Origin of the sequence: Peribacillus sp. FSL K6-1552, from assembly GCF_038005205.1 — a bacterium.
Taxonomy (GTDB): Bacteria; Bacillota; Bacilli; order Bacillales; family DSM-1321; genus Peribacillus; species Peribacillus butanolivorans.
The window spans coordinates 2,132,290-2,189,960 of sequence record NZ_JBBOST010000001.1 but is presented as its reverse complement, the minus strand read 5'-3'; the positions used below and the strand labels follow the sequence as shown (position 1 = coordinate 2,189,960).

The window sequence follows — 57,671 nt, the reverse complement described above, 5'->3', positions numbered from 1 at the left end:
CACACCGAGTTCAACCCAATTATTTAATTTAAAATCAAAGGCAAATGGGTTTTTCCACTTATTTGGCGGACGTTTGTATAACAAAGATTGAACATCTTCTCCTAAATCCTTTAATAACCTGTAGGCAATATGCGCATGCCCAATTTCATCCTGCATAACAGCAAGTGCTGTGATTTTGTAATTTAAATTAGGAGCATCTTTGTAAACAGTCAGAAGTGGTGGCACACTTAATAGCTCTGTATCCCCAACTATCATCAGAGTTTGTTTCAGTGCCTTTTTATAATTTTCATCCATATCTTCTAATCTCTCCACCACAAACCCAGATTGGACCTTGCTCATCAAATCATTCGCAGATATTGCCATATCTCCCTCTCCTATCATATTATGTTTTTTAAACTATCGTCTTATATAAGTAATATAATAATTTACTTTATATGGTTAGTCAATACTTTATCAGATTTTTCAGAAAACAAATAAACGAGATGTACATTAATACATCTCGTTTAATCCTTATAATTTATATTGGAACGTACCATTTGTTGAGATTTTATGAATTCTCTCTGATTCCACTAGATACTCCAGGTGTGCTAATGTTTCCGCAATGGCGAATCGCCACTGATGATCAGTAAGCTTTTTATGATGAAACAGCTTCTCTGTAATCTCAAAAGTTACTTGATTCGTTTCCAAAATGGTTAAAATAGTCGCTAAACGTTCCTTATGATGTACAATGATTTCCTTAGCTCTCTGTGCGAGATTTTCAATAGGTGTTCCATGGGCTGGATAAGCAATGCTTATATCTTGATCAACAAGGCAATGCAAAGTTGAAAAGTAACTAGCTAAGGGATTTTGATCAGAGTTGGGCCAAAGACTAATATTCGGAGTGATTCGATTCAAGACAACATCGCCTATTAACATAACTTTCTGACTTTCATGATAAAAACATAGATGTCCTTCAGCATGTCCACTATATTTATGGACGGCCCATCTTCCATCAGGACTATCTAATTGTGATTCATTGAAATTATTAATTTCGGGAAGTGGATTTACTTTATTTGAAAGAAACAATACGTTCTCTTTAACTTTCGTCAACAATGGCTCTGGAACAGCATGCTTTTGAAATAATTCATATGTAGCCTCAGCCTGCTTCGTGCTACCGCCAAAAACAGTTTTAATCATCTTAGCTTCTTCTTTGCTCATATATACATGTGCACCGGTTTTTTGTTGCATCCAACTAATTAATCCTGAATGATCAGGATGAAAATGAGTCAGGATAATCTTTGATATATCTGTTGGATTTATAGACAACTCTTCAAAGACTTCTTCCCAATACTGTTTCGCGTCTGTTGTTGGAAAACCAACATCAATTAATATGATTTCTTCTCTCGTGCGGAATATATAACAATAGACATACTTCATAGGGAACGGTACAGGTATCCCGATACGTGTTAAATAATCTGTTATTTGTTGATGATTTCCTGAAAGCACAGCCATTGTCAGGACCCCCTAAAAACTGGGTCCCGTTTTTCTTGAAAGGCGAGTAATGCTTCTTTTCGATCCCCAGTCCCTATTGTTAACTCATAGGCCTTTGATTCGATGGCAATCCCTGTTCGCAAATCAGTAGCATGCCCTTTATTAATTGCATATTTTGCTTGTTGGAGTGCAATCGAACTTTTTAGCAATATCGGCTCCAAGAATTCAAGTGTATAGGCCTCAAGTGACTCCTGGTCATCAAAGGTTTCGTCAATTAATCCAATATTTTTCGCCTCGATGGCATTAAGCTTTTTACCGCTATAAATAAGTTGCTTGGCTTTCGAAATGCCAATCAGCTTCGGTAAACGCTGTGTTCCGCCTGCGCCTGGAATGATAGCCCAGTTTATTTCAGTTAAACCAAGCTGCGCCTCCGATACCGCAAATCTAAAATCACAGACAAGGGCTAATTCCAAGCCACCTCCAAGTGCATATCCATTAATCATCGCTATTGTAGGCTGCGGCAAGTCTTCTATTCTATTAAAAACATCGCGAATTAGACAAACATTTCTTCGTGTCTCTTGCTCTGACAATGTTTTTCGCTCTTTCAAATCAGCTCCAGCACAAAAAGCTTTCATACCAGTTCCGGAAAAAACCACCGCTTTTATTGTTAAATCGTTACTTAAGGTCAGAACAATTTCATTCAATTCCTTTAACGACCCATAATCAAGACTATTTAGCTCTTCAGGTCGATTTAATATGACATAAGCGATACTATCTTTTTTTGTAACATAAACTTTTGGCATAAAACCTCTCCTCCTAATTAATCATGATAGATTTCTGAAAAAGGGTTGATTGCTTTCTCACGATTAACATAACCTGCTTTATCAGGCGGATATTCCATTATCGATTCAAAATATTTCACTGCTTTGACTGAAGTCAGTTGATGGATATTCCAAAACAACTCCCTAGCCTTTATTCCATGCCAATCATCAGGCAGTAAATCAAGCGGAAAACCGGGGTCCAGGAAAAGGAATTTCCGGTATTCATGTACAATCTTGGTTCGTTCATAAAAGCATTGCTCATTGGAAATGGTATCTTCCCAAACAGCCTGCTGCATGTCATGAAGCTTCGATTCATATTGCTGTATAAAGGTTAAATAGTTTTTGTTTATTTCTTTTAAATCCCAACAAGTGCGTAAAATCTCTTCATTAGTATGAGTGATGACTTGGCTCGAACTAAATACAATTAAATAGTCCTTTAAATCATATGTATCCATGAGGGTTAGCACTTGTTTTTCTAATGGATTAGGACTGACCCAAATACTATTAGACATAAGCCCGAAACCAGTCCAACTCAATTCCTTACGTACTTGATTTCGAAGCACACGTTTTTCCTCAGGAATTGAGTAGGTTACCACTCTCCATAAACCATCCCATTGATGATTCCTGATTGTATAAACACGTTTGACACCATCATCCATATTGCGCTTTCCTTTTGGTGTTAATGAATAATAGCTTTTATTGCCTATTTTCCGCCCAATTATTAGATCCTGCTGTACGAGTCGTAAAATGGCACCGCGTACAGATGATTCAGAAATACCAAAATGATTCATCATTTTAATAAGGGTGCCAATCCATACCTCCCCTCCATAAAATTGAACGAAATCACCAAAAAGAGTATACAATAATGACCTTGGTTTCATGTTGATTCTCCTGTTCTCATAAAGCCTTTTCTTCTTAATGTAATCTAAATTAGCTCAATTTTCAAACTTGTTAGAGGATTATCCAATATTAAACTATCATCTAACTTTCAATAATCTTTTAATATCTTCAGGAATTGGCACCGCCTTAAACTTATCGCCCTCAATAGAAGTCCAAGCGCGAATTTCATAGCCATGGCCAGTCCTTCTCTCTCCACAAAATACATCATGATGAAAACGAATTGTCTTCGTTTTCATTTCCTCCACATGGGTGTACACTGTCACTTCATCGTCATAGTATAGGGGATTTTCAAATGTACACTTTGCTTCTAGTAAAGGAATGATAATTTTTTTTTCTTCTTCTAAATATTTAGGACTCATATTTATCGAGCGAAAAAAATTATGACCTGCTAAATCGAACCATTTATAATAATTGGGATAATAGACGATCCCTGCTCGATCTGTATCACCCCATTGGATTTGAAATTTTGTTTCGTTTATGCGTCTTTTTAAATGAGTTTCTTCCATTATATTTTTCACCCTTTCTTTTAGCATTGGTATTAAAAAAGCAATATCGGCAGAAACCGATATCGCTTTTTCAAAGGGTAAATTTATTATTTACCTTTCCATTGTGGTTCACGCTTTTCAAGGAATGAAGCCAAACCTTCTTTAGCATCCTCAGAACGGAATAACAGATTTTGTATTTCTCCTTCGTAACGAATCGCCGCGTTTAATGGCATTTCTTTACCATTCATAATCGAAAGCTTGATATTAGTGACTGAATAACTTGCTTTACTGGCGACATTTTTGGCATATTCCAATGTTTTTTCACGAATTTCTTCTTGTGGGTAAACCCGGTCAACCAGACGAATTTCCTTAGCTTCCTGAGGTAAAATCGATTCTCCTGTGATATTCAAGTCGATTGCCTTTGAGTGGCCAACCAACCTAGCCATACGTTGTGTACCGCCTGTCCCAGCAAGGACCCCAAGGTTAACTTCTGGTAAACCAATTTTCCCTGCTTTATCACCCATAAAGCGTAGATCACAGCCCATCGCCATTTCCAAACCTCCACCTACTGTATGGCCTTCTAGGCAAGCAATCCAGATTTGCGGTGAACGAGCAATTTTATCAAGTGTTTCATTACAGAACAAGCAGAATTGTGTTTTAAAAACGGGATCAGCAGCTTTAAGGAAATTAATATCTGCCCCCACCGAGAAAAATTTAGGCATATCGCTCATTAACACAGCTACCTTCATTTCTGGATCAAAACGAATATCATCAATTGCCTCATTTAACTCTTTGTAAAAATCAAGTGTGTAAGCATTCGTCTTGTTAATATGAAGATGTACCTCTGCAACCCCAGTTTCTTTGTTCTTTTGGATTGTAAGCGTTCTCTTAGTTTCAACTGCTGTACTCATTCATCAACACTCCTTAGTTTTAGTATTACGTTTTATTTACTTCCGTTTATATTACATAATATACTATGGAATTTTCAGAATTGCAATTATTTTTGGTAAATTTTTTAAATTAATATATTTATTAAGATTTTTATACTGTTTTTTCAATAATTAAATATCTTAATAGACTGGTTCAGGTTAAACACTAGTACAGCTATTTCAATTGATAATATCTAGGTTTTAAATTCTTTGTGATGGAATATTTGATTAAGATCAAATGGCTAATTAATCAAAAAAATGACCAACTCAAATATGAATTGGTCATTTTTAATAGCTTATATTCTACTTATTGATTCCTATTTAGTGCACACACAATTTCCTTGCAACTCCTAAGAAATATTCTACTCCGTATTGCAAGGCACTTTCGTCAATCTTGAATTTAGGATGATGCAGCGGATACGCTTTTCCTATTTCTTCACTGTGAACACCTATAAATTGCATCGAAGCTGGAACAATTTCGGAGTAGGCAGAAAAGTCCTCAGTCCCAAACATTGGATGTTCGACGTTTATCAGGTTATCTTTCCCGCAAATTTCTTCTACAATTTCCCGAGAGATGTCTACTACTGTTTTGTTATTGACCACAGCAGGATAACCTAATAACCAATTGATTTCATAGCTTGCTCCATGTGCATCAGTAATCCCTTTTACAATTTTCTCTAGATATTCTCTAGATTTTACGCGACTATCTCCATCTAGAGATCGAATTGTCCCGCCAAGCTCTGCATATTCTGGTATTACATTTAGAGCACTTCCAGCATGAAATGTAGTAACGGAAATCACGGGAGCTTTAAGTGCAGAAAGTTTTCTAGAGATAATATGTTGAAGATTGGTTGTGATTTCAGCTGCAATGATTAATGGGTCGATTGTTAATTCAGGAGTAGAAGCATGTCCTCCTTGGCCAATTATTTTAATTTCAAAGTCATCAGCAGCCGCGCAGAATACCCCATCTTTGATACAAATTGTCCCTTTTCGTTCATAAGGTGAAACATGAAGAGCGAATACATAGTCAACTCCTTCCATGATACCGCTTTTCACTAATTCTGATGCCCCTCCTGGATAGGATTCTTCAGCATGTTGAAAGATAAATCTGATTTCCCCAAAAATCTCCTCCCTTTTTTCAGAAAGAATCTTTGCAGCACCCAATAACATGGCAGCATGTGCATCATGTCCACAGGCATGCATAACTCCTGGATTTTTCGATTTAAAGTCCACATCAGCTTCTTCTTGAATAGGCAATGCATCTATATCTGCACGAAACGCAATGGTATAGTTTTTCTGATCAGTTTTCTTCGATCCTCTTAATACTGCCAATACACTTGTTTCTGTTGGTTTCGTTACTTCTAATCCTGGAAATGTACTTAATAGATTGTAAATATAATCAGATGTATTATGCTCTTGATAGGAAAGCTCGGGGTTTTCATGTATATGGCGCCTCCATGAAATTACCTGATTCATAATCGCCTTTTCCATTGTCTTCATTAATGAAAGACCTCCTTATATATATATATTTATTTATTATTTCATATTTTACGTTAAAAAGGACCATATTTAATAGCCTGGGCAATAATTAAAAAGATTATCGATACGGCCATTTGAATTAGGAAAAACGGAAAGATCCATTTCACCCATTTGGTAAAAGGTATCCCTGCTACTGCTAAACCGGCCAATAGTACTCCGGAAGTAGGAAAAATCATATTAGATAAGCCATCCCGGTTTGTCTTGACATACCGACTAAATCTGCTAACGGTGTCATAATTGGCATGGTGAGTGCAGCTTGTCCACTTCCAGATGGAACAACAAAATTAATGAGCATTTGTAAAATAAACATTCCTAGAGCATTAATTGCAGGGGGCAATTGTTCAACTAATCCAGATGTATAATATAAAATTGTATCCAGTGAAAGAACTGAAGGGACATCTTCCGTCGCTGCCCCAATTTTGAATTTTTTTGGAGAAGTTTCAGGTGCCATAAGTATTGGTTTTGTAAGTTTTAATTTGACACCTGAAAGACTCAATATCCTCGTTAAAAATGTGATGGAAACGAGTCAAAGCATGTCTGCAAAATTGGGATATAACGGGTCTGAACATACGAAGGCAATGAATCGTTCTTTCTAAATCATGGTATTTTATTTAAAGAAGTAAGTAATCCAGGAGTATAAAGAAAAAATACAAAAAAATTATTTCAGGCTACTTTATCTCTGTTTTCTTGAGACTGAAGTAGTCTAATTTCATTGGTATGCTTTTTATTTCATTTTACCTGATTGTTACTTCGCATCTCTCTAAAGTTCCCCTTTTAGACTCACACTAGGTTGTCCTCTAACAAAAGACCAACAGGATATATTTATAGTTAACTCGTTTTCAGATTGTGAACTTTATGTCATAACTTTTTATTTTTTTCAATCACCATTCTTCATACTTCAAACATATAATACATACAAAGGAAAAACCGGGGGTATCAACATGCAAGACAATTTACATGGATCGCAAATGAATGAGGTTGAAAAGTTTGATGAATGGGTGAAAAAGTTTTTTCTGGACCCGGAGACAAGTGCGTTGGATCATCAACTATTTTCAATTGATATATACGAAAGTGAAGATGAGTATATGGTGGAAGCGGTTTTAGAAAATCATGATGTTAAAGATATTAAAGTATGCCTAAGTGATAATGAGCTATCGATCATCGTTGACGATAATCATAAACCCTTTCTTGAAAATAAAGCGGATACATTACCCACACAGAGGAAAATCCCCTTCCCCTTTTCAATTTGCTCACGTAGGATTACCGCGGAATTTTCAAATCCGTTATTGGTGATTCGCATCCATAAGTTTTCCCCCGGAAAAACAGCTGACGATATTAATATTGAGTAGTTTTCTTTCTTCATAATAAAAAGAATGGCTAAGGAAGCTGCCTGCTTCCTTAGCCATTCTTTTTTTATCTTGATTAGCCCGCAAAGTAAAATGAAGTTCGACTTCCTTTTTGTGTAGAAATGACTTGAAGCTGGGCAGCGATTCGTTCCTTTAATTCTGGAACGTGAGAAATAATGCCAACCAATCTTCCGGTGCTCTGTATATCCATTAATGCTTCAATCGCATGGTCGAGTGATTCAGGGTCAAGCGTACCGAAACCTTCATCAATGAACATAGTCTCAAGTGATATGCCACCTGCATTCTGCTGGACAACATCGGCAAGCCCTAGAGCAAGTGCAAGCGACGCCTTAAAGCTTTCGCCTCCTGAAAGCGTTTTGACATGCCGTTCCTGGCCCGTATATTGATCATATACAGATAACTCCAGACCGCTTTGAATATTCCTTCGCGTTGGGTCCAGTTTTCGTAAAAGCTGATAACGACCGCTAGTCATCTTCAACAATCTTAGATTGGCTTCTTTTAGGATATCATCTAAAAAGGCCGCCAATACATACCGTTCAAAAGTAATACGGAAGGAGTTTTGACCTTTAGAAATCTCGGACAGATGACCAACGATACTGTACCTTTCATCTAGACTTTTCTGCTCTTCCCTTATTAGCTCCAGTTTCCGTTCAATTTCTTCGTTAATTTGCTTGTCAGCCAGTAATTCATTCTGATTTCTGCGTAACAATTCCAATTCAAGATCTATGAATTCAAAAGTCTTTTTCAACCCTTCAAGGTCCGGTTTGACCACATCTTTTAATTTCATTTCCAAATCATGAAATAGACTTAGAACGCTTTGCCAACTTTGATTGTATTGCAGAACTTGACTCTCTATATATTCGAGAGCCGATTCTGACTTTTTGGCTGTTGTATATTCTTTATAATTGGCAAATCCTTGTTTGGTCATATCCGTAATCAACTTTTCCCGTTCCTCTGTTAATTCACGATTTAAGGCTTTTATATTTCCAGTTAGTGATTCTTTTTTCGCATTGATGCCCGACTCTTTTTCTTTAACCATTTGAAGATTTTTTCGTGCTTCTTCTAATGCAATTTGTAAACGTTTCTGCGTTTTGACGGCCGCTTGATATGCTGCAGTATATTCTTCTTCAGTCCTGATTCCTTCTGGCATAGAATCGGTTAATCCTTTAAGCTTTGTAGAATTTTCAATATACCTGGTTTTGACTTGATCTTCTACTTCTTCTAAAGATATTCTATTCGCTTTTAGGTGGACTGCTTTCTCTTTTAATTCAAGCAACCTTCTTTCCAATTCACTAAACGCGGCCTTCTTAAGCCTCAATATCCGTAACTGTTCTTGCAGCTCTTTTCCTTTTTGCTCGAACTGATTCAAGTAAGCATCAATTTGATCGAAAGAAAGCTGTGGCAAACCCTGTTGTAAGTCAGCCAATTTTTCTTGAGAGGACTCTATTAGTGTATTGAACTTTGATTCCGCTTGATAATATTCACTTTCAGCTTGACTTTTTTGTTGATCTGCAGACTTCAGATTGTTTTCCTGCTGTTTCAATTCCATATCCGATGGCATCTCATCATGCATTTTGGCGGGTTTAGGATGACTCACCGATCCGCACACAGGACAATTTTCACCAGTGTGCAACATGGACGCTAGCATCCCTGCCTGACCAGCGCGCCACTTTTGATTAAGAGCCTCTAGTTTTTCCTTTTCCTGAAGCTGAATTTCAAGAAGCACTTGGAACCGGTTATTCTTTTCATCCAACACCCTCTTTGTGCCCTGTGATTCTGAAAGAACATCTTGAAGCTTTTTCATTTCTAATAACAAATGCTGATTTTTTTCGACTTCTCTTTCCATATCACTATAAAGAAAGGCTGCATTTTCCGCTTCTGATTTTTCAAGACCAACTTTTTCTGCTTCCGCTTCAATTGAACTATGCTCTGATACATTTTTTTCACGAAGCTGCTTACTAGTCTGCCACTCTTTTTCATCTAAAAGAACTTGCGCTTTTAAACTCGCATATGTCATCACAGCATCTTTTACCTGCTCAAGCTGATGCACATTTCGAACCGCCCGTTCTCTTTCGTCTTCCTTCAATAATTCCTGTTCATAGGAATCTTGTTTCTTAATCCGCTCAGCCATTACCTTCTCTTCCTGCTCACTTAATTTTTGAAGTTCTGTAGTTACATCTTGTACTTGTTTACCAATCCGCAAATAATATTGCTCTTGCTTTTCTAGAGAAGCCGCTTTGTGCGCCATTTTAATTTGTTCTTTTACTTCATCTATTTCAGGTTTTTTCGCTTCAAGGATCTCTTTTTCCCTTCTCAGCCTTTCTTTTTCAGTAAACCTATTTAACAAATCCACCGCTTTTGAAAGCTCTTGGTTAACTTGATCTCGAGCTTCTTGCTTTTCCTGTATTTGCTTGCTAGCATACTGACTTCTTTCTGTTGCTGCCGAAATAATAGAATGTAAGAGCGGCAAAATCTGTTGTTCATTTGGCTCTTCTGCCTCCAAATGTTCCTGCAGTCCTTCATGATTACCCGGCTTGATTCCTTTCATTAATTCAATTCGCCGCTGTGCACTTCTTTCACTTTTCTTTTTAAGAATTGAAGCTTCTTCTTTTAATTTTTCTTCTATTCGTTTATAAAGTTCGGTATGAAATAATTTCTGAAGTATCTGTTCTTTATCCTTACTGTCGGATGTTAACAGTTTTCTGAATTCATTCTGAGGAATCATCAGAATTTGCCGAAACTGATTGGCATCAAGTCCAATAAGTAATTTGATTTTCTCTTCAACCTCGCGTACATTGGCACCTAGCAGTTTTTTGCCTTCTGGCAACAGCTCATATAATTCAGCTTTCGCACCAACTGTCGTCGTGCCATCGCCCGATTTCTTCTTTCGTTCCTGTTGTGGTGAACGAGTTACCAAATATGTTTTTCCACGCAGTGTAAATTGTAGCGAGACTTCCGTCAACATATCATCTTCGGCAAATTGACTTCGTAAATCTTGCCCACTTCGATCTTCACCACTTGCTTTTCCATATATCGCAAAGCTAATCCCGTCAAAAATCGTTGTTTTCCCTGCACCCGTCTTTCCAGAAATGACAAACATAGTTCTTTCTCCAAGGGTATTAAAATCAATAGTTTCTCTTCCGGCATATGGGCCGAATGCCTGCATCGTTAAAATATGAGGTCTCATTTTAAAGCCTCCTCTTTCTTCACAGCTTCAATTACCGAAACCATCAAATCTTGCTTTTGAGAATCAAAGTCTCGATCTGTCATCTCTTGGTAAAACGTTTCAAACAAATCCAATTCGGACTTTCGTTCATCCTTTACAGAAGAAAAAGATTTTTTTCTTCTCAGGTCAGCCAAATCCCATTTCCGCTCTAGGTGAAGTACGTTCGGGTAGACCTGGCGTAAGCGATTAATCGGATCGATGAGTGATCCCTCATCATTTAGTGTTATTTTTAAATAGTCATCTATTTTTTGTGATTGAAAAAAAGCAGGGTCAAGTAACTCTTCCATTGTGCCTGCCAGTTCCCTCATATCAAGCTTAGGCATCAAAGATCGATAACGCATATCGAAGTTGCCATCTTCTTTCATCTCGACAATGGATAACGACTTATTTTGCTTGGCCTCAGAAAAAGAGTACTTCAATAGTGAGCCGGAGTAATATACCTTTGGATGGCGTATCGCATCTGGGCTATGTAAATGTCCAAGTGCCGTATAATCGAACGCATCAAATAAATCAGATGAAACACACCCAGAACCGCCTACTGACAAAACACGTTCTGAATCGCTCGTTTTACCACCTAATACAAAGGCATGTCCAACGAAAACATTTGGTTCATTCGGATTGAATGTTTCCGCAATAGTTCCAGTTATCCGTTTCATTGCTTCTTGATGAGAATGAATACTTTCATCTTCAAAAAGATGGCGAACGGTCCCAGGTTCTGCATATGGGACACAATAAAAATTCACGCCCTTAATACGGACCGGTTCACATGTTTTTGTCAATTTCCCATGAATGTATAGCTGGCTATGACGATACCAGGATGAACCGAATGACAGCCTCTCCGCCGAATCATGATTTCCCGATATCGCAACGATCGGTGTATTCATTTTCACATTAATGGTATAAAGAATTTCATCAAGAAGCTCTACCGCTTCCGTCGGTGGAACAGAACGATCATATAAATCACCGGCAATCACAACTGCATCCGGTTTCTCTTCTTCTACTATTTCAATAAATTGCAGGAGTGCATGTCTTTGATCTTCTGTCATATGTACCCCGTGAACAATTTTCCCTAAATGCCAATCAGCCGTATGGATAAATTTCATAGTTTCACTCCGTCCTCATTTTTACTTACTATTATTATATCAAAAATTGAAAGGATAGCATGGATTGGGTACAAACGTTCTAATTTTTACCATGATTTGAAGCACATCTTTTTTCAAACAAAAAAAGGCACACTCTAAAGAGTCTACCTTCTCCTAATATCAGCTAAATAAATGTTCATATGGACTCATATTTACTTTTCGTTCAGCTAATTTTTTTTGTAAAAATTTATGATCACGTTTGGGCGTGGCAATGATATAGCCACGTATTACTAAATCTTCTGTAATATCTCCCGCTTTTTCCTTTAACGCCAATTCACCGATTTTACCAGCAATTTTATGTCGTGCAACATCACGAAAAAGTTCTGGTACAGGGCTCACTAAATCTTCAAGTAAATCCTTCTGCTGCTTTGACCATAAGTGCTTTGTTTGGTCCAAATAATATTCTTCCCAATCCATATCGGATTTTCCATCCTCTTTAGGAAACCTTTTTAAGAATTTCCGAAACATGAAAAAGCCACCGATGCTCATCAAAATTATTAATAGGGCTACCCAAAATAGAATAAACCATAAAAACCAGCCTCCAAGCAAAGAACCACCTCATATGTATAGAATAATTGTTACTATGTATTATAGACAGTAACCCATATCTTTACAAGACTGGCAATAGAATCATTCTTGTTCGTTTACTTCCAATAAGACCAGTGAAAAATCTCCCACAGCATTTTCTTCATAAAGATTCGTAACCGAAGTAGCATAGTTAAAAATCTCTCCGCGAAATTCCTCGTTTGACTGAGGGATCTTTATATCAAATACCATTTGATATAGCAGTGTTGTTATATCATGATATTCACTATTAGTTACCTCAAAATTAAAACTGACTTTTCTGAATTCTCTACCTTCAGAATCTTTTATAACTTCTGCATGAAAATCAGTAACATGCAGTGATACATCGTCCAAAATGACTTCATCTATCATCTTACTAAACATCTCCTTTATTTGTGATTAAAGTTATGTTATCACCTCAGGCGTCCCACGCCAACGATTCAGCCTTGAAAATATCAAAAAAAACGTGCACAGGAAAACCTGACATGTTTCTTTGAATTAATTCCCTTTTTCGGATCCATTGTATAAAAACAACACCCGACATAATGGCAGGTGTTGTTTTTTGTTATATTTAGTTTAATTAAAACTTACACCATATTACTTTCGCTTAAGTAGGCGGCTTTGACTTTTTTGTATTGGTATAGCATCGCTATTCGCCATGGAACAATCATGGCAAAAGCAAGAAGGAAAAACATTCCACTAAGCACGCCAACTTCAATTGTACTTCCCAGAATAAGCTTTGCAACAAGTCGTATCACCATTAGTCCAACTAAAATGAATATAAATGCTTTAGACCTCAGAATATAAATTTGTTCATTTCGAACTTCGAATTTGGATGTTTTAATTAAGAGGATAGAAAATACCATCCCTGCTACAAGAGCTTCTAGAAATTCGTATCTAGTGACCCTAAACATTGGGAAAAGAAACATCAAAGCACCCGTACTCATAAAGAGTGGGGGTAATATGATTTTTTTTTCATTCACTGGTTTTTTTGTTTCCTTCATTCGAAACATGAAAACACCCATAGCCATCACAATCGCTATACCTGTTGATATATATATCATCATTTTTATCATCCTTTTAGCTAAAATAGGTAAGTACCATGAAAAATTATATATCACTTCAATTATTAAACAAAGTATATATTACCTAAATCAGATAAACAAGGAGAGTGTTTTAATCAAGCACCCTATTGATAGCATCTACTACTCTGCATTCGTCAAACGGCTTTACAATAAAGTCCTTTGCCCCTGCCTCAATAGCTTCGACAACCATTTTTTGTTGTCCCATCGCTGAGCACATTATAACCTTTGCGTAAGGAAAATCTTTCTTAATTTCTTTAACGGCATCTAGCCCGCTCATGATTGGCATTGTTATATCCATTGTAACAAGATCGGGATTTAGTTTACGAAATAATTCTATTGCCTCTTTCCCGTTCTCACCTTCACCAATTACTTCATGTTCTGCTTTTGATAATATATTCGAAAGTGTCATTCTCATAAACTTAGCATCATCAACTACTAATATTCGGGCCATAGCCGTTCCTCCTCATTTCAAACAACAGAAAGCGAAATCTTATCGTATTGAAATGTAATGATAATTTTCAATAATAAGTATAGGATATCTGACTTAAGACCTAAAATCAAATGATTTAATGTAACAATCTAAGTAAATTTACACAAAAACAGGTATAAAGAACCATCAACAGAATATCCTATTAAAATATTTTTAAAAATTAACTTATCCATGGACTAAAACCCAGTAAATCCCCCGAATAGTCTAGATAGGACTGCAATTATTTTGGTCATCCAATTAAAAAATAAAATCACACCCATTAGAATCATTAAATATCCGCCAATTTTCATAATATATTGGCTGTATGTTTTAATCCATTTCAATTTTCCGACAAAGAAGGATAAAATGAAAAATGGTATGGCAAATCCTAATATATAAGCAGTCATATAGCTCATGGCCGCGCCTGGGTTGGTTGCACCTAAAGTGATAACAGCACCCAAAAGAGGACCTGCACAAGGCGTCCATCCAGCAGCAAAAGCAAGACCAATCAAAATCGAACCAATATATCCGCTAGGACGGTTTTTAAACTCGAAACGGCTGTCTTTCATTAAGGATTTTGGTTGAAAGACCCCCACAATAAATAACCCAAAAATGATAATTAAAATGGCACCAATTTGACGAATTAATTCCTTGTAATTTGAGAAGAAAGAACCTAGATATGTAGTGCTAAACCCTATTGCAATAAAAACCAAAGAAAAACCTAGTAGAAAGAACAAAGTATGCAACATGCTCCTTCTTTGGAGCATGGCATTCTCTGATTTAATCTCACCAACACTCATTCCAGTGATATAAGATAAAAAGGCTGGGTATAGCGGTAAACAGCACGGAGATATAAAACTCAAAAAACCGGCTCCAAAAGCTAAGAAAATATTAATATCATTCAATAACCCTCACTCCTATGTAAGTACCTATAAACATTGTAACAAATAAGATAAAAAAATACATTTTTGGAACTGTGAATATTTCATGACAAACTCAAAACCAAATAACAAAAATTGGGTTTAACTGTTGTTTATTACCATTAAGGTAACTTATTTGAATTCATTAGACCAACCCTATATAATTGTTATATTCATACAAAATTTACAACTAGCTCATAAAAGGATACCTTAAGAAAAGTTGGGTACAGGAAGGATATATAAATGGCGAAAAAAAATGAGTTTCTCGAACAGATTGAATTAAAGAGAAATGAGCTTATCAATATTGTCGCTAAAGACGGCTTAAACTCTAAGATTGCGATAGAATATAGCCAGCAGCTTGATCAATTATTAAATAAGTATAATGAGCTCTTTTATAAAACTGGTATAGACTTTTAATTATCCCATTAATTTCTTACCAGTTTATCTCCTATTAATAATACTTCTTTCATTATATTCTTTTTGCTAGCAGTCATTCTCCCCTCTTTTTTACGTGTTCCCCCTTCCAATTTCCACTTAGTAGATAATCACTTAAGTAACATTTTCTATAACCATTAACATAAAAAAATAGGCAACCGCTTTGTAAGCTAAGGCATATTTTTTGTTTCTTTATAAGATATTACATACTTTCATGTTTCTATATCGAAATGGAAGCCAATTCGAGGATTGCCACAACAAGAATAACTAAGGATCCAGCTAAGATGGATGAATCTTCGGGTACAGAAATCATGAGACAATTGTTGTTTTCCCCTAATTTCTCTTTCCAAGAAGTAATTTGCTCATTTTAATAAAAAAAATTGAACTCCATATACTATGTCGTATATACATGTACAGGAGGGCATTATTTTGAGAACTTTATTTTTGGCTTTTTCAGTTTTCATCCTTTTTTACTTTTACGACTGTAATTACATTCAAGCTACAACCGCTAGTCGGGAGGTTTACGAAAAAACAGGAAATGTTATTTGGGAAGGGAATACCCAGGAGAAAATCGTTGCAATAACCTTTGATGATGGCCCCCATCCTTCATACACCCCTCAAATCCTTGATATATTGGCCAAATATAATGCTAGAGCAACGTTTTTTGTTTCTGGTAATAAAGTGAAAAGTTATCCCGATATTTTAGAGAGAGAAGTAAAAGAAGGTCATGAAATTGCTAATCACACTTATAATCATATTTATGACAAAAATATGAGTGCTGTTTTATTATCCTCTGAATTAGATCAAACAGATAAAGTGATTTGGGAAATTGCCAAATATAAACCTTCTCTATATCGTCCTGTAGGAGGCTTTCATAACGATTTAATCATTAATACAGCTGTTAAAAAAGGGTTTAAAGTTGTCCTTTGGTCCTGGAGTCAAGACCCACAAGACTGGAAAAGACCTGCAGCTAATAAAATTTCGAATCATATTATTAAATCCTTACGAGCAGGTGACATCATTCTCTTGCATGATTGGACCGATCGTCCCCAAACTGTAAAAGCACTAGAAACAACTTTGGATTATTTATATAAAAATGGCTATGAATGTGTAACGGTATCTGACTTGCTATTTCGCTCAAATAATAGCTCACCCGGTTTATTTAGGACTTTCCCTGTTGAATAAGATCCTTCCGAATATGTGGAGCAGGTCGATTACCAGAAGATATTGAAAAAGGTCATTTTGATTGCAGTGGATTCATATATGCCATGCTCAGATCGAATGGTATCATGTGGGCGATAGGAATTACAGACACACTCGTTAAACAAGGCAAACGAGTACCAGAAAAGGGCTTACAAGTTGGTGATCTAATTTTCTTTGATTCTTATAAGAAGTTCTAATCAAACACCTTGGCTTGTGCTAATTAACCGTCTGAATTACTTCGATACTGTTGATAACGCTTTTTGTTTTTCTAGTGCTTTTCATTCTTTCCACATTCCATAAAATACGCTAGGATTCTCTAACGATGTATGCCTAAGATGATGCACCCCTGTTCCGCTGGTGAAGATGGTATCGCTTTAAAGAACTAATGATTCAGCAGTTCCTCACAATTCTCATCTAATTCTTAATTTAGACTATATCTTCCTTTTCATGATGTTGTTATAGTACCCCTTCTAAAGAAAGATCTAGAATACATTATTTTATTGGGAACATTCAATATTTCCATCAAGTCTTTACACTAGAACTGAAAATGGTTGACAAAGTCTCCCCTCTATCCACTATCCTTTATTCTTTTTCATCGTTCCTGAACAATTCTTCCTACATCCTGTTTCGAGGATTTGGGACAACTAGTTTATGGTTTTATTTAATAATGACTAGTTAACGAATACAGCAAAAAAAGTGTGATAAAAGATTTTTCTAAATAGCCCCTTGAGTTTAGTAAATAATATTATCGCGCTAAAATTATGTTTGACAAAAAGGTAATAAACTATTATCTTTAATTAAAGATAATTTAATTCGAGATAATATCCAAAGATTCGTTATTTATTAATGTAAATATTTTTTTCATATATATCTCGAATCAAAGATATCTAAAAATATTTCCAGGAGGAATTAAATATGATTGGTATAGGTTTATTAGTTATACGGGTAGTAATTGGTTTATCGTTTGTAGGACACGGTGCACAAAAATTATTTGGCTGGTTTGGAGGTTATGGTTTAAAGGGCACCGGCGGCTGGTTTGATTCAATTGGTATGAAGCCGGGAGTTACAATGGCTCTATTTGCTGGTCTATCAGAGCTAATTGGTGGTGCTTTATTTGCTTTAGGTCTTTTTACACCGCTCGCAGGTATTTTAATTGCCCTTACAATGCTGGTTGCTATCGTTAAAGTTCACGGAGCAAATGGCTACTGGTCAACTCAAAATGGCTATGAATATAATCTTGCCATCCTTGCCGTTGCGATTGGTGTAGCGATTACAGGAGCTGGCCAATACTCACTTGATGCCCTTTTATTTTAGCTTCTGTTAAAGTTTTAAGTAAATGTAAAGGTAAGATAACGACAAGAAACTGTCATCAGAAAAGCCTTACCGATAAAATGTTTCCTAATAAGTACAGGTATTAGATGGAAAAATAAAAGAGCATCGTATATTCGATGCTCTTTTTAACTAGTTAAAATGTATATAGTTTAAGAGTAATTTTGTTACCGTAAATGGTCACAAAGTATAAGCTAGATTAAAAGAGACCGAAACATTAATGATCTTTTGAAGTAGTAGCTTTCACTTCTTCCCTTTAATATTCGATAATCTAATAAAAACACCAAGACCCGCAAAGAAAAAGCCTAAACATAATAGGCTTCCTGGACTGCCCCAAACTATTTCGTTAATCATATTGTTCCTCTTTTCTATATGAATATTTTACCATATTACTATAACATTCACATTAAAATCAAGTCAATATATTCCAGGAAAGCACCCTTTAAATTGAAGGATAAAATCAATAACATAATTGATTATAAAGGGATTTCCAAAATTCATAATGATTCACATCAACAATCTGAAATACTTTTGGCGATATTGCTTTTATACAAAATACGTATTGTCTATTAGTTCCTACTTCAACCCAAAGTACAATCGTATTTTCCTTCTGGGAAATTGGAGTTGGTACTTACAGATATACGATTTACTTTTCTTTTAAATGATTGTAATACGCTTCATTTGTTTCAACTTTCGTTCCTGGTTTGAATGGCTGCATCCAGTCATCTCCTCCTCTTCATTTATTTTGTTTAGTGATTACAAACAGATCATTCATTGATTATGTAATACACTACTCAATGTCCTTTTTGTATTTAACCATTCTTCTTTTTCTCGAACGTGTACTATGTATCACAAGCTTTTCAATAAATTCTAGAAAAGTGTCATTAGCTAACTGTACTATTGGACTACCCTCGACTTCCGCTCTTTAATGGCTCAATAATGTTGCAAACCAATTCGTTTAGATATGACATTACGCTTGTTACCTGAAGCAGAAAAAATAACCAATTGTTATTTTGCTTTTTTTGTACATTATATTACAATTATGATTAAAGAGGGTTTTCAAAGATATATATAACAATGAATACCTTTTTTCATTAAAGAAGTTGAACAATAAAGAGTATAGAAATTGTAAGGATATAGGAATTAAGCAGCAAATCCATAATGCATTGAACTCCTAGGCTATGCACTATTCATTCTTTACAATAAGAAAACGGAGTGGGGGAATAACCCGCTCCCTGTTTTTGCTTCTAATTATTTTTATTTATATCCCTGAATGATAGATGGCAGTTTGGTGCATCTTAGCCATTAAACTTACTTATTTTATAATAAAAAATTAAATCAAATACTAATTTGACTTCTTATATTTTTCTTCCAAAGTTGCAACTAAATTTGATATTAAATTTCTCTATATTTCTTTATAATTCCTTGTCTCCTTTGGCTTTCTTCTCATCACCTGTCTTTTTTAATCCTATAGTTTTCATCATGCATTATTTTATTCATTCCATCTAATAAGTTATAAAGAGCTAAGTGGACTATCACAGATGGCAGCAAAAAGCAGAGCCTTCTGAACCAGCTTTTGTTTTTTACAAAACCTTTACTTATTTTCATAAAAGAATAAATTTATAATTGATATCATTTATTATGTTATAAAAATTTAACGAGGTGAATGTTTTATGAGAATGAAAAAAGCATTTATTGGTTTATCGCTCTTATGTATGATTGTTCCTGGTTTTGCTAATTCGGCAGCTGCCTCAAATTCTGTTGCTGAAAAAGATCGAAGTAATATCGTGGCAGATTGGAAATTTTCGAAACAATATGTGAAAAGCGGTTCAATCGATAAAGGCAATTTAATTATTGAAGATGCAAGTAAACAAGGAAATGATTTAGAGTTAGTAACGATTGGAGATCAAGCCTCGCCAGAATTAAAAAATATGATTAAATGGTCTGAAGAAGATTATCATAATCAAGAAAAAGTTGATAGCTTGCAATTCGCTAATTACAAAAATGCCCCTTCAGGAAGATATTTCAAAACAATCAAGGAAGCACCTATTAATAAGGAGCAATTTGATAAAGGATTTACAATCGAGGCTGTAATTAAATTACCAAATAATTTTGAAGACCGTTTACATAGCTGGATGGGAATTTTAACAAGACAAGGGCAGGCTGCTGATCTTAATAAAGTGGAAGGCGAGAAAGAAATCCTTACTACACTATCTATATCTAGTGATAAAGAAATTCAATGGACAAGTCATCCCTCTAATCTAAACTATAACGTGGGAAACTGGTCTCGTTCTTTAAATGCTGATGAATGGTATCATTTGGCGGTTGTTAATGACGGTACAACGACCACTTTAACTGTAAATGGCATTAGTGATTATGGAAAGTCAGAAAAGGTAGTAGGCATTGCAACTATAGAAGGTAAAGGCTGGAATATCGGGGCATCTGAGTGGGGAAATGAATTAGATGCACTATTTGCAGGTAACATCCAAGAAATACGAATTGCTAATGAGGCTTTGACTGAAAAAGAATGGCTTGTTCAAGATGCTCGAGACGACGAACCATTCAAAGGAACAAACGATAGAATTCCATTTCTAACAAACAAAAATAATTATAATTTTCTATTTGTCCCAGATACGCAAAAATATTCTAGCCAGAATCCAGAGATATTTAATAGCCAAATGAATTGGATTGCAAAAAACACTAAGAAGAACAATATTGTAATGAACACATTTGTTGGAGACATTGTCGATAGTAATTCAAAAGTGCAATGGCAGAATTCCCTTAGAGCCATTTCCTATATAGATAAAAAAGAAATTCCTTATATGATGGCTGCAGGGAATCATGACTATGCTGACGGAGATCCATTCTTAACATATTATGGACCGCAACGTTTTGCGAATAAAAAATACTATAAGGGCTCTTCTGATTCGGGATATGGCTCTTATGCAATTGTTAAAGCAGGAAGCTATGAATACTTAGTCTTAATAGTTGATATGAAAAATCTTCAAAAAGACTTGCAATGGTCAAAAGATGTTTTAAATCAACATAAAGATAAACCGACTATTATCGTTTCTCATGATGTAATTTATCCTGAGGTTGATAATAATAAAACTGTTGCCGTTGAGTCGTCTAACGGCCGACTGATCTGGGATGAACTTATAAAGGATTACAACCAAGTGTTTATGACGGTTAATGGACATTATTTTGGGATAGCACACCAAGTCAAACAAAACGCAGCGGGGAACGATGTCATTCAAATGCTAGTCAATTATCAAGCAAATTACCGAGGAGGGAATGGCTGGCTGAGACTTGTAGAATTCGATGAAAAGAAAAACAAAATGTTTTTCCGTACTTACTCCCCATTTGTAGATGAAATGTCAAAGAAAGAAAAAACCTATATCGATTATAAATATTTAACAGATGAAAACAATCTATTTGAATTAGATTTCCATTTTAAAGAGAGATTTAATTTCAATTAACCAAATATGAGGATAACTCAAAAGAACTTACTTCCCTAAGTAATCATATAGCTATATTTATTTCCTACCGCTATAACATCAGCCTGAGAAGATTGTTTGTTTTGAGTTATCCTTATTTTTATATTAATTCTAATTTTTTGTCCACACTATACGTACAATTTCAATAATGTATTGGGGATAATTGAATGAAAAATCCCTACTCTCATCTGGTTTTCCGCAAACAAAAAGGCTGTCGTGTATTTACGACAGCCTTTTTGTTTAGGTATACGAATTGGTAACTCGGTATACCACTATGCTTTATTCAACACCTGGAAACCATCCTGGAGAATTGATAATCGCTTGCCATAATGGATCTGGAATATCAAGTTGCTGCTGATTATTCTTGTTTATTTTAGTAACAATTTCTGTTTCTCTGCCTTGCTCCACTTTTTGAACCCAGTCAGGATCAATAATGAGTTCACGGGCTAATGCGGTTAAAGGAACCCCTGTTTCAAGAGCTTTGATCGCATCATCTGCTGTATAGATGGAGCCAACACCTATGACAGGAACTAAATCCCCTACACGATCTTTTATGATTTCTATTCGAGGACGGTTAGCCTCAGCTCCTCGTCTAGCTGTTGACCAGAAATCCATTAATGAAACATGAAGATAATCAAGATCTTTTTTTGCGAGGGCATCTATTAATACCAGTGTATCATCCATAGTGATTCCAGGTGTTTCTGGCTCCTCTGGTGAAAAGCGATATCCCACAATGAACGGCTCTTTGGCATGTTTAGCAACTGCCTTTTTCACTTCATCTACAACCGCTATTGGAAAAGTTAGACGTTTTTCTAGACTTCCACCCCACATGTCTTCTCGACGGTTAGAATGTGGTGAAAAGAATTGCTGAAGTAAGTATCCATTGGCACCATGAATTTCGACACCATCAAAACCTGCTTCAATAGCACGTCGAGTGGTTTCTCCAAAATCAGTAATAATCGATTTAATTTCTGGTTCAGATAGTGGACGTGGAACAGGTTTACCATCGCCTTGTGAAGGAATATTACTGGCACTTACAACATCGCCATTTGGTACTAATTCAGGTGGAACCTCGCGGCCGCCATGGAAAATTTGTAAAACTGCTTTTGCCCCTTTCGCTTTAATCGCTGAAGCTAATCGTCGTAAGCTCGGAATCAAATCATCCCGATCACCGCCGAATTCACCATGAAATCCTTTACCATTTGCCGTGACATAGGTACATGCTGTAATAACCATACCCACGCCGCTTGACCTGCGTTCATAATAGTTAATTTCGGCATCGGTAACTGTACCGTCAGGATTCGAAGAGAAGTTTGTCATTGGTGCCATAACCAATCGATTCTTTAAATGTACCTCTTTTCCTAAATTAAACGATTCAAATAATGGTGTAAATTTAGAATTCATTGGTTGTATTCCTCCATTTTAATTATGTTATCTCACCATGTGACAGGTGTTGGTTAAGATTGGCTATATTTTTTCTTGTGCAGTGGAATGAACAGATCCAGGTAATAACTTGTATATCAGAATCAAATTATGCATGCTTTGCAATTAATTCTGTTAAAGCTTCTTTAGGCTGATAACCTACTACCTGATCCACTATTTCTCCATCTTTGAAAAGAATAAGTGCTGGAATACCCATGACTCCATACTTTCTTGTAGTATCTGCATTTTCATCTACATTAAGCTTAACAATCTTAACTTGATCACCCATTTCAACATCGATATCATTAAGCACTGGCGCAATCATTTTACAAGGTCCGCACCATGGAGCCCAAAAATCAACTAACACTAAACCTTCTTTAATTTCACTAGCAAAAGTTTGATCTGTTACATGCATTATTGACATAATCATTTCCCCCTCTAATATTATCCATTAAAATATCAATCTATATTTTTAATTACTTTATCTATTTACATCCAGATTTCCAATCCTATTTCCTGGGATAAGAAACTCAGATTTTCTAGTATTCATTTTTGGATGTTTTTTAATAGATGCTAATTTTTCGGACAATTCCATAAACCACGCCTCATCTTTTGAAAGTAAGGCCAAATCAATTAATGTTAAAAGATGAGCTTCGTTACTAATTGATAAATCGGGAAGCTTTTCAGTCCATTTACTTGGAATCCAAATCGATTTTCCAACCGCTTTTTCATTGTCACTTTCCACCACATTCACTTTTACAATTTCTCGACTAGAGTTAACTATTTCAACAAAGCCGTGGATAAGTTCTCCTTCTCTGGACCTTCCCTGTACCCAATCCCCATTTTCAAATCGAATTTTATCGGCCATCTCTATAAATACACCCCTTAAATATTTAGTCACAGTTCAATTTAAAAGCTTTTAACTGTAAAAATAAAATATACAGTAAGCATAAAAGAAAAAACTAAATCAATATCAAGGACATTGTTTAATTTTTTCCAAAAAAGTGCTAAGGGTAATATTCTCTAAATATTTTTCAAAATATAATTCAGCTTCATCGAATATTTGATCCATAACCATCTGGGTATTAGACGATATAACACATTTTTTTTTCGGATCACCTGTACACCAATTTGGTTTCAGGGTTCCATGTGAGACTGCAATATAAATATCAGCCAAACTTATCTCTTGAGGGTTACAGTCAAGAATATAGCCGCCGCCCACACCTTCTTTTGTCTTAACAAATCCATTATTTCGTAAGCAACTCATCATTTTACGTATTCTAGCTGAGTTTGTACAAACGTTTTCTGCGATAGACTCACTGCTTGCCATATGATCTGGTAAATATGCTAAATAGACTAAACTATGCACAGCTATTGTAAAATCACTATTCACTTTTTTCGCATCCTCCTCAAGAAGATTACTGTAATCTTAATATTTACAGTTAACTATGTCAACTAAAAAACTCACTAATGGTTACCTCTATGTCAGGCCTAACTTTATTTTATCAAATCGTTTTATTTCGAGACAACAAAAACAGCTGTTAGAATGTATTTTATGTTGGAGGGATTGTGTGAGTAACAACCTTCTATCCTCCGTAACATCAATTTTTTTATAGAAAGAAGTTGAATTTATTGAGTGACTCTAATAATATTCGTTCGAAACAAATAAAAGATATTCCCTTTTCCATGCTTGATCTTTCTCCCATTGTACTTGAAGGAAATCCTGCTCAATCTTTAAGAAATACACTTAATCTTGCAAGACATGTTGAGAAATTAGGGTATAATCGTTTCTGGCTGGCTGAACATCATAATATGCCCTTTATCGCTAGTTCCGCTACATCGGTAGTGATTGGACATGTAGCAGCAGGTACTTCAAAGATTCGTGTAGGTTCAGGAGGAATTATGCTCCCGAACCATGCTCCATTAGTTATTGCAGAACAATTTGGAACGCTCGAATCCTTGTTTCCTGGTCGAATTGATTTGGCAAGCTCCTGATACTGATCAACGTACTGCATATCCTATAAGACGTGTCCGTCAAAGTAATGGTCAAGAGTTTTCAGAACAACTGGCATCGTATTTTAATCCAGCTTTAGCTTCTGAAAAAATGTATGTAAAAGCTATACCGGGAAATGGCTTAAACATTCCGATTTGGTTATTTGGCTCTAGCGGCTTCAGTGCGCAACTAGCTGGGATGCTTGGATTGCCTTTTGCGTTTGCAAGCCATTTTTCCCCTGAAGGAACACTCCCTGATTTAGAGATATAAGCTTTTTTCTCAATATCCGCAACTATTACGAATAACTAATGATGGAATTAGAGAATTTGTCTACTACGTATTTCATTCTTTTCATTGATCATCTCCATCGAAATCTACTATGTTATTTTTGAGAATAATGCTCGATGCAACAGACAAACCTACTCTTATTAATTTCGATTAATCAATGATTAATATTGCCCTCATGCAAAAAAAATACACCATTAATAAATCATGGTGTATAAGCAAATATCTTCTTTTAATGCTTTACTACAAATATTTACCTACTAGAATAGATTAGAAGTTGGAAGGTTCCTCTGTCCAATCAGAAAAAATCATTATAACATCATCTAAAGTCTTCTCATTATTTGCTGATTTATCGATTTTTTTCAAGGTGGACCAATTTGTTTCAACATTCGAGAAACTTAGAAAAATAGTATTTCTCATTAATCATTACCGTGATCCTTACAAGTAATAAAGAGCCGGGAAGATCGTTTAAAACGATGCGTAATAAATTGGATATATTTCAAAAATCCCAAGTGGTCTAATAGATTGGATAATAAATAGGGTGAGAGATACCTGTGAGGACATCTCCTATTTCCATTTTGGTGCCTTGCACCAATTTTACTCTTTAAGTGGCCGAAGTCCTTTCAATTCAGGAACGACATTCACTATCTCCCTTCCTGTAACCGCTGCTACAAGGTTCTTCGCCGCTAGCATAGCCATATCATATCGTGTTTGATGAGTAGCTGAACCTATATGCGGCAGCGTTACCACGTTTGGCATGGTTAAGAGCGGATTGTCAGGCGCTACGGGTTCTTGATCAAATACATCCAAACCGGCTGCAAGGATTTCCTTATTTTGTAGTGCTTCGATGAGGGCCTTTTCGTCCACCGTCTGGCCGCGCGATGTATTAATAAAGATTGCAGATTTTTTCATCAGTGAGAATTGCTCCCGTCCCATAAGCTTCTTCGTCTCAGGGGTATAAGGGACCATTAAAAGAACGAAATCTGATTCCCTCAAAAGGTGCTCTAGAGAGGTATAGGTTGCACCTACCGTTTCCTCTACTTCTGGTTTTCTTCGCCGGTTATGATACAAAATCTCCATGTTAAAACCGAATTTCCCTCGTCTTGCAATAGATTCTCCAATCCTACCCATACCTATGATGCCCAATGTTTTTCCATGAACATCAACGCCAAAAAGGGGTTCATCGCCTTTACTTCCCCACTTGCCGTCCTTTATAAGCTTGTCCAGTTCCGGAAGGCGGCGGGCTGCTGAGAGCATTAAGGCTAAAGCTAAATCGGCCACGGTTTCATCGAGCACATCCGGTGTATTCGTACCGATTACGTTTCTCTTTTTCATTGCCTCTAGATCATAGTTGTTGTAGCCTACTGAGATATTGCTGACAGCCTTTAGGTTTGGTGCATGGTCCAGAAATTCATCATCAATTTTTTCCCCGGTGATGAGCAGTCCGTCAGCATCGGAAATTTGCTTTAACAGCTGGCTTCGGGTAATCGGTTCCGGGCCATTCCATTTTTCACACTGGCAATACTGCGAAATATATGCTTCCACCTCGGCCGGTACTGGTCTTGCTATATACACTTTTGGAATCAATTTATGTCCTCCTTCGTTACACTATTCTTGAATAGGATGTTTTACAATAAACCAATAACAGATTGCGGCGCATCCGGCGATTAAACCGCCAGATATAAAGGCAAGGGAGTAAGATCCAGTTGCATCCACAATCATGCCTGCCACAACGGGGGAAAAGGCTCCACCAAAATAACCGCCAAAATTCTGAATGGCACCTACGGAAGCAACCATAGAAGGAGGGGCAATGTCACCAGCAAGTGCCCACGCACTACCTGTAATGGCAGAAATAAAACAAAGAGCAAGGGTCAGTAATGTTAAGGTAATAGCGAGTCCTTTGACAAGCGGAACGGCACATACAACAATAGCGGCCGAGATGGCACATATACTAATTAAGACACGCTTTGCTTTAATTGGTGTAGTAATTCCCTTGTCCACCCATTTTTTAGTAAGATATCCTCCGAAAATATTGCCAAAGATTCCGCCAAGCCAAGGGATACCAGCATATATACCCATTTCTTTTAGTGAGACATGATGGACATCGAACAAATAAAGGGGCAGGAAGACAAGGAAAATATTCCAGATCCAGATGGTACAGAAGAAGCCCAGAATCATTCCCCATACGCTTCGATATTTAAATAACGAACCCCATTTGATTTTTGATGATTGAATGCCTTGTTCCACTCCACCTCCTTCCGACTTAATGTATTCAAATTCCTCCTTGGAAAGTTTTTGACTTTTTTCAGGATTTTTATAAAAAATCACAAAACCGATTGCGAATATAATGCCGATCACACCAGTTATATAAAACAGTGCTCTCCACCCAAAAGTCACCATAATGAAAACGAGCAGTGGCGGTGCAATGGCTGGGCCCCATTTGGACGAAGAATCCCAAATTCCAGTCGCCAAGCCTCGTTCCTTTTTAGGGAACCAATACGATGTGATCTTTGCCATCGTCGGAAAACAAGGTGCTTCACCTACTCCAAGTAAAATCCGTACAGCAATAAATGAACTCATTTTATGAACAGCTCCCGTTAAAATGGTCGCACCACTCCACCAAATAAGCGCGATTGTATACACCTTTTTGGTACCGAACCGATCGATCAGCCAGCCGGAAGGAAGCTGCATTAATGCATAACTCCAAGAAAAAAAGGTTCCCAATAACCCGATTTCGGTTACGCTTAGTCCGAGTTCTTTCATCATTTCAGGAGCTGCAATGGAGAGGTTAGCCCGATCTAGGTAGTTTATTATTCCTCCGATCAATAACCAGATGACGACAGTCCAGCGAAATTTCCGGCCAATATTTAATGGCTTTTCTTGCTTTGTTTCTATTCTTGCTTCCATACCTTATCCCTCCTTGTTATTTAAAACGCCATAATTGGCAGCGCTTTCAAAATAAGAAAAAGCCAGAGCTAACGCTTGGATAATATGTATATACAAGGAGGTTTTTGTTTTATAATATAAAACCCAGTTTTGGAATTGTAGCAAAAAATAAACGAATAATTCTTTTTATTCTGTAAAATATCGTATTATGATGATGGATGATTGTCAATCTTTATTCTTATTTTTAGGATTATTTACCGGTAGGGCATAGTCTGGATAAGAAAAAGGCATGATTAGAGCATATACCGTAAGGGAAACTGTCATGGAAATGTCTGAAATAGGATCCTTCACTCCGCGCAAAAGTCGGAAGGATTCAAAGCTCAAAGAAGATCATCTCTCTCTAATTGTAAAAGAGTGGCCATAGTAAATCCATGGATGTATTATTATTCCGTAATAAGCATTCTTTGCACAATTAAACTACATGTCTGAACACGTAGCATAGGTGTTCTTTCTATTTCTCAGCCCCGTGGGTTTATTTCAACTTGTAGATGATGCCTATATGCTCAAACAATTCGGAAAGAAAGCATCCAAAAACCTTTTAAACGGTTAGATTATTCTTTCCTGCCTCTTATTAAAACAAAAGATTCACAAAAGAATGGATTGGGTACAATATGAACAGAACTGTTAAGCGTAGTATAAATTGCCCGAAATAATATTTTGAAGCATCAGGAGGAAGTTTATATGATTAATGAAAAAGTGGCTTTGATATTAGAAGATAAAATTAACGTTATTAAAAGTGGTGAAAAATCCATTTATTTAGTAGGCCCTATCAAATTACCCGTTAACTTAGAGGGCGAAACAACCATATTCCAATGGTATTGCTGGTTACGTTGTGAGAATATGGCAGGTCATTTTTGTGATGACGGCTCTTATAATACGGAAAAGATCATTGAAACTTTGGCCTCTTCCAATTTAGCGGAAATGCAGCAATCCAGTGTGTTACTGTTTGGAGATTTTCAGCATTCTGCCGATGCCCTTATCCGTATGCATAGTATTTGCCATACTGGCGATATTTTTGGCAGCAAACGGTGTGATTGTGGATTTCAATTAAAGCAGGCTATGAAAATGATTGCGGCTCAAGGAACCGGTGCTTTATTTTATTTAGCGAATCACGAAGGAAGAGGCATCGGCTTATTTAGTAAAGCCATGGCTTATGTTCTGCAAGAAAATGGATTGGATACGGTGGAAGCGAATTTGGAGCTTGGGTTTGTTGATGATGCTCGTAACTATGATGACGCCATTCGAGTGTTAAAAAAACTGCGGTCCAATCCAGTGACTCTCATCACCAACAATCCGAGAAAATTAGCAGCCCTTCAAAAGTCAGGTGCCAATGTTGCAGGGAGAGTTCCGTTATGGGGAGATATCTCCGAGTATAATGAAAAATATTTAGAAACTAAAGTCGTACGTTCCGGTCATTTAAAAGATGTATATCTAAATGAGTGACTGATTATTATATGAAATTGGCTGTACTAATGAAAGGCAAAACCGTTTCAAATCCCCTTGATGTATATGTCATTGTGAATGTTTACCGAATTGTTGGAATCAGAGTCTAGCAATGAAGACCGTACTTAATATTTCTCGTGCAAAGATCGAAAATGGGATTGGAATCAGTCCCATAAAAATTGTAGCAAATCGTGCAAATTGCAGAGATTCCTTGTCATTATTATCTTTATTAAAATGGGATTGCCGACCAAATTGTTGAAACTGCAACTGTCCCAAAGACATCAGCGTTTCTTCTGTTAGCGAGATGTTTTGAAAAACGATTGAGGCATTAATCCCAATCAAGGCTGCAATGATACCAATGGTAATTACAAGGAAACCCGCATACATTCTTGCTTTCTTAGCCTTACCATCATCTTGTGTTGAAGCTATTGCCTGGATAATATTTTTGAGTTGCAAAGATGAAATCGATATTAGCTATAGTCCAAATTAGGAACTAGCTTTCTTCAGTGTGAATGGCAGGGTTGCAGGCGAGACTTCCCCCCCTGACTAGAGGTTTAAGACCGTGTTTTTTCATTTTGCGGATTAATGACTTATAGTAACGCCCAATACCTTGCAGCCTTGCGAATACTCCCTTCCCGCTGAATCATGCTCTCATTTAGCTTTTTCTCCACAGACTTAAATAAGTTTCTTTAGGCATCTCAGCATTGAAACCCTTCAACAAATTCCGTGGTACTTTTGGAGCTTCAACCTTTGTCGCAACGTTTACCTTTATATACTCCTCTCGCTCACACCAACTCAAAAATGCCTTAATCATCTTAAACATAGAAACGATACTTTGAGGTTGTAACCTGCTTTTTATTTCACCCTTACATATGCCTTTAAGTAATGAGTAGTTATACTTTCTAATTCAGTAATAGCTCTTTTATCATTGAGGTAATTCTTCAACTGTTTATTCTCTTGCTTTTTGTTCTTCAAGATTTTCTCGGTAATCCCTTTCTTGGCATAATCCACGAACAACACAAAAAAACCCCTCTCTCTGGTTTAGTTTCAGTCAGAGAAAGAGGTTTCGAATTAGTCTGATAAAAGATAAAGCAAAAACAATAGCCATTTATGATGAAAGTTTCACTCTATAAGGTAGTTTATGATTTGCTTATCTTATAATTGCTATCAATCAATTGATAAACCCTAAAGCTAAAGGTTTACTTTGTTTGTTGTTTATTCATGGCGCTCATCATTTGATTAATTTTCTTTTGGGATGGTTTCATACCCATTTGCATCATCATCATTTTCAACATTTGTTCGTTAATTGGCGGATTTTTCTTTAAGTAATCCATCATGTATTTACGAGCGATGAAAAATCCCAGCACTACTCCAGCAATCAATGCCAGTACGCCAACTAGAATGTAAACCCACATACTATTTCCTCCTTCATGTTGTCTAACATCAGTGTACTAGACCAAAGGTTATTATACAATACCCGCTACTGAAAAGTCCCCCATTTAGACAAATTTTCTTTCTTTTATCGGTTTTAACCAACCATATTTTTCGTGTTCAAAATCAATGGCCAGAAAACTCGCTTCGTATTTGCGAATACATTCAAAGAACGCTGTCTCCGCTTCATAGTCTCCATCAGCTTTAAGGGTAATAGAATCATCATGGATGATTAATACTGCTTTGCTTGATCCACTCGTTTTTTCTAGATAGTATTTTCCATTCTGAGACCAAAAATTCATCTTTTTTTGCAAACGCTGTTCAATGGCTACCTGCAATTGGATAATAGGGACTGTCTTGGTGACAAATTCGATTTGTTTTTGCAAAATACTCTTCAGTCTGCCCCTTGCTTGAATATACTCCAAAAACAAATTGAAAAATAGCTTTTCTCTTCCATAATAATGATGGGCAAATTCATCTTCGATTAAAAAAATTTGATAGGTTCTCATTAGCCAATGCCTCCTAGCATTCCTATTTTGGAAACCAGAACATTTTTATTTTTCGATAACCCGCCATTATTTTCTATATTATAATGGCTACTCCCCTTTAATTGACATATTTAAACGAAAATTATTTATTCTCATTATATATTGACAAACCAACAAGATATGTTGTTTGCTGGAGAAATATTTTTCTTTTTTTGTCGAATAGAAGATTTACCGTAAATAATGGGCACTTTCAACATGATTTAAGAAGATTCGATAAAAAAACTGACACCAAACTAGTTTGGTGTCAGTTCCGAATTTTATTTAAGCATTTCTTTTACACGAGCAACTACATTTTCTACAGTGAATCCGAACTCTTGCATGATCTTACCACCTGGTGCAGAGGCACCGAAATGATTAATTGCCAAGATTTCGCCTTCATCGCCAGTATAACGATCCCAACCAAACGGTGAAGCCACTTCGATTGCTAGACGTTTCTTAACAGCCGGGTTGATTACACTTTGTTTATATTCTTTAGATTGAGTTTCGAAACGATCCCATGATGGCATGCTGATAACAGAAACTTCAATTCCTTCTGCTGCTAATGCTTTCTGTGCTTCAACAGCCAGGTTTACTTCAGAGCCAGTCGCAAGAAGTAATGCATCCGCTTCTTCTTTATTAGAAGCAGATATAATGTAAGCCCCTTTTGAAACACCTTCATAAGCAGTTTTAGAAGTGTTTTTTATCGTTGGCAATCCTTGACGTGTTAGAACAAGGGCAGTCGGTTTATTAGTTGACTCCATCGCCACTTTCCAAGCTGCTGCAGTTTCATTACCATCAGCCGGACGGATTACCCCAAGGTTCGGCATTGCCCGTAATGAAGCTAATTGTTCAATAGGCTCATGTGTTGGTCCGTCTTCCCCTACAGCAATACTGTCATGAGTAAATACATACGTAACAGGAAGACCCATCAACGCTGCCATACGTATAGCCGGGCGTAAATAATCAGAGAATACGAAGAAAGTTCCGCCATACACTTTTAAACCACCATGAAGGGTCATCCCATTCAAAGCTGCTCCCATAGCGAATTCACGAACACCGAACCAAATGTTACGTCCACTATAATTACCCGGTAATAGATCTGTCTCACCTTTAATGGCTGTATTATTAGATCCGGCTAAATCTGCTGAACCACCAATAAAGCTAGGAACCTTTTTGGCAATCGCATTTAGGACTTCTCCACTTGAAGCTCGGGAAGCTAATGTTTTTCCTTCTTCGTAGACCGGAATTTCCTGGTCCCACTCAAGAGGTAATTCACCTTTTATAGCCAGCTCTAATTGTTCAGCTAACTCAGGATGTGCTTCTTTGTAATTTTTAAACAGTTCGTTCCAAGCTTCTTCTTTTTTACTGCCTGCTTCGACGCAAGCTTCATTAAAGTGGGAGTACACTTCTTCAGGAACATAGAAATCCTCTTCAAATGTCCATTTGTATGCTTCCTTAGTCAGTTTCAACTCATCTGCACCAAGAGGCGCACCGTGAACAGCAGACTTACCAGAACGGTTTGGTGAACCATAACCGATTACGGTTTTCACTTCTATTAATGTTGGACGTGCATCGTCAGTCTTTGCTTCTTCAATTGCCTTCGCAATTTCCTGAAGATCGTTTCCATCTTCTACGCGCAGATATTGCCAGCCATACGATTTGAAACGGTTAGCTACACTTTCACTAAATGATTGGCTTAAATCGCCGTCAAGTGAAATATCGTTTGAATCATATAAAACAACAAGTCTTCCAAGCTGAAGATGTCCAGCTAATGAAGCGGCTTCTGCAGATACGCCTTCCATTAAATCTCCATCTCCACAAATGCTATATGTATAATGATCAACCACATTATAAGAATCACGGTTGTAACTTTCAGCCAAGTGACGTTCTGCCATCGCCATCCCTACTGCCATTGCAATCCCTTGTCCTAGTGGTCCTGTGGTCGCATCAACTCCAGCTGTATGACCGAACTCCGGATGTCCAGGAGTTTTGCTACCCCATTGGCGGAAATTCTTCAAATCATCGATGGATAAGCCATACCCTGACAAATGAAGAAGGCTGTATAACAGCATAGATCCATGACCAGCTGAAAGAACAAAACGGTCTCTATTAAACCAATCAGGGTTTTTAGGGTTATGATTCATATATTCAGTCCAAAGTTTATACGCCATCGGGGCTGCACCCATTGGCATTCCCGGATGACCAGAATTAGCCTTTTCAATTGCATCAATCGATAATGTACGAATTGTATTGATAGAAAGTGCATCTAATTTATCTAACATATTGTAAAACATCCCTTCCTGTAATGTACCTCTTTATATTATAGTGACCTGCTTAATATCACAACTAAAATCACTAAATCCTTCCCCAATATTTCAATTTTCTAGTAACTAGAGAAGTCCACTATTTAGGTTAAGCTAAAAAGGAGAATACATACATGAATGCATTCTCCTTTTAATTCTAAAGACCATAAGAAGGCCAGCCAATGAAAATTTCCATCAGATAGCCCCATTCATTAATGTAAGTTTCTTTTTTCCTTTATATTTTTAATCTTTTGAGGTGTGACATCATTTCCTTCCGGATCAACAACTTTCACATGTTCCAGCGTATCGGACATAGAACGTCTGAATGTTTCCAAGTACTCACTTCTCAATTGGGTTTGCTCTTTAGCCTCAACTTCTGTTAAGCCTTCTGCCTTAGCCTTTTTAGAAAGTTCATTAATACGGGCTAGTTTTTCTTTTGATAGCATAATTTCGCTCCTTCTAATGTACGGATATTGACATGGTATTAAAAAAAAAGCGAAATTACAAGTTCTATGATTGACTTTCAGGTGTAATCTGTTGATATTCAAGAAAGCGCCTGTGAACTGTAGCTTTGGATACATTATAGCCAAAGCCCCTTAACGTGGCTGCGATTTCTGCAAACGTCAATCCATTTACCCGAAGTTTAACAATTTCTTCAATAGGTATCTCCTTACGGTCTCTTCCAGTAGAATTCCTCTGGTTTTGAAGGTTTTTTTGAGGGCGATATCCCTTTTCCACTGCCCGTAACATCCCGCGTTTAATTTTTAAATTATGTAGTTTCCTTTGATATTCTTCTACAATGCCGACTATTTGGATAACCATAGCATCTGAATCCGATAGCTCAAGTTCCCCATCATGGGAAAGTGTATAGATTTTAACGCCTTCTTTAAAAACAACATGAAACAGAGCAATTTTTGCATTTCCTCTGCCTAGTCTCGTTTCGTCTTGAATTAATAGAACTTCAGCCTCTTTAGTTTTAAATAGATCCAGCATGTCAAAAATACCATCACGGTTTAATTCGTAACCGCTTGCTTGCTCTTTTATAATAGATACTACTTCCATATCCATTTTCTCAGCTAATTTGACTAATTCATCTTCCTGCCTAGCTAACGATGTTTCCTGCGACTCTTTTTCCGTACTTACTCTACAATAGATTACTGCTTTCATAATACCCTACCTTTACTACTTACTGCTGACTGGCCAAATTCTGAACAAGTTTTTCATTTTCAACCGGAATGACAATGACTTGACCAGGTTTTATTGAATCTGCACTGACTTCGTTGTGCTCTTCTATCCAACCAATGAATTCTTTTTTTGTCAAATCAGCTTCTTCATATTTTTCTGCAATCTCCCATAAGGTATCACCTTCATTTACTTCTATTGAAAGAAAATTATTTTTTTGATTTTTGTCTAATGTGCAGGAGAATAAAATAGAAAAGATAAATACTGATCCCGCTAATAGAATCGTATAAATATAATTTTTGTACAACTTTTTCATAAATATCCCTCCAAGGCGAATGTTCGTTCGTATCTTATACCCAGATTATAGTACGAACGTTTGTTTCAGTCAACAACAAAATTCGAACTTATGTTTGTATAGAAATAGGGGCCATGCTATAATAAAGCAAAGAACTTTGGAGAAGAGGTGCACATATGACTAAACTATCAAAACGGCAGCAAGATATTCTTGATTTCATTAAAGAAGAGGTTCGCCAAAAAGGGTATCCACCTTCCGTAAGAGAGATTGGCGAAGCAGTGGGACTTGCATCAAGTTCAACGGTACATGGACATTTATCTCGTTTGGAAAGTAAAGGACTAATCAGACGTGATCCTACTAAGCCGAGGGCCATTGAAATCTTAAACATAGAGGAAGCCAACACTATACCTAAGACTAATGTCGTTAACGTGCCGTTGCTTGGGAAAGTAACAGCAGGCATGCCGATAACCGCCATTGAGAACATAGAAGAATACTTCCCGCTTCCCGAAAGTATGGTTCCTCATGATGATCATGTATTCATGCTCGAAATCATGGGAGAAAGTATGATTGAAGCAGGAATTCATGATGGAGATTATGTCATCGTGAAACAACAGAGCAATGCCAATAATGGAGATATCGTAGTAGCCATGACTGAAGATGATGAAGCCACGGTAAAACGATTCTTTAAGGAACCGGATTACATACGGCTTCAGCCTGAAAATTCAAATATGGAACCAATTATTTTAAGAGGTGTCACGATACTTGGAAAAGTAATAGGCTTGTATAGACAAATACACTAAAAGCGCTAACTGCGCTTTTTTTTGTTTGTCTAATTTATGTCCCATATTCCTTCAATATGCATATGGAAGACTATGTTTTTGTGAATTTTTTATTTTTTAGTAGAAATCGTTTTTAATAGGAGTATCTACTTTTTCTCTTTAATCTATCAAGCGATCTTTGACTTCATATTTCAGTTAACTGTACCTATGTATTAAAAAGGCAAAATACCTCGTTTATACTTTCGATCTTTCAGTACGGATGAAAGTGCTTAAGGGAATTTTTTACTCATAAAACCAAATTAAAGAGAGAGTAACCAAATCTTGCTCCCTACTCATTTCTTTACTGCTCTCCTACTTCTGCTGTAGTTAAACGTTTAATATCTGTCCCGTAAAAGGTGTATCGGGCAATCTTAAAATCTATAAGAGTAAAGACAGTGAAAAAGGATGAGTTATGAGATAATTGATCGTTTTGTAGGTGAACGTAAACGGGGAAAGGAAAGACTGTCCAGAAACTCACTTCCGAAATATACTCAAGTCGGAGACGTATTGACTTTTGAAGGTATTACTATCGAGGTATCCTAGGAAGAACAATATAAATAAAGAAAAGAAAAGAAATGGATGGTTTTATGGAAGAACTTTGGGATAACTTACATCAAAAAAAACGTTGAATCCACCATTATGTAATGGATTCAACGTTTTTTATTTTGAACCATGAAAAACCCTTAAACCAAGTCAAATCAAGAGCATTTAAATATTCCTCTTAATCGGTCTAAATCTTAAGGTATAAATACTTTATTGATGGTAATAATTAATTAAATAAACCTTCCCTTACTTTCTCGTGAAAGTGGTGTTATTATTTGGATTTCCCAACCATCCATACAAACTTTTGGGATGCAGTAATAGCCATCCCAACTATCATAATCTTGACTCAAATTTTGAAGATCATGTTTCATATCCCTCCAAAATTCATACCTACAATTGCTATAGTTCTAGGTTTAATCATTTCCATTTTCATTAGCCATCGTCATCACTTTGTAGCAGGCATTTTCATGGGCTGGTTCTATGGTTACGCAAGCATAGGCAATTATGCTGCGCTCAAAACTGCCATTTTGTCATATAGAGACTCTAATCAAAATAAGGATTAAGTAAACAGCGGTTTGCAGTTTTTTCTGCAGATGCAAATATTCTTAAACCTTATTCTCCTCTTGAATTCAAGTTTAGCCTACATAGTTAATTTCTAAAAATACACACATCGAATTGTTTTATTAACAAATTTTCCTAAGTGGAAATCTTTAAATAAAATAAAGAGAGCCTTATTGCTTCTGCATAACGCTCTTCTCCCTGTATCCCCTAAACAAGATGCCCTCTCAATAAAGAGAAGGCTATTTCCTAATTTTTTTATTCTATTTTTCAATATAGACTGAGCGAATCAAAGTACGAGTTCTTTCAGTACCATCTATATTTTTTTCTTTTACATCAATCGTTATATTATAAACACCTGATTTAGGCACTTCTGGAAAGGCACCCGAAAAATTCTCTGTATCAATTTCCTTTATTGCGCTATTTTTAGCAATTTCATTTCCATCTTCATCAATAAGATGAACAGTAAAGGTGGTGCCAGTTGACTTATATTTATTTTTCATCGGAGTCTTTATTAAGAATTTTGCATCCTTTTGTTTTACTTTCCCGGACATACTCAATGTAATGGGATCCATTTCATTAAATTGTGCTGTTAACAGGAATGCATCTTTTGGTGACTTTGTCTTCATTCGTACCTTCCAGTTTCCAACTTCAAGGCTATTTCTTTTAAATGTTTGGATAGTTGCACCAGAAAAAAAGGATGATTTATTCTCAGTAGAGTTTACTTGTAAGGAGGGTAAATACGTTTGATCAGATGGAGAAATTAATTCCACCTCTACATCATCTGAGGCTGTGTATATCGTTACATTACCAGAGGTTGATTCATTAACATTGAAGGTTTGCTCGATCCAGGCATATTGTTGCAGCATTCCTCCATGAACTGTTTGAGAAATATCAGTTTTGATAATCTCATCTTGAACTTGTAGTGTTGACCTAGTATTTAAACTTGGAACTCCAGCAATTGAATCACTTCTTAAGTATGGTTCAATTCTTGAAAAGACAGCAGAACCTATGCGTATGTTGTCGTGATCTAAGTTTGGATCAGTAAATAAATGGGAAGCATAAGGTAATTTTGCACTCCATACATTTACTAGACCATCATTTTCTCCATAAGAAGATAAATATTGTCCTCCCATTGATAAAGCGGAAAGAGCTGGACCTCTATTCATTCCTGTAGCGGTGTAATACTTATTTTTTCGAGAGTTTACATGGTTATCTGTGACTGAACGAAATTCTGCCATTTTTCCTACTTGCAAAGAGTATGTTCCATCATCTTTTTGACCAAGCAACGAACCCAGCCAACCCGCATACCAGCTATAAGCTAAATCAGCTAAGTTAGAACCATGATGAGGAGAAGCCAGAGTGATAACCCTTCCGACATAAAGATGTGCTCCATAGTGAACAAGGGCTGCTTGAGTGTCTGGCCCTCCCTTACTATGAGCTATAATATTAACTTTTTTTCCCCCAAAATGGTTACTAATTTCAGCAAGTTTTGATGCTAATAGCCTACCATTAGTATATTGGCCTACTGAACCATTTCCAGCCGCATCATAGAGCTGAACAAAAACAGTTTGGTAACCCGCTTCATATGCTTTTGTATACATATCATTTACACCATGATATTCCGTTTCTCCGTACCAGCTAGTTGAACTACCATTTTTCCCTTGAACAAATACGATTGGTGGTTTATTTACATCTAGATTAGGCGGGATATCTCCTAGAAACCAATCCCCTGGTGTGAAAGTTTCAGATGGCGGCTTTAATTTTCCTGCCGAGGTAATGTCTGGCTTAACCATAACTAATATTGTTGAAATGAGGACAAGAAAAACGATATATTTAATTAAATTTCTTTTCAATTATTATCTCCTCCTCCTAAACCTTTTTTTGAATTTTCCGAATATCCAAAACCTCCTTTTTCCATTTTACAAGCCTTTATTAAGTCTATATTTGTGCTTTAGCAATCTATTACCTGCAATCTTTCTAAAAATGAGTGAAAAAAACTAGAGATATTTCAACAAGATAGAGATAAAGTATGACTAGTATATCTATATCCTATTAATAAACATAGGTCCATCTCATTCAAGAGGAACTCTCATAAGTAAAATCTGTAGCAGGTGCACTTCTGCTAATTTTTGGCTCAAAAAAAAGGTTTACAACATTTTTATCGGCATCAGGATGGGAAAACAAAAAGCCAACATTATAAAATGTCGACTCAATCAATACAACACTTAACATTAATCAGCTGTAAAGGTCGGAGGTTTTATTTCGGTGCTACTTATAGCCGCTTCTAAAAAATTCATTTCCGATTTGATAAGTGTATTTAATCTTACTTTTGTTACATGTTATAGAATTAATCAATACAACCCCACAATAAGAAAGCCAACAATGTTTATGCTGACTTAATCATTTTTCATATTAAACTTATCAAAGCTCTAGTTTAATGATAGCTAATTAGCCTCATGTATCATCTTACCATCCATATAGGTGAAGATATGAACCCCTTCATTTTCCAATAATACTGGCAGGTAGTGAGGTATTTTCTCTGGAATTCCAAGGTTTTGAGGGTCGAGTATCCAGTCAATTGACTTCCAATCTAAAATACCTTCTCGCATTTTCTTTGGTGTCTCATATACATGACCGCGATCTAACTCACCTAAAAAAACATGAAGCCCATCGATTACACCCTCTGAAGTTTCCCATGTTATTGTACCTTGTGAGAAAAAATCTTCTAAGTGTATACCAGTTTCTTCCTCTACTTCACGCAGAGCAGCTTCCTCTGGTGATTCTCCTCTTTCAATTTTCCCTCCCACCCCGTTCCAAACTCCCATAATTGGTGCTTTTTCTCTATTAAGCATGAGCAATTTACTCCCTTGCTTAATAAAACAAACTGTATATTTGAACGACCTCATAATCCAACACCTCTAATAGAATATATTACTTTAAATTATTAATTAGATTATTCTTAAATCACTGCATTATCAGCTTACTATCTTTCTTTGTGGCATCATCCCATTATCGAACAAAAAAGCCAACATTAATTAGATTGACCTATACTGATTCTTATTTTGTTCTTCTAGTTAGATCGTATATTTGCCTATTTTCAGAATAAGATTTCTTCATAAAAAAAGCCATTTGTTTTGTATTTCCCCCAAAGGCTTTTTTTCACAACTTCAACTTTTCTTTTGCTTAGGAGTAGTGAATTCCCGAAAGTATAGAAGTTTTCTATGATTTGTCGAATTGGTTTCCATACAAAGTATAGGGTGACAGCATTTCAAATTCTTCACTTCAAATATAGCACACAACTATTGAACAGAAGCAGATAGGAACAATAAGCAAAGAACCTGCGCTAGAGCATTTAACATTTTTATACTTTTTATGTACTTATTACCTTTTTCGATTGTTACTTTATTAGGTAAATATCTCCGCTGGACAGTTACAATTGCACATCCGAATGTATCCAAAAGATTAAAGTACAATTTCTTAGAGAAGATTATTAAATTGAAATTAGTGTATTATTATCGATGATTAGACATGAAATTCAGGATGATTTGCCTTTCTATAAGGAACAAGCCCTATCTCCTACAAAGGAAAGAGGGCTCAAATATTTTTATTAATCTTATTTGCAATTTCTTCGAATGCGCCACTGTCCAATTGCTCCTAGTCTTAGCGTACTATATAATTCATTTCATAGATTGTAATTAAATCCTTTCTTTTCAATAACTCATGTTGCCTTCCAAAAACAAATAGATTGTCTTTCTGGATCTTACTGAGGAGCCCTATTTTTTTCAAAGCTGAAAAATAACGAACTACAGGAATGCTAACCTGCCCCTTTCGTTGAAGAAGGAAAATCGTTTGACCCATAACTTTTATCTATAAAATTAGAGATTATCTAACACAGGGTGAGTTAAGGTGCATAAAATAGGATTGTGATATTTAACTATATTTTGAAAGGATGTAATATTGTGTATCCCCCTTACACTACCCCACACCATCTCAAACAAGAAACATTGTCACAGGTTGGACCATGGGTACAGTATGGTTTAAACGAAGCTCAAAAAACATCTATCCCTCATGCAATGATGGAAATTGCAGCTATTGCCTATCTGATGGGTAAAGGATATGATCCAAGGATGGCACATCAAATGGTCGAATCATGGGAATTTGATGAAATGTTTTAACTGCTGTAGCTTTGAAATAAAGATTGATCAAAAGGTCCTCTTGAACCCCCATATTAGCGTTAGCAAAAAGAATCCATTTTGAAAAAAGATTGATCAAAATGGATTCTTTTCTTGTGATTTAGTATACAGTTTTTATAAAATAGTTTGATTATTTTTAGTGATCCTTAATGAACTAACCAGCTAATAGGATGTCAATATCTTTCTCTAAAATTTTCATTTCCCTTATGATATACTATTTTTGGCCATGCCAAATAACCCTCCAAAATTCTTTTGGAAGGATTTTTCTCTGTTACACAATACCGTTAATCAGGCTAAATCTAGGAACGTTTCTTTTCTCTTTAATAAAGCGTAAATCCAGTGAAGCAACTTATTAATACAGGCAACGATTGACACTTTGGCAGATTTTCCTTCTGATTTTTTCTTATCATAGAATTCTTTAAGCTTTTTGTTCCTTGAACTTCTTATGCCGCATAGTACGGCAAGATACAGGGAATGACGTAGTCTGCTCGAACCTCTTTTAGTCATACGATTAATGGTTACCGTAAACTTACCCGATGAGTGAACACTTGGTTCTACTCCAGCGAAAGCAACCAGTTTTTTCGGATGATTAAACCTATCGATATCACCAATTTCAGAGATAATCATGGCTGCGATTTTTTCTCATATACCGGGAATCGATTGAATGATCTTATATTCTTCCATTTCATTTGCCAGGGCCACTATACGATTTTCCAAATCAGAAAGGTGTCTCTGGTAATGTAAAAGCAACTCAATATACATACGCAGATTAATTATGTGACTTTGATACATGCTTGTTCGAAATGGATTTCGTGATGCGGAATCCATTATTTATTTGGCTTTTTCCCATGCCCATTGACCAGATCGGCTAGGGCAGAACTCCATTACTCTCTCTGCTAGTTTACTTTCCCCGACTGTTAATACCGCCTCTGAAGTAGGGTATTCCTTTAACATCAATAATGAAACCTTTGAAAATAAATCGCCAAATACCTTTCGGTATTCAGGAAACACTTGATCTAAAATAGTATGAAACTGAAGTTTAGCTTCCACATACATATTCGTTACGATTTCCTGTTGTCTTGACAAATTCCGAAGGTCTAAAAGCTGAATACCTCTAATTTTATGAGGTTCAAAATCCTCTTTGTAATACAGCACACACAACTGATACGCATCGATTGCGTCTGTTTTTACCTTTCGTAAACTAGACTTCTTAGCCTGATAAGAAATAATGGGATTTAGTAAGATATATAGAATCTCTTGTTCCTCCAAGTATTTTGAATAACGGGAGAATGGTAATGTCCTGTAGCTTCTAAAATGATCATAGGCATTTTCCCTGTCACCTCTTCGATCTCTTCTAAAAAATCCTAAAAAATGATCTAATTCCTCTTTGATATGCTTCATTGAAAAGCTCTTCCCATACGGTTTAGATTGATCTAAAAATGCCTGAACTTGGCTCTCTCCTTTTGCCACATCCAGACCAACTACTGGATTCATAGTTTTTTCATGGTAGTTTAAGTACATTTCTTCACAATCTTTTCAGTAATATTAACATAAATATCCATTAAAAAATCACCTCACCTCTAAGAACTAGAGGTGAGGTGAGGTGAGGTGAGGTGAACTCAATCAAACATTACATAATCCCCTTCTTTGATTTGATTCTTTTCAAACCATCCAAGATTCACTTCAATTGCATAATGATAAGAAAGTTCTGGATCATAGGTAGGACATTTATCCTCTTTACAAGGCTCCATATCAAGTATTTTTAGAATTTCCCCATCTGAATCAAGAAAAGCAATAGATAAAGGAATTAATGTGTTTTTCATCCAAAAGCCACCATATATTTTTTCTAAAAACACAAATAACATCCCCTCATTTTCGGGTAATTTTCCAACAAACATTAAGCCCTTTTCTATTTTTCTTTGAGTATCTGCAACTTGAACGGTTAATCTAGTTTCCCTGTTTCCACTGAGTATTTTTATCATTTTTGTTTTTATTCTATTTTTCATGTTCACTCACCTTCGAGTATTATTATAAGATGGAAAGAAATTTGATGTCTTTTTAAAAGAAGTTCATGAGATTGAAATTTCCTTTTTTCGAAAAAACATCTTTTCCCCTAATAATAAAAAGGAAGAAAGCTGGAGATAAAACGAAAACCAGAAGAAAAAAATAACTAGGCAAGCTCCTTTTCACTTCTAATACTTATTCTGTGGTTTTAAATTTAATACTTTGTTTTCAATAATCACAGCAACAATATATAAAAAGATTTGTTCAACTAAACTGCCACGTTTGTTGCATAATAAAAAGGTTGCCGCAACAACCTAATTATTGAAGTAAAGCACCTGTTAGTTGAAGAAAGAAGATAAAATATTCAATGTTCAATAAGGAGGTAAGGAAATTGTTAAATCAAGATTTAGAGAAGATTTTAAGCAGATTTGAAGCACTCGAAACTAATGAGATTGAAATAACGTTTGAGGGTGAAAAAGAGGAAAAGATTTGATCATTTGACACGCTCAATACTGTCTTCACGCATCTGCTGCTGCTTTTCTAATAATCCTTCATTAGCCATATTTTCACTCCCATTCAGGTGGTCTAAGCAGATGACTGACCTGCTTTTGAAGTTTCTCTTCCTTGAATTTTTCAATACCCTTTTCACATATGTTGATAATTCTCTCTAAATAACTGGCATTGCGTACCGCATTTTCAAAATGAGCTGTACGATTTGGATCTTTTGATGTTCGATCTATAACATTCTTCCAATGAGTTTGCTCAGCTTTATAGTCGTCATAATACTCAAGTTTTGGCACAAACCAATCACAAGCATAACACTCAAAATGTACAGAAGTTCCCTTCGGATTGCATCCCGTTATATCACTGCAAATTCCAACCCCTTTCTTTCCATTTGCTTCCCACGTTAAATAGCGCCTTGAATCTTTTGAGAGCTGTTGTGTCGTTCGCTCGTCGAGATTTAAAATTTTCCCACGGAACGCAACTGGGCTTTCATTTGGATACCTCAGCCCTTCAATTTTTTGGTGAATTTCTTTGTGCTTTTCCACAAGTTGATGGGTGTAATACTTTGTCATTCCTTCATATTTGTCTTTCTATAAGGAACAAGCCCTATCTCCTACAAAGGAAAGAGGGCTCAAATATTTTTATTAATCTTATTTGCAATTTCTTCGAATGCGCCACTGTCCAATTGCTCCTAGTCTTAGTGTACTATATAATTCATTTCATAGATTGTAATTAAATCCTTTCTTTTCAATAACTCATGTTGCTTCCAAAAACAAATAGATTGTCTTTCTGGATTTGACCCAAGAGTCCTTTTTTAATCAGCAGTTTTAAATAAAAAACCGTAAACTTCACTAAGGTAACTATCTAGGTTTACTTTCAACACAACTTCACCTGTGGATGGATCCATTACAATTGAATCACCCAATAAAATTCCATGGCCATAATAATCAATGCCTGCATGTTCTGGTTGCGCTTTAAAGCTAAGAAAACCTATCTTTAGAGTCTGAGAAATTTTTGGATGTTTGATTTCTTTAGGCACTTAACTCGCCTCCTTTATACTCGTATTTCACACCAACAACAGGTAAATTAATTTCTGTGATAAGCTCCTCTTTTCTGTTGTCAAGTGTTTGTCTACGATTTGAAAACTAAACGAGATACTTTGCGCAAGAGTATCCTGGCCCTTACCACTTAAGGGGTACCCCAACAAAGCCAATAAATAAGTATATAAATGGGCAGTTACAGCTTTATGTGTGTATGGCTTAAACTTAGACATCTAAATTGTAGTTAAATATCTTCATAAAATCCTTATCTTTTTGATACTCATTATTTGTAAAGTAACGCAGTTCAGATTCAGAAAGTAAAAACCATTCTGAGGAGTGAAAAAGTGGATGACGTTGATGTTTAAACTTCCTTTTTAGATAGGACTCTAAGTTTAGGGCATTTAGACTTTCGATAATTTTAATTTCACCAAAATCATTCGTAAAAAATTTATGATCATACATTCCCTTCGCTTCACAATATCGTTGAGATAAATTATTTGTTGATATTCCTACTTTAATAGTTTTATTTTCAAGACTGCCGTACACATATAAAAAATGATACATTCCATATGTTTTCATTAACTGAAAATTATACTCTACTTTATTGTAAGATTTTAAAAAAGCATAGTTTTCACCTGGGAAAATACGATTTATAATAAATTTTTCAAAATTAATATATTTTTGTTTAGCCAATAATGTCATTTCGTTGTGAAATTTTTCAAATGTATAATTTCTTGCAATCTTTTTCTTCTCTTTCATAATTTGAAACAGAGAATCTACCACTACTACTCTTTGAGTGTATTTTTCAAATCGTTTATAAAGACTAATATAACTTAATTCTTTCAAAAGCAACTCAACATGTTGCACATCTTTCAAATCAACTTCTTTAGATTCCCACCTAATGAAACCCAAATAGAACCATTCCCATTTATTAAGAAAATCATCAATTTTAAGAAGTAAGTCTCTTGCATCTGAATCCACTTTTAAATTATTCCTATAAAAATAATCCTCATACTCGGCTAATTTCTCTTTAATTTGATTAATGAGTTTAATCCTTCTGACTTTTTGGTTGCCCATCAATAACAGTCTTTTGATAAAAGAAGCTACTGTTTCTAAAAGTGATAACATGTGTTCTCTGTCTTTATTAGTAAACCCTTCTTTTCTTAAGCTATAGTAGTTTACTAATTTAGCGGTGCCAAAGGAAGCCCATTATGTACAGTCTGGTTGAAACGGCAAAAGAGAATGGACTGAGCCCCTACCATTATCTTCGGTACTTGTTTGAGAGTAAGCCCAATATCGATCTATCGAGCAAAGAAGAAGTCGAACGCATTCTGCCATGGTCACAGGACCTGCCATCCATATGTAGGGTGCCTAGCCCTAATAAATGAAAGAATAAAAATAGACCTAAAAAATCAATTTTATGACATCTTTAGGTCTATTTGTCGTTTACTTTTAAAGGGATATCATTAAACACAATTTACCCCCATTTCTTGAAGACCGATTACTCTATCTCTTCTAAAAAGGAATTACCAACCGTACCTACGTTTCGGATTTTTCCTTGTACCTTTATATTCACAGGCACGTGCTCAAAATTTTTATCCCAATCTTTTTTGAGTTTTTTCCAGGCTTCAGGATCAGCTCGATGAATCGCCTCACCAAATCCAAAAATGTCTACTTTATCATTTTCCTGTACCTGTTTTATTGAATTTATGAAAAGTTTCTTCGATTCTTTTTCAAAAATTTTCTCTAATTTTTCTATCGTTTTTGTTTTTGTTAAATCGATAGGACATTCTACTTCACCTAAATTACCTTCCACACGAATATTTAGATCTATCTCAGGTTTTCCATTCTTTATCTTACCCTTCATTTCCGTGTTTGAGCTTTTCACTTCATACACAGCTATTCCGCCTTTAGGGCACGTTATATTCACAACTGTACTTTTCTCCTTGTTTGTAATGACGTTATACGTTCCGCTTTGTTTCTCATTTAGCCAGCCAACTAATTTATCATCATTAAATACTGCTAATTCTTGTAACTTCAAACTAGCAGGGGGATCAATCATTTCTACATTCTGTTTGCTTAAAGAAGTTTCTTCATCACCTTTTATATCTGTTTGGATTCCTGTTAACACCGGCTGTTTTCCTTCACTTACTATATCCGCAATCAGATCGTCTAGCTGAACGAAACTTGTCGCTGCCCATGCAGTGTCTGAAACTTTCAGGGCATCAAATATCTGATTTGCAGGTATTTTTTCAAAAGACGTGGGCACCTTCAGTATCTCTTCTGCTTTCATTCCCTTAGCTACGACGATATAAAAATCGGATCGCAGTTCCCAATCCCTTGAGAGAAGATCTAACGGTTTACCAATTCCTTTTTTCGCTAATGACTCACCAATCACGAGGATTCGAAGATGTGAGGGATATATTTTTCTTGGGGATTCCTTTGTCATTTTGCGGATAGCCTCAAATACAGTTTTCCCTTTCGCCTGATAGATAATTGTCGGTGATCCACCGGAACCTCCACCGTCTTTTACCGTAGGTAATTCTCCTGGATTTACCACTTGGGTGGTTACTAGATATTGACCATCCTTTGTACTATCTAGCCCTATGGCCAGCGTAATAGCCAGTTCATTTAATTCACGACGGTTCCAGCAACCCGTAGTGAATAACAGGAATACGATTAGCATGATAAATATGGTAAAGCTCCGTTTCATAGACGAGACTCCTTTCACTCTATTTATATATAGGGGTTCAGACGGGATACGTTTAAAGGGTCATAGCGATACAATATTTACTAATTTTTGTTTAATCAGATTTTCCCCAGAAACGACCATTGGAGGGGATTTTCCTATTGTTCGAATTTGATTGTTAGAATGAATGCTTTTAGCCCCTAAGCCCTTCCTATCCAAAATCCAATAAAAAAATGAAAGACGTTAATGATCTATACTCTGAAAATCGGGAGTAATCAATGGAATGTTTTTTATTTTTGATGTATTTTTTTTCGGATTGCATTGACTGCTAATAAGAGTAATGGAAGAACAAGTCCGTACGTTGAAACGTATAGCGGCCAAATTTCTTTATCAAATGTGCCTACATAGACAGTATTAGGATGTGCAATCAAGGAAAACGAAATCACGATCATCCCTAAAGGTAGCGTAAGTGGCCGATAATCTTTCATATTCAATGTTTGTGCAAGACCGATAACGGACGCGTAAAAGTAAAAAGCCGTTTTAAAATAAATCGTGATAATCCACATGAGAGCCATTATTGCTTCAATCCTTCATCATGATCGCTTTAACTATTCTTGTTTTAGGCGCAGATAGTAGTGCCAGACAAACGTATCCAAGTTATCTTGTGGCCAGAAAACTAAACGTTGGCGATTTTCTTCAAGTAAACAGATTCCGCCGATTAGTATTCCAATAAAAAAGTTTTTTTCAGCTGCTTTTGGTTGATTCACTGAAACAGGAAAAACCATTAATAAAACAATCGATGGTAAAGAAAAAATACTTGTAAAAAGAAAAACAGCATGAATCATCGGTTTTATTCCTGTTTCAAATACGGGTTGTATATTTTCAAACTTAAATTGAACAGGAGGTAAAAATACTGAGGCCACTAGAACTATGAATAAAAAAACAAAGATAGGAAATAACAATTCTGCAGATCGAGCCAACGGTTCAAGACCAAGGCGAATTCCCATAATTAAGATGCATGCGAAAAGAATATAGATCGCTTCAATTGGTGTATCAGGCATAATCTCCGTAGTTAAGAAACTCCCAACAAAAAACAATAGTGTTGCAGTGGAGTTAAGTGAAAAGAAAATAAACGTAAGGGAAACTGCCTTACCTAACCATTTGCCGAGAAGTGTTTCATTGATTTCAACGAGTGTCATAGTGGGGAACATCCTGCCTATAGCGATATATAAAGCCACTAGCAATAAGCCTATGCCTATACCGATTACAGCTGCAATCCAAGCATCTTGTTTTACCTCTTGAGCCAGACTTTTAGGAATCACTAAGATGGTCGTACCTATAGAAAATAAAATAACTAATATTGTAAATTGCCGAGCACTAATTTTGAAATTTTCCACTATATCTCTACTTCCCATCGCTGGTTATATTCCTATTGTTACCTTTGTATTGTTAGAATAAACTCTTGCTTTATAGAAAGCTTTGATATATCAACGCTTTCAAAGATAAGAAAGAAAAGGAACAAAAAGACAATGTAGACGTGAATAAAGCATGATTAAAAAGAAGCAAGTTAAAACTTGCTTCTTTTTTGTTTTATAGTTTATTCAAATCGATGTCATATCCTCCTTCTTTCATTTCTTTAGCCACCGTATTCATCCAAGCATCGTGTGGATCCATTGTTACATAAACAACTCCTGCTATATCGTTAGGAGATTCCACATCATCTTTAATTAGTGCACATACGTTACTTCTCCCGATTTTCCCCATCAAAAAACCATGTTCAAACACTACATTTTGACGAGCACATTTATTCTTCCGTACCTATAAAATTTCATTCAGGACGTTCGTAAAAGTATATGGAAATTTAGAGACGTTCGTAAAGTGTTTTCGCGCTTTAACGAACGCAAATAACGGCTGTTTTGAGAAGAAACTCTACCGTTCACAAAAGTCTACTTTTTCGAACGGTAGCAACAATGCTATATCGCCCATTTCTGAAATTTTATACGCTAAGAGAGTTCCAACCTGAAAATGTCGATCTCCTCTACGTTAAGGAATCGACTTTTTTTACTTCTTCTTATAGAACTAACCCACCCGACTATTGTGTCATTTTCCTAATTAGAGCATAAGGTAATATAACCCATTTAATTAAGTTCCTCCTTAAAAACAAATAAGGAGAGGTTTCAGTATGGACGGTATTGGATTTGGTGGAGGTTTCGCCTTTATAGTCGTTTTGTTTATACTCTTAATCATTGTTGGAGCTAGCTTTGTTGGTGGAGGCTGCTGCTAAAAATAGGATGAAAAAAGCCGACCTTTATTGGTCGGCTTCTTACCGCAAAACGCGAAAAACTATGATAATACATTTTATGAAAAAATAAAGCCCCGAATTTCCTTCGCTTAGGATCTTCAAGGATCTCATATCTTATGCAACTAACGCAGCCGTTAGTGCCTTAAGAAAAAGGCTGCCATAGCAACCCCTGTTATTGAAGTAAAGCACCCGTTAGCTGAAGAACTAGGAAATTTCAGTTTTTCTTTTGTAAGAAGACAGAATCCCAAAACCAATAAATAGCAGCTGCTGCAAAACTTAAACCGTAATATAGTACGGTTTTAACTAAATATGTAGGTTCAACTCTAAATAACATTACATTAAACAAAAATACTGCTACAAAAGAAAGTACAGTGTAAATTAAAAGATAAAACACATTAAATTTTCTCGGGCGTTTATTAAATATAATTTGTAATGGTACTGCAAAAAGTAAATAAGGTATAACAACAGAAAAAGAATAAATAATAACAGGCAATAACCGCAACCAAGAAGGTTCTCCACTAAAAACAATTATAACAACAGAAAAAGAGATACAAGACAAGAATAGACTAAAAAAATAATAAGGTATTTCATCGCTAATTTTCGATACTTTTTCGCTTAATTTCCAAAGCTCCAATTTTGCTCAACCTTCCTAAATACCATGTGAATTTATTCCATCATAATATCATTTCTTCAACTATTCTGCCCCTTTAGTTCCATAAGACTTATTGTAGAGGTGACATATAATGTGACATAAAAAAAGACGGTTTTACCGTCTAATAGATTGCACTAGTTTTCTTAGTAAAAACAAAACTAATATTGCGAAAAGAGAAGTTAGAATTAATCCTGGAATATTTATAGTAGTTAACAAATTCACACCGCCCAATTAATATCATTAACTAAATTTTAGGTGTTGATACAAAAATAGTCAATAATCAAGGTTCGAATAAGTTACGCTTCTAGAACTATCCTGCCCCGATAGTTGCATAAAGAAAAAGCTGCCTTAAAGACAGCTCCGATCATCAGCTAACGCACCCGTTAGTTGAATAACTTTCATATAAATCTCACTGAAATTGTGGTACTAATGTAAATAAGGAGAATTAAAATTCTCAACAAATAATCCAGAAGCTCCAACTTTTTTACAGGCATTAGGACAATCCTTATTTGCTCCAATGTACATATAGTAATCGTATCCGAAATGAACAAAAAAATCATTTTTGTAACTTAACTTACACCAAATAACATTCCTTAAAGATAACTTTGCCAACTCATTGATTTCTTGAGTCGTTACACCTTTACCCACCCACATTTTTGATAAAAAGCCAGAAGCATTTTGATTCGTAACCTCGTCAGACCACATCTCTAAAGCATTTAAATAAACCTTATTTAAACCCATCTCATCCATAAAAGTAGTGATTGCGTTTATGTAATTTGATTCTGTTCTTAAATAATCTTCTTCGCTTACTTTAGTTCCTACCTCTGAAAAACAAGTCCATTCCTTGCCATCAAGATAAGAGCCTCTTTCATCTCTGTTTTTAGGATTATATTTTGTTATCCTCCAAGAAAACAATTGGTTTCACACCTACTTTTTTATCTTTATTATAAGGGTATTGTATAGATTATGAGATAATTTCCTCTTAAACTAACCTGCCCCGATAGTTCCATAAGAAAAAGCCGCCTTAAAGACAGCTCCGATCTTAATCTAACGAACCCGTTTGTTGAATAACAGTATTTAAATTTTTTCTAAGATAAACTTAACAAAATCAGATTTTTCATCTGTATATTTATGTTTATTATTTTCATTTGCTACTGATAGTTTCTGTTTAAGCTCTTCATATTCAATTCTTGCTTCATCATTACTTCTTAAATAATCTCTAAATTTCAACAGTTCGATTAGATATTTACTTCCACTTTGGAACATGTGGATTTGATGTGTTCTTGGTTCACCCTTACTAAAATAATGCCTATCAGGCAAAATGTTGGTTCCTCGATATGAGTAACCAAGGCTTTCTAAATGTGAGAAACAATACTGACCATCGCTAAATTTATTTATTTCAACGGCAATATCAATAATCGGCTTTGCACTCAGATAATTTACCGCGGTACTTCCAATATGGTGAACATCCACAATATACTTACTGATTTTCTTCTGAATTGTCTCTTTTTCTATTAAAAATTCTTCTTCCCATTCTTCTGTCCAAGGGGTTAAAAAAACTTCACCTTTTGGTAACCCTAACATTTCATCACCTCGATTAACTGATTTGTGTATTTTATCTATTTTATTATATCTTTATAATTGTCAATATTTCCTTATTCAACTTACCTGCCCCGTTAGTGCCATAAGAAAAAGGCTGCCGCAGCAACCCCTGTTATTGAAGTAAAGCACCCGTTAGCCAACCATGCAGCGCACGACCAGCGCTGCACCACAGAGAATGAAAATGGTGGAAAACCGTCCATACTGATTCTATGGCTGGGTGAGGAAGGTCGATGAACTATGGTGCCATTAGAGCCCATCCGTTAGTCTGACTCCAACGACCTCGGTGCATCACAGACTGTCGCTCCCTTACGGGAAGCACTCATGGTAGATTAATCCTATTCTGGTTTTTGCACCAGCCTCTAATTTTTTCGCCATAGGAAGGATGGTTTCAATGGAAGTTATCATTGAACGAGTATGCGGAATGGATGTACATAAAGATAACATTACCGCCTGCATTATGACCCCCGAAGGAAAGGAGATTCAAACATTTTCTACAAAAACGGTGTTTTTAATTCAACTGATGGATTGGATTAAATCACATGGTTGCACTCATGTCGCTATGGAGAGCACAGGTGTGTTTTGGAAGCCTATCGTGAACTTAATTGAGGCTGAAGAAATGGAATTTTTAGTTGTTAACGCACAACATATGAAAGCAGTCCCTGGTCGAAAAACAGATGTCAAGGATGCCGAGTGGATCGCTCAACTTCTTCGTCATGGGTTGTTGAAAGCAAGCTTTATCCCTGATCGAAATCAGCGAGAATTACGTGAGCTTGTTCGTTATCGCAGAAGTATTATTGAAGAACGAGCTAGACAGCATAATCGAATTCAAAAGGTACTTGAAGGTGCAAATATCAAATTAGGATCTGTCGTATCTGATATTATGGGCGTTTCATCAAAGGACATGCTTCAAGCGATCGCAAATGGTGAGGATGATCCTGAGAAACTAGCAAACTTTGCGCGACGCTCGATGAAGAAGAAAAAAGATGATTTAATCCTTGCCCTGAATGGGTATGTGAATCCTCATCAACGCATGATGCTCAAAACGATTCTAACTCATATTGATTTTCTGACTGAACAGATTGAAAAACTTGATCAAGAGGTTGCCCAAAGAGTTAGTGTGTATCAAGAAAGCATAGAACGACTGGATTCAATACCTGGTATTGCCACTCGGATGGCAGAACAAATACTAGCTGAAATCGGAACGGACGTTGAAAAACAGTTCGAAAGTGCAGCCAGATTATGTTCATGGGCCGCCCTCGTACCAGGACACAATGAAAGTGCAGGAAAAAGGAAATCAACCAGAGGCAAAAAGGGAAATAAATATTTAAAATCTGCTTTAACCGAAGCTGCTCATTCAGTTGGAGCCTCCAAAAACTATCTTGGAGCTCTATACAGACGGACAGCTGCGCGAAAAGGAAGAAAACGAGCTGGAATTGTCGTTGCCCACGCCATGTTAAGAATTTCTTATTATCTTTTAACAAGGAAAGAAATGTATGTAGACTTAGGCGAAGATTATTTTGATAAACAAAAGCAAGCTTCCATTGTAAGAAATTCGGTCCGAAGGTTAGAAAACTTAGGATATACCGTAAATATATCAGAGGCATCCTAACCACCGATTTATTAGAAGATCTAATAGGGCGCTGCTCTTTTTCAAAAAAATTGAAGCTTGCGTTTTATTTAATATGGTCTTTTTTCTTATTATTAGTGTTTAATTTTCATGGTAGTTCACTAAAAAATGTTCCGAACCACCATATAAATGCTATATCAAAAATACTACGAACCACATAAACGCAATACCAAAATTTAATAACATCTGCCTCTTATTTTCCTTTTTTAAAAAACTTTCAAATCCATCTATTATTGAACCAATTCCTAATAAAAGATATATATTTTTTATGAAATTAAAATCATTAATTATACATAATATTAAAATTAAGCCCATTGTTATTATCATTAAATATCTAATCAGTATAAATGGTTTAGTACTTTCTCTTTTTTCAAAAAACAATCCCATTACATATTTCAACTTATTTGACACTAAATTTCCCCCATAAACTACAAACTGAATTTAATAAACTATACCATAAAGCAAACGGGTCTTCTTCAACTAACCTGCCCCTTTAGTTGAATAAGGTTATTACATAGCTCATCATTAAACAGTTTTTACGTACTATGACATTAATTTATACTTATGATTTTAAATCATTAGGCAACATAGAAGTGAGAGTTATGAGTTTCCCCTAGTTAATGAAGGCAGTTGTGCTTGAATTAGGGGACACTTACTTTCAGTTATCAATTCTAAATTAAGGTATTACTCGCCGTTTTATTCTGTGGTAATGATTCATCTTTGTCTTGTAGGTATGAATCTAATGCAAAATATATACCACTTTCCATATTATGATTACAACTTGAAAATAGTAATTTTTCGACTTAATTATTAAAACCTACAGAACAATTGGGATTTATTTGTGCGTTATTTAATTCAATACAAACCTCAAATAATTCATTATAATTTTTTCTGAATAATACACTCCATGTGCACATACAAAACCTAAAATTAGATGTCTAAATTTAAAATCATCTTCTTCCGATACTCTCAGTCTAATCATTAAAATAATTAATATTGACGGTATTACAATCATTAGTGATAAAATATGCGGATTATTATATTTAATAGCACTAGTATTTAAAAGAAACAACATTATTAAAAAGTAATAAAAAGTTGTTTTAAACTTCACTTTTTTCATTCCTTCCAATTCTAATTAAGCTTTTTTATCTGCAACATGTTTTGCGTAAGAATAATAGCTTTTTCCTCAACTCTTACTGGTAGTTCCATAAGAAAAAACTGCCTTAAAGACAGCTCCGATCTTCAGCTAACGCACCCGTTAGTTCTATAAGACTTATTGTAGGGTGACATAAACTGTGAAGGAACAAAAGAACTGAAAAGGATAAAAGAGATTAATCTCTTTTATCCTTTTCAAGTAGCTTAATTATTCTATCAAGCTTTTGTTCCATGCTATTGGATTTGTTTGACCTTGTAAGAAGAGAACGAACAAAAAAGTAAACAGCAAAAATCATACCAAACAACAAAATAAACATAATAAATTGATATACTATATCACCGGTATTGAAATCCAAAAAAATCCACCTTGCCTTTTTTTGGATTAATTATAACACATGTATACTGGGCAGAACGTCTACACTAAGCTTATTCAACTAACCTGCCCCGTTAGTTGCATAAAGAAAAAGCTAACTTAAAGACAGCTCCAATCTTCAGCTAACGCACCCGTTAGTTAAATAAGGGCATTTTTTTTTCAATTTGAATGTACGAACATTGACAGAATCGTACATTCAAACTAATACCTATTATATGAATTGCTATTTAAGTAACGACTCATTAGTTAAATTAAAATATATCTACATGTCAACCTTGATTCCTGGTGAAAAAATATTATTTAAATAACATCTGCATCATCTAATCGAATTTCTGTAACCTTTCCATATTCACCACACCAAAATTCTAAAGTAATATGCTGTTTATGGTCAATGTAGCCGATAATATCTGCTCCCTGTTCATAACTTTTATAATAATGATCTCCATACTTTGAAAGAACCTCTGCCTTCGTACTTCCTAACTTGATTCCTTTGCTTGTTTGAAGAGGATTTTCAAATAGTTCGTCATCCGTACTTGAAATAATTAACCGCATAATTTTGCCTTTATCTTCCCCTAAAATAATAGAGGCTGTTTTTAACCCGCCTTTCCAATAATAATAATCATATGCATCATTATTATCTTGATCGATTGGTTCTCCATATTCTTTTATAAATTCTGGACTCGTTATGTTTTCCAAAACTTTATATCCCCCGATAGATTCATCAGACAAATCTGTTGATTTTGTTAATTTCTCAGAGAATGCCGAGCACACATAGAAACCTAATATTGCTCCAAAAATAATAAATACAATTACTATCTTACGTCTATAAATCATTTTTCCCACTCTAAAGTCTACTCCATCCATACGGAAATAAAGATATTACTACTCTTCCTTATAAAATCCATAAATTTAATATACTGGTAGTATTAAACTATAATAACTAACTTGCATTATTTGAGTTTCCTGTGCAACTGGCTCTTTGTTGAAATAGGTGTTTTTTAAATATTAATGTATGATTATTGTAGGATTCATACTTTCAAAAGGCCGCCAATTGGCGGCCTTCTTATGGCGCTAACGCACCCGTTAGCTGAATAAGATATTTCCTTGATATTAATTCACTTTAAGGATGTTTAAATGCTTCGTTGTAGAAATCAAATCTATTTTATGATTTCCTTTTGTGTAAAAAACGGAAGCCCCTTCTCTTTCTCCCTTTTTCCATCCATTCGCTTTAAGAACTAATTCATATCCAAATGGTATGCCATTTTCTTCCGATGCTTTTGACCAATCATAACTTTTCCCTTGTTCATTTTCCTGGACTAGCTCAGCATTTTTAGGAACTGGGAAGTCAAATGAATCTTTTGATGGTTCATATAGAGATAACGATATGAAATAATAAATGACTCCACCTATCAAAAGCGTAGCTAAAGTAAGTGTCCAACCAACCATTTTCTTCATTTTACTTACCCTTCCTTCATAGGTTGTTATTTGGATCGATACTCCAAATCCAAACAACTATTTGTTTTCTACATATTCTATTCAAATTGTGGATTATCCTTGTTCAACTATCCTGCCCCGTTAGTGCCATAAGAAAAAGGCCGCCTCAGCAACCTCTCTTATTGAAGTAAAGCACCCGTTAGTTAACACACACACAGGATATAAGAATATTGTAGAGTTGACCAATATTTCGTAATAGATTCTGTTTAAGGTTTGCTATATTTTTTTTTCAAAAAAAACAATATATGAAAATAGGTATGCACTGCTATTCCTACAATTAAATAAGCCCAATAATTATCAGTGAATAATATGTAGGTAAGAGTGATTGCAGAAATAGAATACAAAGAAAATTGTAAAAGATATACTTTTAAATCTGTACGTAAACCTACTAAATAAGTTATGGCATCAATAATTAGAGTGACAGGAATACCAATAATGCAATATATTGCTAATTCATATAATGTGCCAATAATTACTCCATTTAAAAAAGGAAAATATTCGTCTTTTGGAAGTTCTTCATTTAAAGATATTAAACTATCAATTGAAGCACTAAGAAACGATGACAATGGAGCTGCAATAAGTATAGAAATAGGGATCAGATATAATTTTTTCATAAACACCTCAGCACTAAATATTACCATTTCATACAGAGTAGTGCAAATTGTATTGCATTTAATTCACAGTACGAATTTAATACGCTTCTTGAACTCCCTCAGTATGATAGCTATATCTCTCGAATGCTCACTTATTCGCAGGATTTCATAACCCTTGAAAATACATTAACGGTTAAAAGCAATGAGCTCAGATCATTTTGGTTTCATGGAGACATAGTTAAATAAAGGAGTAATAGGAAACTCCATATTCTACCATATAATGCACATAATCTCCACGCCGCCCCTGGAGGCT

Annotated in this window: 58 protein-coding genes and 5 pseudogenes (1 of these 63 running past the window's edge); 15 read left to right on the top strand and 48 right to left on the bottom strand. The window is 35.6% G+C overall.

Annotation, left to right across the window (positions count from 1 at the left end; genetic code table 11):
* The 8 genes and pseudogenes from NST21_RS10665 to NST21_RS10630 all read right to left on the bottom strand — a co-directional run.
* A protein-coding gene (locus tag NST21_RS10665) for a Phenylacetic acid catabolic protein (protein WP_340889050.1) crosses the window boundary here: on the bottom strand, positions 1-363 show its start. 576 nt of this gene lie to the left of the window's left edge; the window shows 363 of its 939 coding nt (coding positions 1-363); it begins with the start codon at positions 361-363; its stop codon lies off the left edge, out of view.
* Positions 364-510: 147 nt separating this feature from the next.
* Positions 511-1,491, bottom strand: coding sequence for an MBL fold metallo-hydrolase (locus tag NST21_RS10660; RefSeq protein ID WP_340889049.1), 981 nt, complete (start codon positions 1,489-1,491; stop codon positions 511-513).
* Positions 1,492-1,493: 2 nt separating this feature from the next.
* On the bottom strand, positions 1,494-2,273 hold the full coding sequence (locus tag NST21_RS10655; protein WP_340889046.1) for an enoyl-CoA hydratase-related protein: 780 nt from the start codon (positions 2,271-2,273) through the stop codon (positions 1,494-1,496).
* Between the two features lie 17 nt (positions 2,274-2,290).
* Positions 2,291-3,172: a PaaX family transcriptional regulator gene (locus NST21_RS10650; protein ID WP_056523501.1), complete on the bottom strand. Its 882-nt coding sequence runs from the start codon at positions 3,170-3,172 to the stop codon at positions 2,291-2,293.
* A gap of 96 nt (positions 3,173-3,268) precedes the next feature.
* A complete protein-coding gene (locus tag NST21_RS10645; RefSeq protein ID WP_057219234.1) occupies positions 3,269-3,697 on the bottom strand; it encodes an acyl-CoA thioesterase in 429 nt (142 codons plus the stop codon).
* Between the two features lie 86 nt (positions 3,698-3,783).
* Positions 3,784-4,587, bottom strand: a complete 804-nt coding sequence (locus NST21_RS10640; RefSeq protein WP_340889045.1) for an enoyl-CoA hydratase/isomerase family protein — start codon at positions 4,585-4,587, stop codon at positions 3,784-3,786.
* 339 nt (positions 4,588-4,926) lie between these two features.
* Positions 4,927-6,105 (bottom strand): amidohydrolase, encoded by a 1,179-nt coding sequence (locus NST21_RS10635; RefSeq protein ID WP_340889044.1) that lies wholly within the window; start codon positions 6,103-6,105, stop codon positions 4,927-4,929.
* A 53-nt stretch (positions 6,106-6,158) separates the two neighbouring features.
* Positions 6,159-6,523 (bottom strand): annotated as a pseudogene (locus NST21_RS10630) (YfcC family protein); the annotation flags it as partial.
* A 40-nt stretch (positions 6,524-6,563) separates the two neighbouring features.
* Here NST21_RS10630 and NST21_RS10625 point away from each other — a divergent pair.
* Together NST21_RS10625 and NST21_RS10620 are read left to right on the top strand one after the other, a co-directional pair.
* Positions 6,564-6,740, top strand: a complete 177-nt coding sequence (locus tag NST21_RS10625; protein WP_235569679.1) for a hypothetical protein — start codon at positions 6,564-6,566, stop codon at positions 6,738-6,740.
* 345 nt (positions 6,741-7,085) lie between these two features.
* Entirely contained in the window at positions 7,086-7,493 is a 408-nt protein-coding gene (locus tag NST21_RS10620) for an Hsp20/alpha crystallin family protein (RefSeq protein WP_053345533.1), read from the top strand.
* A 73-nt stretch (positions 7,494-7,566) separates the two neighbouring features.
* On the opposite strand, the gene NST21_RS10615 is transcribed toward NST21_RS10620, so the two are convergent.
* The 7 genes from NST21_RS10615 to NST21_RS10585 all read right to left on the bottom strand — a co-directional run bounded on the left by NST21_RS10615 (position 7,567) and on the right by NST21_RS10585 (position 14,902).
* Positions 7,567-10,698, bottom strand: coding sequence for an SbcC/MukB-like Walker B domain-containing protein (locus NST21_RS10615; RefSeq protein ID WP_340889041.1), 3,132 nt, complete (start codon positions 10,696-10,698; stop codon positions 7,567-7,569).
* Complete coding sequence (locus tag NST21_RS10610; RefSeq protein WP_056523513.1) at positions 10,695-11,840, bottom strand: exonuclease SbcCD subunit D; 1,146 nt, start codon at positions 11,838-11,840, stop codon at positions 10,695-10,697. The genes NST21_RS10615 and NST21_RS10610 overlap by 4 nt, the downstream gene beginning before the upstream one ends.
* 159 nt (positions 11,841-11,999) lie before the next feature.
* A complete protein-coding gene (locus NST21_RS10605; protein WP_053345530.1) occupies positions 12,000-12,428 on the bottom strand; it encodes a DUF2621 domain-containing protein in 429 nt (142 codons plus the stop codon).
* Between the two features lie 81 nt (positions 12,429-12,509).
* A complete protein-coding gene (locus NST21_RS10600; protein ID WP_340889040.1) occupies positions 12,510-12,815 on the bottom strand; it encodes a DUF3219 family protein in 306 nt (101 codons plus the stop codon).
* A 215-nt stretch (positions 12,816-13,030) separates the two neighbouring features.
* A complete protein-coding gene (locus NST21_RS10595; protein ID WP_223305315.1) occupies positions 13,031-13,510 on the bottom strand; it encodes a CcdC family protein in 480 nt (159 codons plus the stop codon).
* Positions 13,511-13,619: 109 nt separating this feature from the next.
* The gene (locus NST21_RS10590; protein WP_056523519.1) at positions 13,620-13,979 is read right to left on the bottom strand and encodes a response regulator; all 360 of its coding nucleotides are present in this window, start codon (positions 13,977-13,979) and stop codon (positions 13,620-13,622) included.
* Positions 13,980-14,194: 215 nt separating this feature from the next.
* Positions 14,195-14,902 carry a cytochrome c biogenesis protein CcdA gene (locus NST21_RS10585; RefSeq protein ID WP_053345525.1) on the bottom strand — a complete coding sequence of 236 codons (708 nt, stop codon included), beginning with the start codon at positions 14,900-14,902 and terminating at the stop codon, positions 14,195-14,197.
* Between the two features lie 258 nt (positions 14,903-15,160).
* On the opposite strand from NST21_RS10585, the gene NST21_RS10580 reads away from it, so the two are divergent.
* From NST21_RS10580 to NST21_RS10565, 5 genes are all read left to right on the top strand, one after another.
* A complete protein-coding gene (locus NST21_RS10580) occupies positions 15,161-15,334 on the top strand; it encodes an aspartyl-phosphate phosphatase Spo0E family protein (RefSeq protein WP_340889037.1) in 174 nt (57 codons plus the stop codon).
* A 462-nt stretch (positions 15,335-15,796) separates the two neighbouring features.
* Complete coding sequence (locus NST21_RS10575) at positions 15,797-16,537, top strand: polysaccharide deacetylase family protein (RefSeq protein WP_445670591.1); 741 nt, start codon at positions 15,797-15,799, stop codon at positions 16,535-16,537.
* A complete protein-coding gene (locus tag NST21_RS28785) occupies positions 16,534-16,752 on the top strand; it encodes an NlpC/P60 family protein (RefSeq protein ID WP_377376156.1) in 219 nt (72 codons plus the stop codon). The genes NST21_RS10575 and NST21_RS28785 overlap by 4 nt, the downstream gene beginning before the upstream one ends.
* A 718-nt stretch (positions 16,753-17,470) precedes the next feature.
* Entirely contained in the window at positions 17,471-17,869 is a 399-nt protein-coding gene (locus tag NST21_RS10570; protein ID WP_053345524.1) for a DoxX family protein, read from the top strand.
* 1,688 nt (positions 17,870-19,557) lie between these two features.
* Entirely contained in the window at positions 19,558-21,363 is a 1,806-nt protein-coding gene (locus NST21_RS10565) for a LamG-like jellyroll fold domain-containing protein (RefSeq protein WP_340889036.1), read from the top strand.
* Positions 21,364-21,660: 297 nt separating this feature from the next.
* On the opposite strand, the gene NST21_RS10560 is transcribed toward NST21_RS10565, so the two are convergent.
* The 4 genes from NST21_RS10560 to NST21_RS10545 form a co-directional block, all read right to left on the bottom strand.
* The gene (locus NST21_RS10560) at positions 21,661-22,785 is read right to left on the bottom strand and encodes an NADH-dependent flavin oxidoreductase (RefSeq protein WP_340889034.1); all 1,125 of its coding nucleotides are present in this window, start codon (positions 22,783-22,785) and stop codon (positions 21,661-21,663) included.
* A 127-nt stretch (positions 22,786-22,912) separates the two neighbouring features.
* Positions 22,913-23,227 carry a thioredoxin gene (gene trxA / locus NST21_RS10555; RefSeq protein WP_252432379.1) on the bottom strand — a complete coding sequence of 105 codons (315 nt, stop codon included), beginning with the start codon at positions 23,225-23,227 and terminating at the stop codon, positions 22,913-22,915.
* 57 nt (positions 23,228-23,284) lie between these two features.
* Positions 23,285-23,671, bottom strand: coding sequence for an IDEAL domain-containing protein (locus tag NST21_RS10550; RefSeq protein WP_056523812.1), 387 nt, complete (start codon positions 23,669-23,671; stop codon positions 23,285-23,287).
* A 105-nt stretch (positions 23,672-23,776) separates the two neighbouring features.
* Positions 23,777-24,196 carry an RrF2 family transcriptional regulator gene (locus tag NST21_RS10545; protein ID WP_056523814.1) on the bottom strand — a complete coding sequence of 140 codons (420 nt, stop codon included), beginning with the start codon at positions 24,194-24,196 and terminating at the stop codon, positions 23,777-23,779.
* 293 nt (positions 24,197-24,489) lie between these two features.
* Between NST21_RS10545 and NST21_RS10540 the strand changes: the two are divergent.
* Positions 24,490-25,063: pseudogene (locus tag NST21_RS10540) on the top strand (MsnO8 family LLM class oxidoreductase); the annotation flags it as partial.
* Between the two features lie 615 nt (positions 25,064-25,678).
* Here the strand turns inward: NST21_RS10540 and NST21_RS10535 are convergent.
* Both NST21_RS10535 and NST21_RS10530 read right to left on the bottom strand, forming a co-directional pair.
* Positions 25,679-26,668, bottom strand: a complete 990-nt coding sequence (locus NST21_RS10535) for a 2-hydroxyacid dehydrogenase (RefSeq protein ID WP_340889033.1) — start codon at positions 26,666-26,668, stop codon at positions 25,679-25,681.
* 21 nt (positions 26,669-26,689) lie between these two features.
* Positions 26,690-27,988 carry an MFS transporter gene (locus NST21_RS10530; RefSeq protein WP_340889031.1) on the bottom strand — a complete coding sequence of 433 codons (1,299 nt, stop codon included), beginning with the start codon at positions 27,986-27,988 and terminating at the stop codon, positions 26,690-26,692.
* A 720-nt stretch (positions 27,989-28,708) separates the two neighbouring features.
* On the opposite strand from NST21_RS10530, the gene NST21_RS10525 reads away from it, so the two are divergent.
* Positions 28,709-29,470, top strand: a complete 762-nt coding sequence (locus tag NST21_RS10525) for a GTP cyclohydrolase II (RefSeq protein ID WP_340889030.1) — start codon at positions 28,709-28,711, stop codon at positions 29,468-29,470.
* Between the two features lie 99 nt (positions 29,471-29,569).
* On the opposite strand, the gene NST21_RS10520 is transcribed toward NST21_RS10525, so the two are convergent.
* The 8 genes from NST21_RS10520 to yneA all read right to left on the bottom strand — a co-directional run bounded on the left by NST21_RS10520 (position 29,570) and on the right by yneA (position 35,229).
* The gene (locus tag NST21_RS10520) at positions 29,570-29,926 is read right to left on the bottom strand and encodes a hypothetical protein (RefSeq protein WP_340889029.1); all 357 of its coding nucleotides are present in this window, start codon (positions 29,924-29,926) and stop codon (positions 29,570-29,572) included.
* Positions 29,927-30,325: 399 nt separating this feature from the next.
* A complete protein-coding gene (locus NST21_RS10515) occupies positions 30,326-30,487 on the bottom strand; it encodes a hypothetical protein (protein ID WP_340889028.1) in 162 nt (53 codons plus the stop codon).
* Between the two features lie 182 nt (positions 30,488-30,669).
* Complete coding sequence (locus NST21_RS10510) at positions 30,670-30,885, bottom strand: YneF family protein (protein WP_034312934.1); 216 nt, start codon at positions 30,883-30,885, stop codon at positions 30,670-30,672.
* An 84-nt stretch (positions 30,886-30,969) separates the two neighbouring features.
* A complete protein-coding gene (sirA, locus tag NST21_RS10505) occupies positions 30,970-31,410 on the bottom strand; it encodes a sporulation inhibitor of replication protein SirA (RefSeq protein ID WP_053345514.1) in 441 nt (146 codons plus the stop codon).
* Between the two features lie 296 nt (positions 31,411-31,706).
* Positions 31,707-33,710 carry a transketolase gene (gene tkt / locus NST21_RS10500; RefSeq protein ID WP_340889027.1) on the bottom strand — a complete coding sequence of 668 codons (2,004 nt, stop codon included), beginning with the start codon at positions 33,708-33,710 and terminating at the stop codon, positions 31,707-31,709.
* A 233-nt stretch (positions 33,711-33,943) separates the two neighbouring features.
* The gene (locus tag NST21_RS10495) at positions 33,944-34,177 is read right to left on the bottom strand and encodes a DUF896 domain-containing protein (protein ID WP_053345512.1); all 234 of its coding nucleotides are present in this window, start codon (positions 34,175-34,177) and stop codon (positions 33,944-33,946) included.
* A gap of 64 nt (positions 34,178-34,241) precedes the next feature.
* Positions 34,242-34,898 carry a YneB family resolvase-like protein gene (locus NST21_RS10490; protein ID WP_340889025.1) on the bottom strand — a complete coding sequence of 219 codons (657 nt, stop codon included), beginning with the start codon at positions 34,896-34,898 and terminating at the stop codon, positions 34,242-34,244.
* 19 nt (positions 34,899-34,917) lie between these two features.
* Positions 34,918-35,229, bottom strand: coding sequence for a cell division suppressor protein YneA (gene yneA / locus NST21_RS10485; protein WP_340889024.1), 312 nt, complete (start codon positions 35,227-35,229; stop codon positions 34,918-34,920).
* A 155-nt stretch (positions 35,230-35,384) separates the two neighbouring features.
* Between yneA and lexA the strand changes: the two genes are divergently transcribed.
* Both lexA and NST21_RS10475 read left to right on the top strand, forming a co-directional pair.
* A complete protein-coding gene (gene lexA / locus NST21_RS10480; RefSeq protein WP_053345509.1) occupies positions 35,385-36,008 on the top strand; it encodes a transcriptional repressor LexA in 624 nt (207 codons plus the stop codon).
* 836 nt (positions 36,009-36,844) lie between these two features.
* Positions 36,845-37,132, top strand: coding sequence for a hypothetical protein (locus NST21_RS10475; RefSeq protein WP_098174826.1), 288 nt, complete (start codon positions 36,845-36,847; stop codon positions 37,130-37,132).
* 258 nt (positions 37,133-37,390) lie between these two features.
* Here NST21_RS10475 and NST21_RS10470 read toward each other — a convergent pair whose 3' ends face one another.
* Positions 37,391-38,923: an esterase/lipase family protein gene (locus NST21_RS10470; RefSeq protein ID WP_340892494.1), complete on the bottom strand. Its 1,533-nt coding sequence runs from the start codon at positions 38,921-38,923 to the stop codon at positions 37,391-37,393.
* Between the two features lie 651 nt (positions 38,924-39,574).
* Positions 39,575-40,036, bottom strand: a complete 462-nt coding sequence (locus tag NST21_RS10465) for an NUDIX hydrolase (protein WP_340889022.1) — start codon at positions 40,034-40,036, stop codon at positions 39,575-39,577.
* A gap of 1,053 nt (positions 40,037-41,089) precedes the next feature.
* On the opposite strand from NST21_RS10465, the gene NST21_RS10460 reads away from it, so the two are divergent.
* Positions 41,090-41,305, top strand: coding sequence for a hypothetical protein (locus tag NST21_RS10460; protein WP_340889021.1), 216 nt, complete (start codon positions 41,090-41,092; stop codon positions 41,303-41,305).
* A 306-nt stretch (positions 41,306-41,611) separates the two neighbouring features.
* Here the strand turns inward: NST21_RS10460 and NST21_RS10455 are convergent, their stop codons facing one another.
* From NST21_RS10455 to NST21_RS10430, 6 genes are all read right to left on the bottom strand, one after another.
* Positions 41,612-41,950 (bottom strand): transposase, encoded by a 339-nt coding sequence (locus tag NST21_RS10455; protein ID WP_340889020.1) that lies wholly within the window; start codon positions 41,948-41,950, stop codon positions 41,612-41,614.
* Between the two features lie 204 nt (positions 41,951-42,154).
* Positions 42,155-42,844 (bottom strand): IS110 family transposase, encoded by a 690-nt coding sequence (locus NST21_RS10450; protein WP_340889019.1) that lies wholly within the window; start codon positions 42,842-42,844, stop codon positions 42,155-42,157.
* Between the two features lie 98 nt (positions 42,845-42,942).
* The gene (locus NST21_RS10445) at positions 42,943-43,329 is read right to left on the bottom strand and encodes a DUF192 domain-containing protein (protein ID WP_340889017.1); all 387 of its coding nucleotides are present in this window, start codon (positions 43,327-43,329) and stop codon (positions 42,943-42,945) included.
* 564 nt (positions 43,330-43,893) lie between these two features.
* On the bottom strand, positions 43,894-44,403 hold the full coding sequence (locus NST21_RS10440; protein ID WP_340889014.1) for a hypothetical protein: 510 nt from the start codon (positions 44,401-44,403) through the stop codon (positions 43,894-43,896).
* A 242-nt stretch (positions 44,404-44,645) separates the two neighbouring features.
* Positions 44,646-44,870 (bottom strand): YqaI family protein, encoded by a 225-nt coding sequence (locus tag NST21_RS10435; protein WP_223305321.1) that lies wholly within the window; start codon positions 44,868-44,870, stop codon positions 44,646-44,648.
* A 226-nt stretch (positions 44,871-45,096) separates the two neighbouring features.
* Positions 45,097-45,999 carry a GIY-YIG nuclease family protein gene (locus tag NST21_RS10430; RefSeq protein ID WP_340889012.1) on the bottom strand — a complete coding sequence of 301 codons (903 nt, stop codon included), beginning with the start codon at positions 45,997-45,999 and terminating at the stop codon, positions 45,097-45,099.
* Between the two features lie 80 nt (positions 46,000-46,079).
* On the opposite strand from NST21_RS10430, the pseudogene NST21_RS10425 reads away from it, so the two are divergent.
* A pseudogene (locus tag NST21_RS10425) lies at positions 46,080-46,259 on the top strand (transposase domain-containing protein); the annotation flags it as partial.
* A gap of 113 nt (positions 46,260-46,372) precedes the next feature.
* Here NST21_RS10425 and NST21_RS10420 read toward each other — a convergent pair.
* From NST21_RS10420 to NST21_RS10410, 3 genes and pseudogenes are all read right to left on the bottom strand, one after another.
* A complete protein-coding gene (locus tag NST21_RS10420; protein ID WP_340889007.1) occupies positions 46,373-47,584 on the bottom strand; it encodes a Ger(x)C family spore germination protein in 1,212 nt (403 codons plus the stop codon).
* A 266-nt stretch (positions 47,585-47,850) separates the two neighbouring features.
* Positions 47,851-48,957: pseudogene (locus tag NST21_RS10415) on the bottom strand (GerAB/ArcD/ProY family transporter).
* A 193-nt stretch (positions 48,958-49,150) separates the two neighbouring features.
* Positions 49,151-49,357 (bottom strand): annotated as a pseudogene (locus NST21_RS10410) (TIR domain-containing protein); the annotation flags it as partial.
* 385 nt (positions 49,358-49,742) lie between these two features.
* Between NST21_RS10410 and NST21_RS10405 the strand changes: the two are divergent.
* Complete coding sequence (locus NST21_RS10405) at positions 49,743-49,844, top strand: YjcZ family sporulation protein (RefSeq protein WP_309559666.1); 102 nt, start codon at positions 49,743-49,745, stop codon at positions 49,842-49,844.
* Between the two features lie 232 nt (positions 49,845-50,076).
* On the opposite strand, the gene NST21_RS10400 is transcribed toward NST21_RS10405, so the two are convergent.
* From NST21_RS10400 to NST21_RS10390, 3 genes are all read right to left on the bottom strand, one after another.
* Entirely contained in the window at positions 50,077-50,496 is a 420-nt protein-coding gene (locus NST21_RS10400; protein ID WP_340889003.1) for a UPF0715 family protein, read from the bottom strand.
* Positions 50,497-50,940: 444 nt separating this feature from the next.
* Positions 50,941-51,429, bottom strand: coding sequence for a hypothetical protein (locus NST21_RS10395; RefSeq protein ID WP_340889002.1), 489 nt, complete (start codon positions 51,427-51,429; stop codon positions 50,941-50,943).
* Positions 51,430-51,591: 162 nt separating this feature from the next.
* Positions 51,592-52,098: a GrpB family protein gene (locus NST21_RS10390; protein WP_340889001.1), complete on the bottom strand. Its 507-nt coding sequence runs from the start codon at positions 52,096-52,098 to the stop codon at positions 51,592-51,594.
* 409 nt (positions 52,099-52,507) lie between these two features.
* Between NST21_RS10390 and NST21_RS10385 the strand changes: the two genes are divergently transcribed.
* Positions 52,508-53,725 (top strand): IS110 family transposase, encoded by a 1,218-nt coding sequence (locus tag NST21_RS10385; RefSeq protein WP_340888989.1) that lies wholly within the window; start codon positions 52,508-52,510, stop codon positions 53,723-53,725.
* A gap of 150 nt (positions 53,726-53,875) precedes the next feature.
* On the opposite strand, the gene NST21_RS10380 is transcribed toward NST21_RS10385, so the two are convergent.
* The 5 genes from NST21_RS10380 to NST21_RS10360 form a co-directional block, all read right to left on the bottom strand.
* Positions 53,876-54,154 carry a hypothetical protein gene (locus NST21_RS10380; RefSeq protein WP_340889000.1) on the bottom strand — a complete coding sequence of 93 codons (279 nt, stop codon included), beginning with the start codon at positions 54,152-54,154 and terminating at the stop codon, positions 53,876-53,878.
* A gap of 920 nt (positions 54,155-55,074) precedes the next feature.
* The gene (locus NST21_RS10375) at positions 55,075-55,254 is read right to left on the bottom strand and encodes a DUF4083 domain-containing protein (protein WP_340888998.1); all 180 of its coding nucleotides are present in this window, start codon (positions 55,252-55,254) and stop codon (positions 55,075-55,077) included.
* Positions 55,255-55,571: 317 nt separating this feature from the next.
* Entirely contained in the window at positions 55,572-56,105 is a 534-nt protein-coding gene (locus tag NST21_RS10370) for a hypothetical protein (RefSeq protein ID WP_340888996.1), read from the bottom strand.
* Positions 56,106-56,381: 276 nt separating this feature from the next.
* Positions 56,382-56,726, bottom strand: coding sequence for a hypothetical protein (locus NST21_RS10365; RefSeq protein WP_340888994.1), 345 nt, complete (start codon positions 56,724-56,726; stop codon positions 56,382-56,384).
* Between the two features lie 245 nt (positions 56,727-56,971).
* Positions 56,972-57,379: a hypothetical protein gene (locus NST21_RS10360; RefSeq protein ID WP_144553099.1), complete on the bottom strand. Its 408-nt coding sequence runs from the start codon at positions 57,377-57,379 to the stop codon at positions 56,972-56,974.
* Between the last annotated feature and the right edge of the window lie 292 nt (positions 57,380-57,671).

Coding starts and splice junctions, on each gene's coding strand:
- NST21_RS10660 (WP_340889049.1), bottom strand. CDS start 1,491: ATGGCTGTGCTTTCAGGAAATCATCAACAAATAACAGATTATTTAACA.
- NST21_RS10655 (WP_340889046.1), bottom strand. CDS start 2,273: ATGCCAAAAGTTTATGTTACAAAAAAAGATAGTATCGCTTATGTCATA.
- NST21_RS10650 (WP_056523501.1), bottom strand. CDS start 3,172: ATGAAACCAAGGTCATTATTGTATACTCTTTTTGGTGATTTCGTTCAA.
- NST21_RS10645 (WP_057219234.1), bottom strand. CDS start 3,697: ATGGAAGAAACTCATTTAAAAAGACGCATAAACGAAACAAAATTTCAA.
- NST21_RS10640 (WP_340889045.1), bottom strand. CDS start 4,587: ATGAGTACAGCAGTTGAAACTAAGAGAACGCTTACAATCCAAAAGAAC.
- NST21_RS10635 (WP_340889044.1), bottom strand. CDS start 6,105: ATGAAGACAATGGAAAAGGCGATTATGAATCAGGTAATTTCATGGAGG.
- NST21_RS10620 (WP_053345533.1), top strand. CDS start 7,086: ATGCAAGACAATTTACATGGATCGCAAATGAATGAGGTTGAAAAGTTT.
- NST21_RS10615 (WP_340889041.1), bottom strand. CDS start 10,698: ATGAGACCTCATATTTTAACGATGCAGGCATTCGGCCCATATGCCGGA.
- NST21_RS10610 (WP_056523513.1), bottom strand. CDS start 11,840: ATGAAATTTATCCATACGGCTGATTGGCATTTAGGGAAAATTGTTCAC.
- NST21_RS10600 (WP_340889040.1), bottom strand. CDS start 12,815: ATGATAGATGAAGTCATTTTGGACGATGTATCACTGCATGTTACTGAT.
- NST21_RS10595 (WP_223305315.1), bottom strand. CDS start 13,510: ATGATGATATATATATCAACAGGTATAGCGATTGTGATGGCTATGGGT.
- NST21_RS10590 (WP_056523519.1), bottom strand. CDS start 13,979: ATGGCCCGAATATTAGTAGTTGATGATGCTAAGTTTATGAGAATGACA.
- NST21_RS10580 (WP_340889037.1), top strand. CDS start 15,161: ATGGCGAAAAAAAATGAGTTTCTCGAACAGATTGAATTAAAGAGAAAT.
- NST21_RS10570 (WP_053345524.1), top strand. CDS start 17,471: ATGATTGGTATAGGTTTATTAGTTATACGGGTAGTAATTGGTTTATCG.
- NST21_RS10565 (WP_340889036.1), top strand. CDS start 19,558: ATGAGAATGAAAAAAGCATTTATTGGTTTATCGCTCTTATGTATGATT.
- NST21_RS10560 (WP_340889034.1), bottom strand. CDS start 22,785: ATGAATTCTAAATTTACACCATTATTTGAATCGTTTAATTTAGGAAAA.
- trxA (WP_252432379.1), bottom strand. CDS start 23,227: ATGTCAATAATGCATGTAACAGATCAAACTTTTGCTAGTGAAATTAAA.
- NST21_RS10550 (WP_056523812.1), bottom strand. CDS start 23,671: ATGGCCGATAAAATTCGATTTGAAAATGGGGATTGGGTACAGGGAAGG.
- NST21_RS10530 (WP_340889031.1), bottom strand. CDS start 27,988: ATGGAAGCAAGAATAGAAACAAAGCAAGAAAAGCCATTAAATATTGGC.
- NST21_RS10525 (WP_340889030.1), top strand. CDS start 28,709: ATGATTAATGAAAAAGTGGCTTTGATATTAGAAGATAAAATTAACGTT.
- NST21_RS10510 (WP_034312934.1), bottom strand. CDS start 30,885: ATGTGGGTTTACATTCTAGTTGGCGTACTGGCATTGATTGCTGGAGTA.
- sirA (WP_053345514.1), bottom strand. CDS start 31,410: ATGAGAACCTATCAAATTTTTTTAATCGAAGATGAATTTGCCCATCAT.
- tkt (WP_340889027.1), bottom strand. CDS start 33,710: ATGTTAGATAAATTAGATGCACTTTCTATCAATACAATTCGTACATTA.
- NST21_RS10495 (WP_053345512.1), bottom strand. CDS start 34,177: ATGCTATCAAAAGAAAAACTAGCCCGTATTAATGAACTTTCTAAAAAG.
- NST21_RS10490 (WP_340889025.1), bottom strand. CDS start 34,898: ATGAAAGCAGTAATCTATTGTAGAGTAAGTACGGAAAAAGAGTCGCAG.
- yneA (WP_340889024.1), bottom strand. CDS start 35,229: ATGAAAAAGTTGTACAAAAATTATATTTATACGATTCTATTAGCGGGA.
- lexA (WP_053345509.1), top strand. CDS start 35,385: ATGACTAAACTATCAAAACGGCAGCAAGATATTCTTGATTTCATTAAA.
- NST21_RS10470 (WP_340892494.1), bottom strand. CDS start 38,923: ATGGTTAAGCCAGACATTACCTCGGCAGGAAAATTAAAGCCGCCATCT.
- NST21_RS10465 (WP_340889022.1), bottom strand. CDS start 40,036: ATGAGGTCGTTCAAATATACAGTTTGTTTTATTAAGCAAGGGAGTAAA.
- NST21_RS10455 (WP_340889020.1), bottom strand. CDS start 41,950: ATGATTATCTCTGAAATTGGTGATATCGATAGGTTTAATCATCCGAAA.
- NST21_RS10450 (WP_340889019.1), bottom strand. CDS start 42,844: ATGTACTTAAACTACCATGAAAAAACTATGAATCCAGTAGTTGGTCTG.
- NST21_RS10445 (WP_340889017.1), bottom strand. CDS start 43,329: ATGAAAAATAGAATAAAAACAAAAATGATAAAAATACTCAGTGGAAAC.
- NST21_RS10440 (WP_340889014.1), bottom strand. CDS start 44,403: ATGACAAAGTATTACACCCATCAACTTGTGGAAAAGCACAAAGAAATT.
- NST21_RS10430 (WP_340889012.1), bottom strand. CDS start 45,999: ATGTTATCACTTTTAGAAACAGTAGCTTCTTTTATCAAAAGACTGTTA.
- NST21_RS10420 (WP_340889007.1), bottom strand. CDS start 47,584: ATGAAACGGAGCTTTACCATATTTATCATGCTAATCGTATTCCTGTTA.
- NST21_RS10405 (WP_309559666.1), top strand. CDS start 49,743: ATGGACGGTATTGGATTTGGTGGAGGTTTCGCCTTTATAGTCGTTTTG.
- NST21_RS10390 (WP_340889001.1), bottom strand. CDS start 52,098: ATGTTAGGGTTACCAAAAGGTGAAGTTTTTTTAACCCCTTGGACAGAA.
- NST21_RS10385 (WP_340888989.1), top strand. CDS start 52,508: ATGGAAGTTATCATTGAACGAGTATGCGGAATGGATGTACATAAAGAT.
- NST21_RS10370 (WP_340888996.1), bottom strand. CDS start 56,105: ATGATTTATAGACGTAAGATAGTAATTGTATTTATTATTTTTGGAGCA.
- NST21_RS10365 (WP_340888994.1), bottom strand. CDS start 56,726: ATGAAGAAAATGGTTGGTTGGACACTTACTTTAGCTACGCTTTTGATA.
- NST21_RS10360 (WP_144553099.1), bottom strand. CDS start 57,379: ATGAAAAAATTATATCTGATCCCTATTTCTATACTTATTGCAGCTCCA.